The organism is Burkholderia oklahomensis C6786 (assembly GCF_000959365.1).
GTDB lineage: Bacteria > Pseudomonadota > Gammaproteobacteria > Burkholderiales > Burkholderiaceae > Burkholderia > Burkholderia oklahomensis.
In genome coordinates this window covers 680,853-737,488 of sequence record NZ_CP009555.1, presented here as the reverse complement: position 1 = coordinate 737,488, position 56,636 = coordinate 680,853, and the positions used below count along the sequence as shown (strand labels likewise).

At 62.0% G+C, this 56,636-nt stretch carries 45 protein-coding genes, 1 tRNA gene, 1 other RNA gene, 10 pseudogenes and 1 riboswitch (1 of these 58 only partly in view); of the genes and pseudogenes, 32 read left to right on the top strand and 25 right to left on the bottom strand.

The features are described from left to right. Window positions 1-85 precede the first annotated feature (85 nt). From BG90_RS38020 to BG90_RS03280, 3 genes are all read left to right on the top strand, one after another. Window positions 86-208, top strand: a complete 123-nt coding sequence (locus tag BG90_RS38020; RefSeq protein ID WP_374189756.1) for a hypothetical protein — start codon at window positions 86-88, stop codon at window positions 206-208. Then, a complete protein-coding gene (locus tag BG90_RS31740; protein ID WP_414629722.1) occupies window positions 181-906 on the top strand; it encodes an IS5 family transposase in 726 nt (241 codons plus the stop codon). The genes BG90_RS38020 and BG90_RS31740 overlap by 28 nt, the downstream gene beginning before the upstream one ends. Before the next feature lie 256 nt (window positions 907-1,162). After that, window positions 1,163-2,059, top strand: a complete 897-nt coding sequence (locus BG90_RS03280) for a MurR/RpiR family transcriptional regulator (protein WP_232239035.1) — start codon at window positions 1,163-1,165, stop codon at window positions 2,057-2,059. A gap of 18 nt (window positions 2,060-2,077) precedes the next feature. Here the strand turns inward: BG90_RS03280 and BG90_RS03275 are convergent, their stop codons facing one another. Both BG90_RS03275 and BG90_RS03270 read right to left on the bottom strand, forming a co-directional pair. Next, on the bottom strand, window positions 2,078-3,154 hold the full coding sequence (locus BG90_RS03275) for an ABC transporter ATP-binding protein (protein ID WP_010111968.1): 1,077 nt from the start codon (window positions 3,152-3,154) through the stop codon (window positions 2,078-2,080). Window positions 3,155-3,206: 52 nt separating this feature from the next. Continuing rightward, on the bottom strand, window positions 3,207-3,974 hold the full coding sequence (locus tag BG90_RS03270) for an SDR family oxidoreductase (RefSeq protein ID WP_025990425.1): 768 nt from the start codon (window positions 3,972-3,974) through the stop codon (window positions 3,207-3,209). A 307-nt stretch (window positions 3,975-4,281) separates the two neighbouring features. Here BG90_RS03270 and BG90_RS03265 point away from each other — a divergent pair, with 307 nt between their 5' ends. The 4 genes from BG90_RS03265 to BG90_RS34595 all read left to right on the top strand — a co-directional run bounded on the left by BG90_RS03265 (window position 4,282) and on the right by BG90_RS34595 (window position 9,478). Continuing rightward, window positions 4,282-5,505: an ABC transporter substrate-binding protein gene (locus BG90_RS03265; protein ID WP_038801780.1), complete on the top strand. Its 1,224-nt coding sequence runs from the start codon at window positions 4,282-4,284 to the stop codon at window positions 5,503-5,505. Window positions 5,506-5,591: 86 nt separating this feature from the next. Beyond that, entirely contained in the window at window positions 5,592-6,482 is an 891-nt protein-coding gene (locus BG90_RS03260) for a carbohydrate ABC transporter permease (protein WP_010111971.1), read from the top strand. Next, window positions 6,479-7,324 (top strand): carbohydrate ABC transporter permease, encoded by an 846-nt coding sequence (locus tag BG90_RS03255; protein WP_010121049.1) that lies wholly within the window; start codon window positions 6,479-6,481, stop codon window positions 7,322-7,324. The genes BG90_RS03260 and BG90_RS03255 overlap by 4 nt, the downstream gene beginning before the upstream one ends. A 39-nt stretch (window positions 7,325-7,363) precedes the next feature. Continuing rightward, complete coding sequence (locus tag BG90_RS34595) at window positions 7,364-9,478, top strand: family 20 glycosylhydrolase (protein WP_124072299.1); 2,115 nt, start codon at window positions 7,364-7,366, stop codon at window positions 9,476-9,478. A 250-nt stretch (window positions 9,479-9,728) separates the two neighbouring features. Here the strand turns inward: BG90_RS34595 and BG90_RS03250 are convergent. Continuing rightward, a protein-coding gene (locus tag BG90_RS03250; protein WP_085970860.1) for an IS3 family transposase occupies window positions 9,729-10,939 on the bottom strand; the annotation gives its coding sequence in 2 pieces (ribosomal slippage) (window positions 9,729-10,633 and window positions 10,633-10,939; 1,212 coding nt in all). A gap of 188 nt (window positions 10,940-11,127) precedes the next feature. Between BG90_RS03250 and BG90_RS03240 the strand changes: the two genes are divergently transcribed. Continuing rightward, window positions 11,128-12,936: a M66 family metalloprotease gene (locus tag BG90_RS03240; RefSeq protein WP_099976094.1), complete on the top strand. Its 1,809-nt coding sequence runs from the start codon at window positions 11,128-11,130 to the stop codon at window positions 12,934-12,936. A 151-nt stretch (window positions 12,937-13,087) separates the two neighbouring features. Here the strand turns inward: BG90_RS03240 and BG90_RS03235 are convergent. Next, a pseudogene (locus BG90_RS03235) lies at window positions 13,088-13,800 on the bottom strand (IS6 family transposase). Window positions 13,801-13,903: 103 nt separating this feature from the next. Between BG90_RS03235 and BG90_RS31725 the strand changes: the two are divergent. From BG90_RS31725 to BG90_RS03205, 7 genes and pseudogenes are all read left to right on the top strand, one after another. Next, window positions 13,904-16,333: a glycoside hydrolase family 65 protein gene (locus BG90_RS31725; protein ID WP_081464433.1), complete on the top strand. Its 2,430-nt coding sequence runs from the start codon at window positions 13,904-13,906 to the stop codon at window positions 16,331-16,333. A gap of 256 nt (window positions 16,334-16,589) precedes the next feature. Further along, a pseudogene (locus tag BG90_RS31720) lies at window positions 16,590-17,158 on the top strand (IS5 family transposase); the annotation flags it as partial. A gap of 75 nt (window positions 17,159-17,233) precedes the next feature. Beyond that, a complete protein-coding gene (gene tnpA, locus BG90_RS03225; protein ID WP_038802864.1) occupies window positions 17,234-17,641 on the top strand; it encodes an IS66-like element accessory protein TnpA in 408 nt (135 codons plus the stop codon). Beyond that, window positions 17,638-17,970, top strand: coding sequence for an IS66 family insertion sequence element accessory protein TnpB (tnpB, locus tag BG90_RS03220; protein ID WP_038802500.1), 333 nt, complete (start codon window positions 17,638-17,640; stop codon window positions 17,968-17,970). The genes tnpA (BG90_RS03225) and tnpB (BG90_RS03220) overlap by 4 nt, the downstream gene beginning before the upstream one ends. Window positions 17,971-18,299: 329 nt before the next feature. After that, complete coding sequence (gene ltrA / locus BG90_RS03215) at window positions 18,300-19,781, top strand: group II intron reverse transcriptase/maturase (protein WP_025990543.1); 1,482 nt, start codon at window positions 18,300-18,302, stop codon at window positions 19,779-19,781. Between the two features lie 142 nt (window positions 19,782-19,923). Then, a complete protein-coding gene (gene tnpC / locus BG90_RS03210) occupies window positions 19,924-21,471 on the top strand; it encodes an IS66 family transposase (RefSeq protein ID WP_038802501.1) in 1,548 nt (515 codons plus the stop codon). Between the two features lie 143 nt (window positions 21,472-21,614). Then, window positions 21,615-21,974, top strand: a pseudogene (locus BG90_RS03205) (ATP-binding protein); the annotation flags it as partial. A 62-nt stretch (window positions 21,975-22,036) separates the two neighbouring features. Here the strand turns inward: BG90_RS03205 and BG90_RS03200 are convergent. The 4 genes and pseudogenes from BG90_RS03200 to BG90_RS31710 all read right to left on the bottom strand — a co-directional run. Beyond that, a pseudogene (locus BG90_RS03200) lies at window positions 22,037-22,807 on the bottom strand (transposase); the annotation flags it as partial. A 97-nt stretch (window positions 22,808-22,904) separates the two neighbouring features. Then, window positions 22,905-23,258 (bottom strand): IS66 family insertion sequence element accessory protein TnpB, encoded by a 354-nt coding sequence (gene tnpB / locus BG90_RS03195; protein WP_010112903.1) that lies wholly within the window; start codon window positions 23,256-23,258, stop codon window positions 22,905-22,907. After that, a complete protein-coding gene (gene tnpA, locus BG90_RS31715; protein ID WP_232239066.1) occupies window positions 23,149-23,610 on the bottom strand; it encodes an IS66-like element accessory protein TnpA in 462 nt (153 codons plus the stop codon). Before tnpA (BG90_RS31715) ends, tnpB (BG90_RS03195) begins: the two co-directional genes overlap by 110 nt. Before the next feature lie 242 nt (window positions 23,611-23,852). Then, window positions 23,853-25,646, bottom strand: coding sequence for an NPCBM/NEW2 domain-containing protein (locus BG90_RS31710; RefSeq protein ID WP_124072298.1), 1,794 nt, complete (start codon window positions 25,644-25,646; stop codon window positions 23,853-23,855). Window positions 25,647-25,789: 143 nt separating this feature from the next. Between BG90_RS31710 and BG90_RS03185 the strand changes: the two are divergent. Beyond that, window positions 25,790-26,022 (top strand): annotated as a pseudogene (locus BG90_RS03185) (integrase core domain-containing protein); the annotation flags it as partial. Between the two features lie 240 nt (window positions 26,023-26,262). Here BG90_RS03185 and BG90_RS03180 read toward each other — a convergent pair. Further along, window positions 26,263-26,769, bottom strand: a pseudogene (locus tag BG90_RS03180) (IS5/IS1182 family transposase); the annotation flags it as partial. 63 nt (window positions 26,770-26,832) lie between these two features. On the opposite strand from BG90_RS03180, the pseudogene BG90_RS31705 reads away from it, so the two are divergent. From BG90_RS31705 to BG90_RS03160, 3 genes and pseudogenes are all read left to right on the top strand, one after another. Further along, window positions 26,833-27,818 (top strand): annotated as a pseudogene (locus BG90_RS31705) (IS3 family transposase); the annotation flags it as partial. 186 nt (window positions 27,819-28,004) lie between these two features. After that, the gene (locus BG90_RS03165; protein ID WP_038801926.1) at window positions 28,005-29,054 is read left to right on the top strand and encodes an IS110 family RNA-guided transposase; all 1,050 of its coding nucleotides are present in this window, start codon (window positions 28,005-28,007) and stop codon (window positions 29,052-29,054) included. A 12-nt stretch (window positions 29,055-29,066) separates the two neighbouring features. After that, window positions 29,067-29,270, top strand: a pseudogene (locus tag BG90_RS03160) (integrase core domain-containing protein); the annotation flags it as partial. Between the two features lie 6 nt (window positions 29,271-29,276). Here BG90_RS03160 and BG90_RS03155 read toward each other — a convergent pair. Beyond that, window positions 29,277-29,922, bottom strand: a pseudogene (locus BG90_RS03155) (IS701 family transposase); the annotation flags it as partial. 107 nt (window positions 29,923-30,029) lie between these two features. Between BG90_RS03155 and BG90_RS03150 the strand changes: the two are divergent. Next, window positions 30,030-30,301 (top strand): annotated as a pseudogene (locus BG90_RS03150) (hypothetical protein); the annotation flags it as partial. A 137-nt stretch (window positions 30,302-30,438) separates the two neighbouring features. On the opposite strand, the gene BG90_RS03145 reads toward BG90_RS03150, so the two are convergent. From BG90_RS03145 to BG90_RS03125, 5 genes are all read right to left on the bottom strand, one after another. Further along, window positions 30,439-30,684, bottom strand: a complete 246-nt coding sequence (locus BG90_RS03145) for a helix-turn-helix domain-containing protein (RefSeq protein WP_010102136.1) — start codon at window positions 30,682-30,684, stop codon at window positions 30,439-30,441. A gap of 659 nt (window positions 30,685-31,343) precedes the next feature. After that, a complete protein-coding gene (locus BG90_RS03140) occupies window positions 31,344-32,558 on the bottom strand; it encodes a tyrosine-type recombinase/integrase (RefSeq protein ID WP_025989703.1) in 1,215 nt (404 codons plus the stop codon). Window positions 32,559-32,730: 172 nt separating this feature from the next. Beyond that, window positions 32,731-32,815: transfer RNA gene (locus BG90_RS03135), tRNA-Leu, on the bottom strand. Between the two features lie 108 nt (window positions 32,816-32,923). Continuing rightward, window positions 32,924-34,084, bottom strand: a complete 1,161-nt coding sequence (locus tag BG90_RS03130; protein WP_025989704.1) for an ABC transporter substrate-binding protein — start codon at window positions 34,082-34,084, stop codon at window positions 32,924-32,926. 82 nt (window positions 34,085-34,166) lie between these two features. Then, window positions 34,167-35,108: a CysB family HTH-type transcriptional regulator gene (locus BG90_RS03125; protein WP_010102140.1), complete on the bottom strand. Its 942-nt coding sequence runs from the start codon at window positions 35,106-35,108 to the stop codon at window positions 34,167-34,169. Between the two features lie 219 nt (window positions 35,109-35,327). On the opposite strand from BG90_RS03125, the gene BG90_RS03120 reads away from it, so the two are divergent. From BG90_RS03120 to cobA, 6 genes are all read left to right on the top strand, one after another. After that, window positions 35,328-37,007, top strand: a complete 1,680-nt coding sequence (locus BG90_RS03120) for a nitrite/sulfite reductase (RefSeq protein WP_010114317.1) — start codon at window positions 35,328-35,330, stop codon at window positions 37,005-37,007. 22 nt (window positions 37,008-37,029) lie between these two features. Further along, window positions 37,030-37,563: a DUF934 domain-containing protein gene (locus BG90_RS03115; RefSeq protein ID WP_010102143.1), complete on the top strand. Its 534-nt coding sequence runs from the start codon at window positions 37,030-37,032 to the stop codon at window positions 37,561-37,563. Further along, window positions 37,560-38,309 (top strand): phosphoadenylyl-sulfate reductase, encoded by a 750-nt coding sequence (locus tag BG90_RS03110; RefSeq protein WP_010102144.1) that lies wholly within the window; start codon window positions 37,560-37,562, stop codon window positions 38,307-38,309. The genes BG90_RS03115 and BG90_RS03110 overlap by 4 nt, the downstream gene beginning before the upstream one ends. A gap of 74 nt (window positions 38,310-38,383) precedes the next feature. Continuing rightward, complete coding sequence (gene cysD / locus BG90_RS03105; RefSeq protein WP_010114318.1) at window positions 38,384-39,349, top strand: sulfate adenylyltransferase subunit CysD; 966 nt, start codon at window positions 38,384-38,386, stop codon at window positions 39,347-39,349. Between the two features lie 22 nt (window positions 39,350-39,371). Then, window positions 39,372-40,688 (top strand): sulfate adenylyltransferase subunit 1, encoded by a 1,317-nt coding sequence (locus BG90_RS03100; RefSeq protein ID WP_038802505.1) that lies wholly within the window; start codon window positions 39,372-39,374, stop codon window positions 40,686-40,688. A gap of 59 nt (window positions 40,689-40,747) precedes the next feature. Next, window positions 40,748-41,512: a uroporphyrinogen-III C-methyltransferase gene (gene cobA, locus BG90_RS03095; protein ID WP_010102148.1), complete on the top strand. Its 765-nt coding sequence runs from the start codon at window positions 40,748-40,750 to the stop codon at window positions 41,510-41,512. 123 nt (window positions 41,513-41,635) lie between these two features. Here cobA and BG90_RS03090 read toward each other — a convergent pair whose 3' ends face one another. From BG90_RS03090 to lptF, 3 genes are read right to left on the bottom strand one after another with little or no spacing between them, the layout of a single operon-like run. Further along, window positions 41,636-42,022 (bottom strand): sirohydrochlorin chelatase, encoded by a 387-nt coding sequence (locus BG90_RS03090; protein WP_010114321.1) that lies wholly within the window; start codon window positions 42,020-42,022, stop codon window positions 41,636-41,638. Window positions 42,023-42,050: 28 nt separating this feature from the next. Continuing rightward, entirely contained in the window at window positions 42,051-43,199 is a 1,149-nt protein-coding gene (gene lptG / locus BG90_RS03085) for an LPS export ABC transporter permease LptG (protein ID WP_010102153.1), read from the bottom strand. 3 nt (window positions 43,200-43,202) lie between these two features. Further along, window positions 43,203-44,300 carry an LPS export ABC transporter permease LptF gene (lptF, locus tag BG90_RS03080; protein WP_038802506.1) on the bottom strand — a complete coding sequence of 366 codons (1,098 nt, stop codon included), beginning with the start codon at window positions 44,298-44,300 and terminating at the stop codon, window positions 43,203-43,205. A gap of 120 nt (window positions 44,301-44,420) precedes the next feature. Between lptF and BG90_RS03075 the strand changes: the two genes are divergently transcribed. Genes BG90_RS03075 through BG90_RS03065 form a run of 3 tightly spaced genes read left to right on the top strand, consistent with a single transcriptional unit; the run spans window position 44,421 to window position 47,042 of the window. Further along, window positions 44,421-45,932 (top strand): leucyl aminopeptidase, encoded by a 1,512-nt coding sequence (locus BG90_RS03075; protein ID WP_010102155.1) that lies wholly within the window; start codon window positions 44,421-44,423, stop codon window positions 45,930-45,932. A gap of 43 nt (window positions 45,933-45,975) precedes the next feature. Then, the gene (locus BG90_RS03070) at window positions 45,976-46,392 is read left to right on the top strand and encodes a DNA polymerase III subunit chi (RefSeq protein WP_010114322.1); all 417 of its coding nucleotides are present in this window, start codon (window positions 45,976-45,978) and stop codon (window positions 46,390-46,392) included. A gap of 23 nt (window positions 46,393-46,415) precedes the next feature. After that, a complete protein-coding gene (locus BG90_RS03065) occupies window positions 46,416-47,042 on the top strand; it encodes a DUF2486 family protein (protein WP_010114323.1) in 627 nt (208 codons plus the stop codon). A gap of 138 nt (window positions 47,043-47,180) precedes the next feature. Here BG90_RS03065 and BG90_RS03060 read toward each other — a convergent pair whose 3' ends face one another. Together BG90_RS03060 and ilvD are read right to left on the bottom strand one after the other, a co-directional pair. After that, entirely contained in the window at window positions 47,181-47,504 is a 324-nt protein-coding gene (locus tag BG90_RS03060; RefSeq protein WP_025989706.1) for a c-type cytochrome, read from the bottom strand. Between the two features lie 205 nt (window positions 47,505-47,709). Continuing rightward, window positions 47,710-49,383, bottom strand: a complete 1,674-nt coding sequence (gene ilvD, locus BG90_RS03055) for a dihydroxy-acid dehydratase (RefSeq protein ID WP_010114325.1) — start codon at window positions 49,381-49,383, stop codon at window positions 47,710-47,712. Between the two features lie 178 nt (window positions 49,384-49,561). Between ilvD and BG90_RS03050 the strand changes: the two genes are divergently transcribed. Then, the gene (locus tag BG90_RS03050; protein WP_045568048.1) at window positions 49,562-50,515 is read left to right on the top strand and encodes a LysR family transcriptional regulator; all 954 of its coding nucleotides are present in this window, start codon (window positions 49,562-49,564) and stop codon (window positions 50,513-50,515) included. A 101-nt stretch (window positions 50,516-50,616) separates the two neighbouring features. Continuing rightward, entirely contained in the window at window positions 50,617-51,507 is an 891-nt protein-coding gene (gene lgt, locus BG90_RS03045; protein ID WP_010102165.1) for a prolipoprotein diacylglyceryl transferase, read from the top strand. A gap of 277 nt (window positions 51,508-51,784) precedes the next feature. Here lgt and BG90_RS03035 read toward each other — a convergent pair whose 3' ends face one another. The 5 genes from BG90_RS03035 to BG90_RS03020 all read right to left on the bottom strand — a co-directional run bounded on the left by BG90_RS03035 (window position 51,785) and on the right by BG90_RS03020 (window position 54,182). Next, complete coding sequence (locus BG90_RS03035) at window positions 51,785-52,522, bottom strand: SIMPL domain-containing protein (protein ID WP_010102168.1); 738 nt, start codon at window positions 52,520-52,522, stop codon at window positions 51,785-51,787. Between the two features lie 197 nt (window positions 52,523-52,719). Then, the gene (locus tag BG90_RS03030; protein WP_010114330.1) at window positions 52,720-53,181 is read right to left on the bottom strand and encodes an EVE domain-containing protein; all 462 of its coding nucleotides are present in this window, start codon (window positions 53,179-53,181) and stop codon (window positions 52,720-52,722) included. A gap of 75 nt (window positions 53,182-53,256) precedes the next feature. Next, window positions 53,257-53,438: non-coding RNA, 6S RNA (gene ssrS / locus BG90_RS31690), on the bottom strand. An 82-nt stretch (window positions 53,439-53,520) separates the two neighbouring features. After that, window positions 53,521-53,835 carry a cell division protein ZapA gene (locus tag BG90_RS03025; protein ID WP_010102171.1) on the bottom strand — a complete coding sequence of 105 codons (315 nt, stop codon included), beginning with the start codon at window positions 53,833-53,835 and terminating at the stop codon, window positions 53,521-53,523. Continuing rightward, window positions 53,832-54,182, bottom strand: coding sequence for an ATPase (locus tag BG90_RS03020; protein WP_010114331.1), 351 nt, complete (start codon window positions 54,180-54,182; stop codon window positions 53,832-53,834). The genes BG90_RS03025 and BG90_RS03020 overlap by 4 nt, the downstream gene beginning before the upstream one ends. A 202-nt stretch (window positions 54,183-54,384) precedes the next feature. Continuing rightward, window positions 54,385-54,644, top strand: a riboswitch (cobalamin riboswitch). 67 nt (window positions 54,645-54,711) lie between these two features. Between BG90_RS03020 and BG90_RS03015 the strand changes: the two genes are divergently transcribed. Continuing rightward, window positions 54,712-56,636 carry the 5' portion of a TonB-dependent receptor domain-containing protein gene (locus BG90_RS03015; protein ID WP_025989707.1) on the top strand. The gene runs 25 nt beyond the window's last position, so the window shows 1,925 of its 1,950 coding nt (coding positions 1-1,925); it begins with the start codon at window positions 54,712-54,714; its stop codon lies beyond the right edge, outside the window.

Genomic DNA, 56,636 nt, shown 5'->3' with positions numbered 1-56,636 from the left:
GACGGTTTCAAAAAGGCCAAGTGGGGCTGTTAACTTTCGCGGTGAGCTGTTAACCTCAGGCATCGGAACAACCGAGACCGAGGAGATGGCCAAACCGATCATCGACGATGAATTGTGGACACTGATTGAGCCGTTACTGCCGCCACCCAAGCCACGGCGCGAGAAAAACCCGGGCCGCGCCTGCCTGTTTCGAATCGCGCCGCGCTGACTGGCATCCTGTTCGTTCTCAAGACCGGACTGCGCTGGCGCGATCTGTCGACCGAGATGGGATGCGGCTCGGGCGTGACATGTTGGCGACGGCTGCGCGATTGGCAAGCAGCCGGCGTGTGGGATCGCTTGCACGAGCTACTTGCTCGCAAAGCTGCGCGCAGCGGACCAGATCGACTTCTCGCGAGCCGCCGTCGATTCATCATCGATTCGCGCCGTTGGGGCAGGCCAAAAACTGGGCCAAACCCTACCGATCGCGCGCGACCCAGTTCCAAGCACCACATCGTCACCGACGCCAACGGCACCCCGCTCGCCGCGATCCTGACCGGGGCGAACGTCAACGATGTCACGCAATTGCTGCCGCTGATCGACGCGATTCCGCCGATTCGCGGATTGCGCGGCCACCCACTGCGCAGACCGCGCGTGGTCTACGCCGATCGCGGTTACGACTCCGAGCGACATCGACGAGCGTTGCGCGATCGCGGCATCGAGCCGGTGATCGCCAAGCGCCGTACCGAACATGGCAGCGGCCTGGACAAATATCGCTGGGTCGTCGAACGCACGCATGCCTGGCTGCATCACTTCCGTCGTCTCCGCATTCGTTTCGAGCGCCGTGCCGACATTCATGGCGCGTTCCTCAAACTCGGTTGCTGCCTGATCTGCTGGAATACCCTTCGGCAGGCCGACCAGTCTTTATGAAACCGTCTCTTAGCGATAGAGATGTAATGCTTGCGCAACCCGGATGACTTATATGGTCTCCATCAAACGCTTCGCGGGCCCGCGCTTTCGCAAAACTTCTGCCGCCAGGGTCTTCGAGCCGACACATACGACCGTCCGACGAGTTACAATAAACGAATTCCTGAGGTCAGCGGAAAGCATGCAAAATGCGCGGGGTATTTCCGCATGGCCATCGCGACCGTCTACTCGCTCGGTTCCCAATATACCTGCGATGAGCATGTCCAGTACGGATATCGACTCCGATTTGTTCAGCTTGATTCACGCCCGCCTACCCGACCTGGCGGCGGCCCAGCGGTTGGTCGCCAAGGTGTTCCTCGACAAACCCGAATGGGCGATGCAAGCGCATGTGAACGAGATCGCGGTGTTTGCCGGCGTCAGCGAGCCCACTGTCGTGCGGTTCTGCAGGGCGCTGGGATTCCACGGGCTGCGGGATTTCAAGCTGCGCGTCGCCCAGCAAGTGGCGCTGGGCAGCGTAGCGCTGCATCGCAACGTTACGGCGGTCGACTCGATCGACGAAATTGTCGGCAAGGTACTGCGCAGTTCCGCCGACATCCTGCTGGACATCGAGCGCCAGTTGCCCCGCGAACAGATCAAGCGCGCGATCAGCGCGCTCGGCAGTGCGCACCGCGTCGACTGCTATGGCGTCGGCACAACGTCGGGCTTCGTCGCGGCGGATGCGCAAGCAAGACTGTTTCGATTCGGCATTCAGGCGCAAACCTATACCGACGCCAATATGCAGATGTTTTCTGCTGCGACGCTAAGTCCCGGAGATGGGGTGATCGCGGTGTCGCACTTCGGACGCATGCCTTTCCTGTTGGAAGCGGTGCGCGTTGCCCGAGAACGGGGCGCCGTCGTGATCGGAATCTGTGAGCCCGGCACACCGCTTGCCGGCGAATGCGATATCCCGCTGACTTTTGCGTTGCCGGCATCGGTCAACGCGTATATCGGGAGCGACGCCTGTATTGCGCACCTGGCCATCATCGACATCCTAATCGTAGGCGTCGCGTTCGAGCGCGGTGCCGCCGGGATTGAGCAGCTGCGCCGGCTGCAAAATGTCCTGTCTCCGCACGGACTCGATATATTTCCGCGTCCGGCGAGCAATAAGAAGCGCTGACGGTCTTCGCGCACGATTTCACTCGATGCGGCTCCCGGTCCGCAGATTGAACAGATGGATGTGCTCAGGCGCAAATTGCAGCCTCACGCGCTGATCCGGCCGGAGAGTCGCACGCTCGCGGGTCGTTATGCACCATGTGCTGCCATTCACCTTCCCGTAAAAGTGCGTCTCGGCGCCTGTCGGTTCGATCACCTCGACCTCCATGGAGACGCCGTCGGGATTCGTCGATATCTGGATATGTTCAGGGCGAACGCCGAAGATCACCTCCGTATCTTCCGCGATCGGCGCTTTCAATCGAGGCAGATTGACCGTGGCGCCCTCGGCAATCCTGAGCGTCGCACCCAGCGCGCCGCCCGTCAGCGTGCCTTCTGCAAAGTTCATCGACGGAGACCCGAGAAAACCCGCGACAAATTTGTTGGCGGGACGATCATAGAGATCGAGCGGGCTGCCGATCTGTTCGATTCGGCCCGCATTCATCACGACGATCCGATCCGCCATGGTCATTGCTTCAATCTGGTCGTGTGTGACATATATCACCGTATTCTTCAGGCGCTGATGTAGCGCCTTGATCTCGGTACGCATCTGCACCCGCAGCTTGGCGTCGAGATTGGACAGTGGCTCATCGAAGAGAAACAGCGCGGGCTCGCGTACGACCGCTCGTCCCATCGCCACGCGCTGACGCTGACCGCCCGACAGCGCGCGCGGCAAACGATCAAGATAGCCGCCGAGATTCAGCATTTTCGCCGCCGCTTCGATGCGCGGTTTGAAACTGTCGACGGCTTCCTTGCGGACGCGCGGGCCGAAAGCGATGTTCTCGTAGACGGATAGATGCGGATAGAGCGCGTAACTCTGGAATACCATCGAGATGTTGCGCTGCTGAGGCGGTAGTCCGTTGGCGCGCATGCCGCCGATCGTCAATTCGCCGCCGCTGATCTCTTCGAGCCCCGCCACCATTCGCATCAGCGTGCTCTTGCCGCACCCCGACGGCCCGACCAGCACGACGAACTCGCCATCGTCGATGTGCAGATCGATGCCATGCACCACTTGGGTATCGCCGTAACGCTTGAAGATCCCATTCAATTGCACAGCCGCCATGCTTACCCCTTCATTGTCCGATGCTTGAAACGTAGTACGCCCGGGCCATTGTTCAAAGTGCCTCAAGCGTCAATTCCGCGGCCATCAGCCGGTTGCCGGCCATCAGTCCGCTGTCGACAGGCAGCGCCACGCCGGTAATTACCCGCGCCATTGGCGACGCGAGAAACCATACGGCATCAGCGATATCGCCGGGAGTCGCGAAATCGCGCAGCGGATACCACTTCTTCAGGTCTTCAAACACTTGCGGATTTTTCTCGACCCGTGCTTGCCAAGCCAGTGTCTTCACGGTACCGGGACACACGATATTGGCACGGATGCCGTAGCGCCCCAACTCCATCGCAAGCGACTTGGTGTAACTGATCAGCCCTGCCTTTGCGGCGCTGTAGGCCGGGTGACCCAGCGCCGTCATCCCGTTGACGGAACCCACCAGGACCAGCGCGCCGCGCTGCCGCTCGATCATCGAGGCGCGCACCGCCTCCACACTATGATAGGTGCCCGTCAGATTAAGCTGAATGTCGCGTTGCCAGCTCGCGGCATCGGTGGTTTCCAGTGTCGGGCCCGTTGCCGCGCCGGCATTGGCGACCAGAACTTCCACCGGACCGCGCAGCTCGACCGCCGATTCGATCGCTGCTTCAATCGGATGCTCGAGATTGGCCGCGACAGGCGTGACTTGCTCCTTTCCCAATTCGCGGACCAGAGAATCGAGGGCATGCGTACCCACGTCAAGCGCCAAGACAACGTCGCCGTGTTCGACGAAGCGTCGGCACAAAACCGATCCGATCCCGCCACAGGCTCCGGTTACAAGTACCACGCGACTCATGATCGACCTCCAACGTTATGGGAAATGGGGCTCGGCTCCCGACAGTGCGAGCCAGATGAACCATCTCATCACCCGACATGTAATTAAATTACAAATTAGCAGTCGCGAAATTACTTCGCAACAACCTGTCCACCATCCCGAAATTTGGGAAAATACGATACATAACCCGAAAAATATGACGTTTTGTCAAAAAAAAATCATGTGCCTTCTCACAAATCCGCAGTGACAGTTTTTTTTGCGGCGTGTAGCCTAATTACACATACAAGCACTGAGCAGGTTCCCCATTGATTGTTTCGAGGAGTCCCGGATGAAGCCTATTTCGATTGCATTCCGAAATGTTGTCGCCGCGCTTGCAGTGGCATCCGCTGCAGCCAACGCGCATGCCGACACGATTCGCGTCACGGTCGCGCACTACAGCGACGCGACCGCACCGTACTTCGAAACAATGGCGCGCAACTTCGAAAAAGCCAATCCCGGAACGACCGTCAAGATCGAAGACGTGAATTGGGACACGTTGCAGCAGAAATTGCAGACGGATATTTCGGGAGGCGCCAACGCCGATCTGGCGATCGTCGGTACCCGCTGGCTGCTGGATTTCGTGAAGGACGACGTGGCGGAACCGCTTGATGGCTACATGGATGCGAACTTCAAGAATCGCTTCATCGGCCCCTTCCTCGCACCCGGCGAAATCGGCGGCAAGGTCTACGGTTTGCCGGTCGCGGGCTCGGCCCGTGCGCTGTACTACAACAAGACCTTGCTGACGAAGGTCGGCTATCCGAATGGCCCGAAGACATGGAACGACGTGATCGACGCGTCGAAGAAATTGAAGGCGATGGGTATTGCCGGTTTCGGGCAGCAGGGAAAAGAGATCGAAACGGACGTCTACTTTTACTACGCGCTATGGAGTTACGGCGGCGACGTCGTGGGGAAGGACGGCAAGGCCGCCTTCAATTCACCGGCGGGCGTGAAGGCCGCGACCATGTACAAGACGATGATCGACGAGGGGCTGACCGAACCCGGCGTGACCGGCTACAGCCGCGAAGACGTCCAGAACCTGTTTAAGCAGGGCCGGGTCGCGATGGTGATCTCGGCGCCGTTCCTGTCGAAGCAGATCAAGAAGGAAGCGCCGAATCTCAAGTACGGCATCGATCCCATTCCGATGGGCACCGTTCGCGCGACGTACGCCGTGACGGATTCGATCGTGATGTTCAAGAACTCCAAGGTGAAGAAGAGCGCATGGAAGTTCCTCGACTACCTCTTCACGAAGGAACCGCGCGTCAAGTTCACGAGCACGGAAGGATTCCTGCCGACGACCAAGGCCGAATCGGCTGATCCGGCCTTCAACGATCCCGACACCAAAGCCTTTGTCGCATTGCTTCCGACGGCGCGCTTCGCGCCCACCGTCACCGGGTGGGAGGACACGGCGAAAGCGGTTTCCGACGCCATGCAGGCGATATATCTCGGTAAGGCGCAGCCTGCCGCGGCGCTCAACGCGGCCGCCACGAAGGCCAACGGCGCCCTCGGAAAATGAACCTCCTCGAGTCGTCGCGAATCAGCTCAGGTCGCGACTTCAGGCGGAGCCGGGCCTCACGCCGGTTCCCCCTTTTTTTCAAGCATATGAACCCCACCGCCGCTTCGCGACTGCCGATCCCGTGGCTGTTGATCGCGCCGAGCCTCGTGCTTGCGCTCGTCATCATCAGCTATCCGATCTTCAATATCACGTACCAGTCCGTGCACGACGTGTCGCGCTTCGGCGCGATCCGGGATTTCAACGGGCTGGCGAATTTCCACACGGTGTTCACCGATCCGGAATTCCTCGGCGCCCTGAGGCGCACGATCTACTGGACGCTCTCGGTCGTCGGCGGCGCCGTGGCGATCTCCGTCCCAGTCGCCCTGGTGCTCAACCAGGATTTCCACGGCCGGGGAGTGGCGCGGACCCTCGTCATGCTGCCCTGGTCCGTATCGCTGACCATGACCGCCGTGGTCTGGCGCTGGGGCTTCAACGACGAATACGGGATGGTCAACGTTACGCTGCAACGGCTTGGACTGATCGACGGGCCGATCCACTGGCTCGCCACGCCGGAATACGCGTTTCCGGTTGAGATCGCGATCGGCATCCTGGTATCGATCCCGTTTACGGTGACGATCCTGCTGGGCGGATTGTCCTCGATACCGGGCGACATCTACGAAGCGGCGCGCATGGACGGCGCCAGCGCATGGCAGCAGTTCCGGCAACTGACGCTGCCGCTCCTGCGCCCCTTCATCAACATGGCCGTCCTGCTGAACGTGATCTACGTGTTCAACTCGTTTCCTATCATCTGGGTGATGACGCAAGGCGGCCCCGACGAAAGCACGCACATCCTCGTGACGTATCTCTACGAGCTGGGCTTCCGGTTGGGGCGGCCAGGACAGGCAGCGGCCGTGTCGCTGATCATGCTGGTGATGCTGTTCATGTTCTCGATCGCGTATCTGCGCCTGCAACCGCGAAAAGAGGGAGATCCAGCATGAGTTCCAAGATGCGGCGCACGCTCTGGTGCTGGCTGGCGTTGCTGCCGCTCGCCGCGGTCGTGCTGTTTCCCTTCGCGGTGATGTTCTTCACCGCGCTGAAGCCCGCCCAGGAAGTGTTCGTCTATCCGGCGCGCTGGCTGCCGGAACACTGGCGGTGGCGCAATTTCATCGACATGTGGCATGCCGCCAACTTCGGCGTCGCACTGGGGAACAGCGCGGTGATCAGCCTGCTGTCCACGTCGCTCGCGCTAGCGGTCAGCCTGCCCGCCGCCTATGCGCTGGCGCGCTTTCCCTTCCGGGGCCGCGGCTGGTACCGGCAGTTCCTCCTGGTCACGCAAATGTTGTCGCCGATCCTGCTGGTGGTCGGTCTGTTTCGTCTCGCCGCCATGATCCCCTATGGCGACGGCAACCTGGTCGACTCGAAGATCGGCGTGATCGTCTCCTATGCGGCATTCAACGTCGCCTTCGCGGTCTGGATGCTGTCCTCGTATTTCCAGACGGTGCCGCGCGACCTGGAAGAATCGGCGTGGCTCGAAGGATGCGGCCCGCTGCGCGCCGTGTTCAAGGTATTCCTGCCGCTGGCCGTTCCCGCGATCGTGGTGACCGCGATCTTCACGTTCATCAATGCGTGGAACGAATTCGCCGTGGTGTACACGCTGATCCGCTCGCCTGAAAACAAGACGCTGACGGTTCAGGTGACCGACATGGTGGCGGGAAAGTACACGGTCGAATGGCAACTCGTGATGGCGGCCACGCTCTTCGCAACGCTGCCGGTGTCGATCGTGTTTGCGTGGCTGCAGCGGTATCTGGTGAAGGGGCTGGCGTTGGGGGCGGTTAAATAATTACGCTAGCTATCCCAATGGTGTGCAACGGAGATAACTATGAAATTATATGCTTTGTTGATTTTGGCATTATGCCTTCTGGCGGGATGTGGTGGTGATGATAGTAAATCAGGAATGATATCTCCATCAAACAGCACAACACAATCCGCTAGAGCAATGAATGCTACCGGAATGACTAACCAGCCAGCAGTAGGGGGCAGCACAGCAATCGTTGCACTACCAGCCTGTTCCGCCGCAGAAAATGGTACGAATCCTAGCGGTACGAATTCCACACCAACTGTTGTCCCTGCATTGCAAAATTGGTACGGGGGAAGCGGAAACCTCAATTTGTCAGCATCAAATCGGATTGTCATCGATTCCGCGGGGTTGCAGGATTTAGCCACCACCTTTGCTGCAGATTTAAAGGCAATCACCGGATTCAACCTGCCGATCGTGGCAGATGGGACATTGAATCCTGGAGATATCGGCCTTAGTTTATCACCCTGCAGCGGCACATCCTCGCAGATTGGCAGCGAAGGTTATAGTGCTTACATTGGAAATTCGGCAATTGTTCGAGCCAACCAACCTTCAGGGGTCTTTTATGCGACACAAACATTATTACAGATGTTCAAGTCCAGCTCTTCACGGCAATCCATTCCGCAGGGCATCGCATTAGATTGGCCCACTTTTCCGGAGCGGGCGCAGATGCTCGACATTGGACGTAAATTTTATCCGCTGGCATACCTTAAACAACAAATTCGCCTAATGGCATGGATGAAAATGAATGTGTTTCATCTTCATTTATCGGATTGGGAAGGATTTCGCGTCGAAAGCAAACTGTATCCCAATCTTGCTTCCGCCGATCATTATTCCCAAGATGATATTAAAAATCTGGTCGCGTATGCCAATTTATACTATGTGACTCTGGTGCCAGAGTTCGATGTTCCATCTCATGCGGTCGCAGTTTCTTCAACTGACAATAATCTAGCAATCGGATGCGATTCAATGAGCCATCCGGCAAATTATCCCAATTCATCAAACCAATGGCCGGGCTCCGATAATCCGGGATGGACGCTTGATATTACATCCACTTATACAAGAAATTTTTTAAAGAGCCTGTTTGTTGAAATGATGTCATTATTCCCTGGCCCATATTTTCATATTGGAACAGACGAGGTACCTCAAGCATATGACCAACAAGCATGCGCGCCATGGACGGCCTATCAAAATCAGAAGGGATTTAAATACCCTGGGGATGTGCTGGTTGATTTTATCAATGATATGAATAGTGTTGTCCGTGGGCAAGGGAAAACCATGGAGATATGGGATTGGTGGGAGCGCGAGCAAAATAATGTATCTACGGCAGTCGATACATCCATTCGAATTGATGATTGGGCAGGTGCCGCTTCCGATTTTGCGAATGGAGCTGCGACTGCATTCTTAACCTCTGGCTCAGCGCCTTTGCAATATGATACCGTCGGCTCTCAGGAACGCAGCTTGTATGTTTCGCCTGGCTACGGAACGAGTCTCGGGATATATGGTTATTTTGATGCAAGCAATGTTTACGAGAATTACAATTTCACCGTTGCGCCGCATATTCGGGGATACAAAATTTCGCGTTGGTCGGATAGCGCGGAAACTCAATCGGTTGAATGGATTGATTACTATGCTGTAAGCGCTAGGCAAGTTATCGCTGATCGTACATGGGGTGGAGGGAAAGCCGCTAATTACTCAGTTTTTTCGAGTAATGCAGTTTCCATTGGCGCGCCTCCGTATGGAGTAGGGCAAATTTCGCTCAATCAGCAAAGTCCGATATGTCTTGACATCAAAAACGGATATGCAGTTGCATCGATTTGTGACAATTTGAATCCCACCCAACGATGGACCTATAATTCGAATGGTCAGATTCAGCAAACTGGGACTGCGCAGTGCTTGACATCAACCGCAAATGGTGCAAATAGTAATTTAAATGGGGCATCTGGAACGTGGATTCAGCTGTCAGATTGCGACGCAACTTCAGACAATCAAAAGTTTAGCTACGAAAATAATAATTTGATTGCATCAGACGGGAATTGTCTTGATGTTTATCAAGGCGTAAAAGCAGATCAAGCGCCCATCGATCTTTGGCAATGTGGGGCCGCTCAAAATAATCAGACATGGTTTGTGCCGAATTAACATTGGAAGGATATGATATCCCGCCCTCTGACAGCACGGCGGGATATCATTAGTTTGTGCTTGCCTGGTAGGTGCCGAAAAACCTGTCTTTCTGTCGGCGTGAGCACATCAACCGGCTCGGCGACTACCTACTGGACCTACAACCCCACTCGATCAGGCTGGTAATTTTCGTTTTAATCAGATGTTTAGGCCGAGATGTGGCGGATTTTTTACGACTCCTGGATTTGCCCCTGTACCTCCGGACACCGCCTCACACTTGAGTTGATGAATCGGTGCTGCGCCTGAACTCGCGTGGCGAGCGGTACTTCAGCGCGCTATGAGGGTGCTGCTCGTTGTAATGCTCGAAAGCGACGGCGAGATTGCGCGCTGCGGTTGCTGCATCTGGCTTCGGCATGAAGGCGACATAGTCACGCTTCATCGTTTTCACGAAGCTTTCCGCCATGCCGTTACTTTGCGGGCTGCACACCGGTGTGGTCAATGGTTTCAAACCAATGTCAGATGCAAAGGTCCTGGTTTTCTCCGCCGTATAACCCGAGCCGTTGTCCGTCAGCCATTCAATTTCAGCCGGGGCCTTCGGGACGTTGCCAAAGCGCTTTTCGACGGCTGCCAGCATGACGTCGCGCACCACATCGCCACTGTGGCCACCGGTTGTCGCCACCCAGCTCATCGCCTCACGGTCACAGCAATCCAAAGCGAACGTGACACGCAGCGGCTCACCGTTGTCGCAACGAAACTCGAAGCCGTCCGAGCACCAGCGCTGGTTGCTCTTCGCCACCGCGACCTTGCCATCATGTCGGCGCTGCGGGCGTGGAGGGAGCGCTTTGGGCTGTAGCAGCAGGCCGTGAACGCGCATTACCCGGTACACCCGTTTGGCATTGACGGGGGCCGCGCTCTGGTTCTCCCGCTGCCGACGTAACAGGCCCCACACACGACGGTAGCCGTAGCTCGGCAGGTCAGCGACGCTCAGCCGAATTTCTTCGACCAGACCGGCGTCGTCGGTCCTTCTGGCCGTACGCCCGTCTCGCCAGTCTGCCGGCCGTGCCAGCCTGTCCGCCACATTCGAGCGCGCTACACCGAGAACGTCACAGACCCGCTTCACTGGTCGTCCCCTGGCAATGAGGGTGAGCGCGCAATCCATTTTCGCGACTTCGCCACCTCCACCGCCTCACGAAGAATCTCGTTCTCCATGGTCTTCTTTCCGAGCAGTCGCTGAAGCTCCCTGATTTGTTTGAGTGCGTCGCTCAGCTCCGACGCCGGCACGACTTCCTCGCCGGCACTGACAGCCGACAGGCTGCCGTCCTGATATAGCTTGCGCCAGTGAAACAGCTGATTCGGATTGACGCCGTGCTGGCGTGCAACCATCGAGACCGACTTGTTCGGCTCGAAACTCTCTCGCACCATCGCCAGCTTCTCTTCCGCTGACCACCGCCGCCGGCGCTCCGGCCCCGTCAACACTTCCATCACTTCTTGCTTGTTGTTAGTCAAAAACACAGTCGTGTGCCTACCCGCTATTTTAAGTGGGAGACTGTGTCCGGTGATTCAGGGGGCCGCTCCAACTCCCGGCCAACCGCCCTTTTGGTTGCTCTCCCAAAATTTGGGAAACAGTGATTTCCCATTTAACAGTCGGAATTTACTGCGAGAATTTGCCGATGAATCGATCATCTGAATGGAAATGCTTGTCCGCCCTGAGTGGATTGTGCTTGATAGCGCATGGCAGCACCGCCATCGCGCAGTCCGCCCCGACGGGAAAAATCGAATTCGCGCAGACGCACGTCGTACAGCGTACAGGCGGCACTCGACTGGCACCGGTACCGATCATCCATCGTCAAGCCCTATTGCTGTTTACGCCTGACATGTCCGTGCCTGTCGGCGTACAGCCCTATCTTGACGTGAGGAAAGGCACAACGACCGTGTACAGCGCGCCGCTTGTGTCGCCTGCCAACTTGCCTGGCAATCTTGAACGCGGCCTGACCCAGACGAAGCTGCAGTCGTACAGCACGACAGCATGGAGTATCGTGGTGCCGGCCACTGTTGTCGCGCCGCAGTATTCGTTCGGCATTCGTTACGGGAACGGCGCCAGCTTGGATGCGACACCTGTCAAATGGGCACGTCCCGCACGTTTCACAATCGGGCGACTGTCACTGGTATTGTGGCCGACAGCGCAGGATCCGACGACGTCGAAAGTGTCCATCTCGAAGCTGGCTCGCGATTATTTCGACTCGATCCCGGTTAGCACGTTGAATTATTTCGATTACACGCCGCTCAGGCTCGATTACGTGATCCTCCAGGGCAGCAGCCATCCTCCGCGCAAATACACGAAGTTCGCCGACGTTGTCATCGATGGTGCCAGCGACCTATACGGCAAGGTGCTCAAGCCACTCGCGATCCGCGTCAGCCTCGCTAACACCGGGCGCGGCTTGCTAATTCGGGATGCGAAGGGCGCAGTGGTCTATGGAGACTCGTCACCGTACAGTTTCGGCTCATACATCGGCATCGGCTGGTTTTACGATGCGGCGAAAGGCAAGTATCAGGACGCCAACACGTTCGGATACTCTGGCGGCTGGACCGGTTGGGCCGCCACCTGGAATGATCCGGCCGGACAGTGTGGCAACCTGTTCGCGCACGAGCTTGGCCATTCGCTAGGTCTGTCTCATTTTACGACGGGGACCGCCAAGCAATGGGGGATCGCGGACGAATACCCAAACGATGGCGTCAACGGGCGGAACAATCCGTGGGGATTCGACACGATGCGCAACCTGTTCCGTACCTGGTATCGCGTCGACGCGAATGGCCCGGTTCTCGACAGGGCGACCGGCCAGCCGGTGGGCAAGCACGATCCCATGAATGGTGGCGAGGATGGTAACGCGGTCGCGTGCTATCCACAGTTCACGGCCTACCAGGCGATGAAGATGCAGAACTGGCTCGACGCGACACCGACGCTCACCGACGAGAACGGCACACCAGGCGTTTATCGATGGAACAGCACGACGCTACGTTATGACTCGGCCACTGCTGCCGATGGAGCGCTCAGACCTGCAAAGATCGACATACCAGTTGCGACGCTAGTCGGTACGCTAACGGCCAATTTGACCGATGGTACGTCGCAGATCTACCCTCCGCTCTTCGCGAAAAGCGGTAATGTATTTACGCTGCCAAACCCCTTTGGTAGTGGTCTGCCGGCACCGTACACTGATGCGCGTTACTTTGTAAAAATCGCTTATGCCGATGGCTCCGTCGACTATGCACTGATTCCGGATAGAGAGATCACGAACGCGACTCAACTTGATTCGTTCTCGCTGAACCTCGAACTGCAGCGTAATCCGAAGCGCATCCAGCTGTTCCACGCACACAAGGCCTACCCAGCGATCACCGAGCAAGATAGTGATTTGATTTATACGCGTGAAATAAATCCGCCGACGATCGATCAATTGCCTGCGCCCGTTGTTATAGGTTCGTAGTCGGAATAGATGAGCCCCCGCTACCGGAGGTTCGTCTCTCTAACTGAACAAATTCTGGCACTGGTCCCCTGCATCTTGAAATGAATATGGTCGAAGGGCACTGTCGCGTTGAGGCGTTCGCGAGGCAATAGCGGAGAGGACGCGTATTTTCTCAGAAGGAGGACGGATCTTGGATGAGCTCAGTGAAGCGATGCCACGCGGCAAAGTGTGCCGCGAGCTGTTTGCGAAAGAGCGAGGCGCGCAGGAGATGTCGCTTGAGTGCGAAGTGCTGCGGGATCGGGCCAAAGTTCGACAAGAATGCCTACGTGCGCTCAGGAGCGCGGAAACCGCGCATCAGGCGCTCGCGTTCACGCGTGGGCTGATGGCAGTTTTCGGCCCGGTTGTTCACCCGGGCGCTGGCTTTGGCGAAGACGTGCTTGACGTTTGCCAGCTCGTGGATCTCGGCCTTCGTCGCCGGATAGCTGCGCAGTTGATCGGTCACGATCTTGCGCGGCACTTCGGGGCAAGAGGCAAGCACGCGCCTGAAAAACCGCTTGGCTGCAGCCTTGTCGCGACGCTTCTGCAGCAAGATGTTGAGTTCGACGCCGTGCTCGTCGACTGCGCGCCACAGCAGGTACGGCTCGCCACGCAGGGTGAGGAACACCTCGTCGAGATGCCATGTGCTACCCGGCTTGCGGCGCGCCGCTTTCACCCGATGGGCAAAACTCGCGCCGAACTTCTCGCACCAGCGGCGAATCGTCTCGTAGCTGACCGTCACACCGCGCTCGAACAGCAACTCTTCGATGTCGCGCAGGCTGAACTGAAAGCGAAAGTACCAGCGCACCGCATGGCTGATGGCCGCCGCCAGAAACGGTGGCCGTGCATCGTCCGTTGGATACCGTAATGTCGGGAATCTTGCGGAGAGCGCGTCCAGGGTGAGTTTGCCCTAATTATGTAGGAATGCCGAGATAATTGTGAGGAGAGACATATGCATGCCCGTATTGTTGACGGCCGACTGGTGATTTTGGGTTTATTAGCAGCGCTGACAATCAGTCTTGCTGGCTGTGGAGGAGATGATAGCGTGGCTAGTGTGGCACCAACACCTTCGGCCGAGGTGTCGTCGACGACCGCCTCGACGATGGCGGCGCCTGCGGCGGAGCAATGGAGCTTGACCAACACCGGTTACAACGAAACCTATGCCAATCAACCGTTTGTCGGAAACGGCTATATGGGGCTGCGCATTCCGTCGGCGGGGAATGGCTATTGGGTCGGCACACAGGTGCCAGACAACAATACAGGTTGGCCACTCGGTAGCGAGTCAACGCCCTATCCACGCTATACTTCTACACTGATCACTGGTTATTACAGCAATGCCGCGATAGTAGGATTACCTAATTGGTCGCCGCTAATGGTGCGAGATTCGGGGAACGCCTTCGATCCACAAACCATCCAGGCATCCCAACTGTCCGATTACACACAGACAACCGATATGCAAAACGGTCTTGTCACGACATCAGTGACTTGGACCTCTCCGTCTGGCAATCAAGCTAAGCTCGTGTGGACAATGTTTGCCCACCGACAATATATGCATCTCGGGGTGGTGCGCCTGGACATCACGCCGCTCAAGTGGTCCGGGCCGATGAATGTGGACGCCTTTGTGGATTTGCGAGGAATTCGTCAAGCTACAGAGATGTCCTCGCAACGTTGGCAAGATCCAGCGAACAATGGTGCAGAAGCATCTATCGTATCAAATGATACGAATATCAAGGCAACGGTTGCCTTCCGGGTAGTCCCCCCTGCTGGCTTGGCAAGTAGCACCGCACTGAACAACAGCAATCAAAGCGGGTTGAGCTGGTCTTTCTCTCCGACTCTGAACCAAACCTATACTTTCGTGAAATATGTTGGCATTGCTTCTGGTGTTGACTATGATCTCCTCAACCCGCCGGTCGCGCCCGACAACACCACACAGCAAATCAATTTGCTTGCCAGAAATCCGGCTATAGCCGCGCAATCTGGTACATATGGATCTTATGACCAGATTCTGAAAGCGCACGAAGTCACTTGGCAATCCATCTGGCAGAGTGACGTGATCGTTGACGCACAGCATAGCAATTTGCAAGCGATCATTCATTCCTCGGAATATATGTTGTATTCTAATTTACGTGAGGGTGCTCAACATAGCATCGCGCCCGCTGGTCTCACCAGCGACAACTATGCTGGTCACATCTTTTGGGACGCAGAAACTTGGATGTATCCGTATTTGCTGGCCGCACATCCTGAAATGGCAAAAGCAATCGTTGACTACCGATCTAATACGCTGCCGAATGCATTGCTCAATGTGCAACTTGGCGCAATAGATAGTACGTTGGGCTCGTTTTTTCCCTGGGAGGCAACGAACGGTCTGTGGTCGGTCGATAATCAATGGGGCGGCATGGATGAAATCCATCTGCAGGCCGATATTGCGCTGTCTCAATTTCAGTATTATGAAGCAACGGGTGATCAAACTTGGTTGAGAAACCAGGGTTGGCCAGTACTCAGCGCGATTGCAGATTACTACACTGGTCGTGTGACACAGAATAGTGACGGGTCGTATAGCCTGAAAAATGTACATGCTGCCGATGAATTTGCTAATGGAACGAACGATGAAGCGTATTCAAACGGTGGCGCACTGCAAGCAATCGATTTTGCTACCCAAGCTGCCAATATTCTCGGTTACCAACCGCACCCACTCTGGTCAACGGTTTCTGCAAATCTGGTGCAACCGCTGGTTGACACGGATAAGAATATTCATCTGGAGTATGCGGGATTTAATCCCAATGCATCGAACAAGGTGAAACAAGCAGATGTGGTCCTGCTTGCCTATCCAATGGAATACCCGATGTCCAGTCAGATGGGGATCAATGACTTGAATTACTATTCGGCGATCACTGATCCGGGTGGTCCAGCTATGACGAATTCAGTGCAAGCGGTCATTGCCGCGCAATATGGCTTGCCGAGTTTAGATAATTTCTTCCTGGACTCTTATCAGCCGTATCTTCTCGGCCCCTTCAAGAATTTTAATGAAACGAGCTCCCTTGCACCGAGCGGAGGCCAAGGCAATCCGGCGTATACTTTCCTGACCGGTGCGGGCGGCTTCATGCAAACATTCCTCAATGGTCTGGCTGGTTATCGCGTTAGGCAGAACGGTATCTACCTGTCGCCGATTCTGCCTACGGGTGCCATCGAAGGAAGTGCATTGACACAGATGTACCTGAAAGGCATGCATTGGCAGGGGCGTACCTATGATGTCAATGTTCAACCGGGAAATACCACCGTGCTGATCACGAGTGGCCCCGCCGCGCCAGTCTTGACGCCGGAAGGAAATTTCACGGCCAATCCGGGGGTGCCGCTCGTCATCAAAACACGCGCGCCCGCCTAATAATGTAACGGCAAACAGAACTGCAGGCCTGCGCGACCTATAGCTGCGCAGGTCATCGAAGTTGCAGGATCCGCGCAGGCACTGTCACGTTGAAGCATTCGCGAGGCAATAGCGGAGAGGACGCGTATTTTCTCCGAAAGCAGACGGATCTTGGGTGAGCTCAGTGAAGCAGTGCCGCGCGGCAAAGCGTGCGGCGAGCTATTTGCGACAGAGCGAGGCGCGCAAGAGATGTCGCTTGAGTGCGATGTAACCGTCGATTCCGGAGTTTGAGCATTCGCCCAAGGGCTGTCGGCGTCGATCCTTTGACGACCGAGCCGCGTTGAACGGCATTTTGTATGTGCTGCAGACGGGTGTTCCTTGGGAGGATTTGCCTCAAGAGCTTGGCTATGGCAGCGGCATGACATGTTGGCGACGGTTACGCGATCGGCAGGCGGCGGGCGTGTGGGAGAAGTTGCATTTGGCCATGCTGTGGCGCGTGCGCGAACATGACCAAATCGATTGGGGTCGCGCGAGCATCGACGGTGCGAGCTTGCACAGCCCCCGAGAGGCCAGGAAACCGGCCTGAACCCGACCGATCGGGGTAAGTTAGGCAGCAAGCGGCACGTTATCGTCGACGCGCAAGGTATTCCGTCGGCGATTACCTCGACGGGAGCGAATCGTCATGATTCGATGGCTTTCGAGTCGACGTTGGATGCTATTCCGCCCGTGCCGGGCCCCACAGGGCGACCACGCAGGCGTCCGGACAAACTGCATGCCGACAAGGGTTACGACTGCCGTCGATGCCGAAGTGATTTGCGCCGACGCGGCATCACGGCTCGAATCGCCGTAAGCACATCGCGACGGCCATCGTAGACGCCAGCGAGGAGCGACATCAAAGTAGTGCCCATCATTTTCGAATTGATGGACACCACTGTGACGGAGTTGGAAGCCAAGCCGGGTAGCCGCAAGGGCCGTCCGAACCATGATCCCGAGTTTCGACGCCGGCTTGCGGCCGCGGCCTGCGAGCCTGGTGTGTCGGTCGCGAAGCTGGCGCGGGAGAATGGCATCAATGCAAACATGCTGTTCACGCGGCGTCGTCGGTATCGCGCGCAATTGCAGCAGGCTGGAACGACGTCCCTGATCCCGGTGGCGATCGTTCACGAGACACTGCCGGAGCGTGCAGCGATGCTGCCGGAAACACGGGACGTTGGCTATCCGACGCCACAAGCCGGGACGATCGAGATTCGGATCGGCGGGGTGATCGTCAAGGTCGACGGCGTGGTCGATGCCGATACGCTGCGGGCCGTACTGGGGAGCGTGCGGTCGTGATCTCCCTGCGCACGGGTACACGCGTCTGGCTTGTTGCGGGCATCACCGACATGCGCTGCGGCTTCCAGGGGCTTGCCACGAAGGTACAGGCGACGCTCGAGGAGAATCCGTTGTGCGGCCATGTGTTCATCTTCCGCGGACGTCGAGGCGATCTCGTGAAGCTGCTTTGGGCCACCGACGACGGGCTCTGGCTGCTGTCGAAGCGATTGAAACGAGGCCGCTTCATCTGGCCGCAAGCCGATGGCGGCAAGGTCCATCTGACGGCGGCGCAATTGCCGATGTTGCTCGAAGGCATCGATTGGGTGCGACGGGAGACCGTCAAGAGATAGAAGGTGAAAGTCCTTTACGATGAAGAACTAGCGAATCACATCGACCCCGAGTGATGCGGGGGCACTCGCGAGGGTGTCACCGAAGCGTTGACAGGGGCGCACGTAGGCCAGCCATTGAGCGACGAAAGACTTCCCAATCGGAGTGCTGATGCTTTCCAGTCAGCAGAAGGCAATACGTCCCACCGCGATATCGCGAGCGGCGGGCGGCTCCGCGTCGTCTGTAGACCCTGGCATGCGTGTACGTCTCTTGAGCGGGAACCGCGAGATCTCCGGATTGCCCTCGCCAGCCGGGCGATGGGCCGCATGGTGAAGGCTGGGAGCCGTAGACCATGATGCACGGTCCGGAGAAGTCAGACTCGCTTGTAGTACCAGGGAAGCCGGCGAACAAAGCGGCGTCAGCCGCAGCGGAGCTGGTGAAGGGAAGGAGCGGGACCGAAGGGAATGCGATGATGCAAAGCATGGTCCGGACGCAGAGCCGGGAAGCCGTGTCACAGGCGCAGAGTCGCATACGGGAAGCTGTCAACAGAAACAGGAAGGAGAAACTGACAGCGCTCCTGCATCACATTGACGTTGACGTCCTGCGCGCGGGCTTCCTGTCGTTAAAGAAGAGCGCATCAGCGGGCGTTGACCAGATGACGTGGGGCATGTATGAGGCAACACTTGAAGAGAATCTCCAGTGTCTGCATCGACGGCTCCACGCAGGGGCATATCGGGCGTTGCCTTCGCGGCGGGTGTACATACCCAAGGCGGATGGCAAACAACGGCCGCTCGGCATCGCCGCCATGGAAGACAAAATCGTCCAGGCGGCGACGGTCATGATCCTCACGCCGATATACGAGGCGGAGTTTCTGGGTTTTAGCTATGGATTCCGGCCCGGACGCAGCCAGCATGATGCGTTGGATGCTCTGGCGTACGGAATCAAGGGACGCAATATCTGGTGGATCCTCGATGCTGATATTAGCCGCTTCTTTGACACGATCAACCACGAATGGCTGGTCCGGTTTCTGGAGCACCGTATCGGCGACCGAAGGATAATTCGCCTTATCCAGAAATGGCTGAAGGCGGGCGTGCTGGAACAGGGCGAGCGGATCGATACATTGCAGGGGACGCCGCAGGGAGCGGTCATATCGCCGCTGCTTGCGAATATCTATCTGCATTACGTGTACGACCTGTGGGTCCAGTCGTGGCGGAACCGTCATGCGACTGCCGACATGATCGTCGTCCGCTACGCGGACGACACCATTGTTGGTTTCCAGTATGTATCAGATGCCAACGCATTTCTGAACGAGTTGCGAGAACGGCTGGCGAAGTTTGGGCTGAGCCTGCATCCGGAGAAGACGCGGCTGATCGCGTTTGGACGCTTCGTTGCCAAGCGGCGCGCGGCGCAAGGGCTGTCGAAGCCCGAGACCTTCGACTTCCTCGGCTTCACGCACATCTGCGGGAAGAAGCGAGGGGGTAAAGGGTTCCAGCTCTGGAGAAAGACGAAGCGCAAACGTAAGACCGAGACGGTCAAGCGAATCGCGACAGAACTGCGGCACATGAGGTCAAGTCCTATCGACGAGCAAGGCCGGTGGCTGGCTCAGGTACTGCGAGGGCATTACACCTACTTTGCGGTGCCAACCAATCTTCAGGCTGTTCGTGCTGTTCGCCACCTGGTCAAGATTCGCTGGTATCTCAGTCTCCTGAGGCGGAGCCAGCGACGGCGGCTGACGTGGCGGCGCATGAACGTGATCGTTGAAAAGTACCTGCCCATGCCGCGTGTCCAGCATCCATGGCCAGAGCAACGTTTCCTTGTCAAACACCGACGGTAGGAGCCGGATGCCTTAATTGGGCACGTCCGGATCTGTGCGGGGGGCGTTCCGAGAGGAACGTCCCTACCGCGATCGACAGCCGCGACGCACCGCTGCGCTGTCGATGTTGTAAACCGCGAGGAAGGCTCGTAAACTGCGCCGCATGTCGAACGGCGCCGAACTTCCTGACGATGTTGAAACGCTGCGAGCCTTGCTGGTCGAGGCCCGTGCCCAGCTTGCCGAGCGTGATCTCGAGATCGAGCAGCTCAAGGCACAGATCGACAAACTCAAGCGCATGCAGTTCGGGCGCAAGTCCGAGCAGTTGGACCGGGAGGTCGCGCGGCTCGAAACCGCGCTCGAAGATCTGACGGGTGAGCGTGGCGTCGCGGATGTGCGACGCGCCCGCCAAGCGAGTGCGGGCACGCCTGCCGGCGACGCGTCGCCGAAGGAAGCGCTACCGCCGCATCTGCCACGCGAAGAACGCGTGCTGGAAGCTGACGCGACCTGCCCGAAGTGCGGCAGCGCGATGCAGCCGCTCGGAGAGGACGTGTCCGAGCAACTTGCCCGGGTCGCGGCGGCGTTCAAGGTGATTCGCACGATCCGGCGCAAGACGATCTGTCCGTGCGGCCACCACGTCTCGCAACCGCCCATGCCCGGCCTGCCGATCACGCGCAGCATTGCTCATCCGAGCCTGCTGGCCGACATTCTGGTGTCGAAGTACGCAGATCATGCGCCGCTGTACCGACAATCGGAAATCGCGGCGCGCGACGGGGTGACGCTTGACCGCGCCAGCATGGGGCGCTGGGTCGGTCAGTGTGAAGCGCTCTGCCGCCCGCTGACCGACGCGCTGTGCCGGTACACGATGGCGGGCACGAAGCTGCACGCGGACGACACGCCGATCCCCGTGCTCGCGCCAGGCAACAAGAAGACGAAGACCGGGCGACTCTGGGTGTACGTGCGCGACGACCGCCGTTCGGGCTCGAAGGAGCCGGCGGCGGTGGGGTTTGCCTACTCGCCGGACCCCAAGGGCATCCATCCGCAGTCCCATCTGGCCGGATTCGAAGGCATCCTGCAAGCCGATGCCTACGGCGGCTTCGACGAGTTGTACGTAAGTGGCAAGATCCGCGAGGCTGCTTGTTGGGACCACGCGCGGAGAAAGTACTACGAAATCCACGCGAGCACACCGACGGACGAGACCCAGAAACTGCTCGAGATGATCGGCGAGTTCTACGGCATTGAAACCGACATCCGCGGCAAGCCGCCCGATGAACGGCAGCGCGTGCGGCGTGAGAAAAGCAAGCCGCTGCTGGACGCCTTCGAAGCGAGAATCCGGGCCAAGCTCGCGACGCTGTCGCGCAAGTCGGAGCTGGCCGGCGCGATCCAGTACTCGCTGAATCACTGGACTGCGCTGACGCTGTTCTGCGAGGATGGGCAAGCCGAGATCAGCAACGCGTTGGCAGAAAACGCCCTGCGTTGCGTGAGCCTCGGGAGAAAGAACTTCCTGTTCGCTGGTTCCGACAGCGGGGGCGAGCGGGCTGCCGCGATGTACAGCTTGATTGGGACGTGCAAACTCAATGGCATCAACCCGCGCGCCTATCTGGAATACGTCCTGACCCACATCGCTGATCACGTCATCACCCGCGTCGACGAACTGCTGCCTTGGAATGTGGTCGACAAGCTGACGTCGGTCAGCTCGCATGGCACTGCCTGACTGCTTCATAGATCCAGAAAGATCGTGCCCATGATCCACGATCGTGGGCACGATCTCACGTGATCCTCACGGAACTCCCCAAGCTCTCACATCATGCCCCATGCGCGCGCGAATATGGAACTGGTCGCGCCGAGCCGCTTACGTTGATCGTCGACGAGATCGGCTACCTGCCCATCGGCTCCAACGGCGGCAATCTGTTCTTCCAACTCGTCAACGCCTGCTACGAGCGCTGCGCGATCATCCTGACGTCCAATCGCAGCTTCGGTGAATGGGGCGAAGTGTTCGGTGGCAGCGTGGTGGCCGCGGCGCTGCTCGACCGCCTGCTGCATCACGCGATCGTCGTGCAGTTCGAAGGCACATCGTATCGCCTGCGAGAACACGCCGATCTGTTGCCCGACCATCTACGCAACCGGCCGTCTTCCCTGAATCCCGCGCCCGCTGAGCCGGTTCGTCGGCGCCCGGGCCGTCCTCGAAGGAGCCCATCCGATCATGTCGCCGGCTGATCACCGTCCCAACAGGGTGGGGAATTTTACTTCGACACTTCTGGGGAAATTACGTCCGACGTTGACAACCGTCTCTTATGCAGTGCGTCGTACAGCCTGCCGTAGTGCAGCTCGCTGGGCCGGATGATCCAGTTCGCCAGCGTGCCGCGACTGACCGGGACGCTCGAGCGTGCCAGCACATCCGCCATCCGGTACAACGGCGTACCGTCGACGTACTTCCCGGTCGTGACGGTGGCAATCATCGCCGCGCTCGCGTGGCTACCCGGCAGCGGTTGTGTCGGCATGGGAGCAAGCACGATTGGCGTGCGTTCGGCGTGGGTCTCGCAATGCCGGCACGCGTATTTGAAGCGGGCATTCTGGAGAACCGTGACCTTGACTTCGTAGTGCAACTGCTCGCTCACGTCTTCGCCGATGCGGTGCAGCGTCTTACCGCAACACGTACAGGTCTTCTGATCCTCGGGCAGATCGTATTCGACATGCTCGCGCGGCAGGTGCGCCGGCAATGGCTTGCGGCCGCATTGGCCAGGCACGGGGTCGACGTCCGGCGGTCCCGTATCGGGCAGTGCGGGCGCGTCGTCATCCTCTTCGGCCGGCTCGGTTTCGGCGATCTGCTCGGCCTCGTTGAACAGGCGGTCACGGCGCTTCTCGCTCTTCGGCGCGAAGCGCCGGGCCAACGCGAGACGATACTGTTCTTCAAGCGCCTCGATGCGCTTGGTCAGTTCGTCAATCGTCGCATCGCGATCGGCGAGGCGCTGCGTGTCAGCAACCGCGAGCGCCTCCAGTTCGTGGATGTAGGCCTTGGCGGCCGGCGGCAACTGGAAAGGATCTTTCATGCGCTTCACGATAGCCAAGCGCGACACCGCAAAGGTTGACGGGAATTTGTAACAACCGTGCCGGCCGTTGTTTGTCGGCAACAACCGTCTCGGCGCCTCAGTCCACGTGGACGTACTGCCGCTTGGGATGGCGGCGCATCGCATCGACATCGACCCCGTCGAGCAGCAGGTGAAGTTGCTCGGTCGTCAGCTCGACCACCGCTTGCTGACGACGAGGCCAAACGAAACGGTCCGCCTCGAGCCGTTTCAACATCGGCCAGAAACCGGCTCGGTCATAGAGCAAAAGCTTCATGCGATCACGTTTCCGGTTGTGGAACGCGAAGACAGCTCGCGCTAGCGGGTCAAGCTGCATCGACTGCTCGACCATCGTCACCAGCATGTTCAACCCGGCACGGAAGTCGATCGGCTCGCGGTGCAGGTAGACTCGCAGGTCCGTGTCGAAGCGGAACATTACCGTCCCCCAAGGCCTTGACCATCGCCACCAACAACGAGGCATCATTGCCAGCGCACTGCAATTCCAGCGTTACACCGTTGGGCAGTCGCGCCGACAGACGCGCCGGTGGTGGCACTTCCGTAGCGGGCAACTCCGGCAATGTCGACTGTGGCGGCTGAGCCTGAGCATGTGGGTCGCGAATCTCCGCAGCCGGAACGAAGGCAGTCAACTCGCTTCCCGGAACACCACCACCTTGCTGCTCCGCCTTGTGCGCCTTGATCCAGCGCCACAACTGATTCGTGTTGACCTGCGCTCGGATCGCCATGCTGGCAACCGATACCCCAGGCTCAAGGCAAGCCTCAATCAGCATTTGCTTGCCTTCCCAGTCGTAGCTGCGCGTCCCGTTGACGCCCACAGGTCCAGCAGATAGTCGCCGAGCCGGTTGTGATGTACTCGCGCCGGTGAGCGACAGCACCTTGAGCGCGTCGGCGTCGTAGGGTGGCACTTTTCCTAGGGCTCCTTCAGTTTGTGCGACTTCCATTGCACGTGGGGTGAGCTCAGCGGAACATCAGACCCAGCGTTGCCCTGAGAGCGCCGGGTCTGGCGTGCATATTATTGGCACGTCACCATAGGGGAAACCCAATCCGCATAATCGAACCAATTGCTGTTATCAGCCGGACGAGCAATCAAGCGCAAGACGGACACACTCGTCACATCAGCTGTGAGTGTTGCTGCAGAAGCACCGGGCTTCATCGTGTCGCTTTGCGTCAGTAGGCGGCCATCTCCCCATACCTGGAAGACGATGTTGCCATGGCCATTGGTGTTGCTCTTGCTGTTGAAGTAGTCGTCGACACCAACCTGCGCTGTGAACGACGTACAGAAGCCGTTCAGACGGAATCCGATCTGTGACGGAGCATTGGTTCCGAATCCAGTCTTGTAGGCCACACCCGCGATGCTGAGTGGTGTGCCATCGCCCTGTGCTGCCTCACCATTCGACATATTGATTTCGACGGGACCATAACTGTTTGCGGCATAGATCCGTGTGGCGTTGACCAGTGACGAACTGCCGGTCGGTAAACTGTTTTCGGTACCAGTCACTTTCAGCATGATCACGCCATTCGCGGGCACCGAGGCCGTATATTGATCCATCGTAGTGCCGAGATCGGCCTGCGCCCAGAGATCCCGTATCTGCGCTGCACCACTGCTCAACCCGAGATCGGTCCACTTGACAGTGATATTCGCTGCGGTACCGGTCTGGTTTAGCAATGCCACCGCACGCTGCCCGTTCGCATACAGCGGCTTGCTCCACACCTGAAGGCCGGTGATGTCCTGATGTACCATTGCGGCTTGCATGTTCAGCGGATCTTGACTAACAGCAATCACGTCCGAGTTCGTGAGGATCGCCAGCGTCGACGCACTGGCTTTTTGCACGTCGGTGCCTATGATGAGCGGGCTGCCCATGATGGCCCACATGCTCATGTTGACGCGATTCTGATCGTCGTTTGCCAGGTTGCCGACTTCGAGCATGTCCATGTCGTTCCAATAGCCCGGCATCGCGTAGCCGATCAGGTTGTTCGATGCATTGATTTCTGACAGCAGCGAGCTAAACGAATTGCGGACGTCGGGCGCTACGCGAGCGGTATGCGCTATCTGATCGACACTTGAACCGTTCGTGCCAGGGTAATCCAGATTGATCGAATAAAAAATATTTCTACCGGTCGCCGCAAGGGCATCGCGCATCGTGGAAAACGTTGCGCGATCGCTCGGTCCATTGCAGTGATCGTATTTAACGTAGTCGACGCCCCACGCTGCGAACGTTTCCGCATCGAGCGCTTCATATTCCACGCTACCCGTTCCGTAATCAGATCGATATTTATCCCAAATTACTGCGCATGTCTCGGTATTGCCTGCTTGATAGATGCCGAGCTTTAGACCTTTGTTATGAACATAGTCTGCCAGCGCCTTGATGCCACTCGGGAAGGTAGTCGGGTTGCTGATAAGTTGTCCGGTTGTCGCATCCCGACCGCCCATCCAGCAGTCGTCTAGGTTGATATATTGGTAGCCTGCGTCTTTCAGGCCTGATGATACGATTGCATCAGCTTCGGCCTTGATAAGCGCCTCAGATACGTCACAACGGAAGGTATTCCAAGCATTCCAGCCCATTGGCACAGTTTTGGGTGCCGGGAGACTGCCATTGCCGTTTACATCGATTACCTTGTAAATCGCTGGAAAAGGATCAGGCGACGGTGCTGCAGCCGATGCTGGAATCGAAGCAGCAGGTGTGCTCACCGGAACCGAAGCGGAGGCTCGCGTGGCAGCGGATGTGCCGGCTGCGCCTGATTGAACCGAGTTTGTATCATCACCACCACAGCCAGAAAGCACCTGGACTGCAAACAACCAAAACATGACACGTCGGCAGACACGAGAACAGCTAACCATGTGTATTTCCCCATATGATTAGTTTTACTACATAATACTATCCAAAATAAGGCATCAAGGAGGCGGGCACAAGGTTTCGGCATCTCATCCAGATGTTGGGAGGCGACCATCGCACGCGCAGCGTCGCCTGCGAGTTTGGCCTGGAGCCATTGAACACGCCTGTGCACTCGCCGAGGAGCAACGGCACGGCTGAGTCGTTCGTGAAGACCATGAAGCTCGATCACATTGCCTTTATGGACAAGCCTGATGTGCGAGCGGCGCTCTCGCATCTGACCCATGCCCTCTCGAGCAATACAACGAGCGCCACCCGCATAAAGTACTGAAATATCGCTCGTTTTGGTAGCTTCGGCGAGCCGCAGCATCATTAACCTAACGGTACCCGCGTGCCCTGAGTTACAGGGTCTTTTGCGACGTTTCGTGTGGACGCAAAAGTGCCAACTACAACTCCCTCGGCCCCACCGCTGCGAAGCGAGGGCGGTGACGTATTTATTACGGTCTACGATTACGCTTCAATTATTTCTAGCGAAACACTACGTGGCTAATAAGTCGGCCCTGAACAATTCGATTTGTCGCGCAGCTGAAGCTAGACCGCCGACGGCGAAGCGGTTTTGAAGCTGAACAACGCGACGAGAATCACGGCGTAAAAAAACCGCAGCTTGCGCAAGATCATCCGCAGGTTGTGACCGGCGCCGCACAGCACCGCATGCATTGCATCGCCGAGCGCACCTTTGAGCCAATTGCGATCGAGTTTTCCGTCCGCCTTCATGTGTCCGATGGCTGGCTCGATCGCGCTTCGCCGCCGGATCATCGCGCGCAAGCCTCGGGTGATGCCGCGTCGCAAGCCAGGGTGATAGACCTTCACACCGTCAATGGCGACGCCCTTGTAGCCGCGATCGACGACGGCGATCTCCGGCTGGATGTCGCTCAAGATCGCGGCCTGCTCCAACGCTTCGGCCAACGTGTGCCCGTCGTACGGATTGCCCGGCATCGAGCGCGCTCCGACTACCAGACCTTCCTTGTGCGTCGTCGTGATCGACACCTTCACGCCGAACTCGTACGGCTTACGCGCTTTGCCTTTCGCCAAGCACTTGTAGTGGTCTAATGAATCCGGACACTGATTTAGGCGAAAATGTTCGCCATGAAGAGGTGTCTGATGAGCAAGCAACGACGTACGTTTTCCCCGGAGTTCAAACGGCAAGCCGCCTGCCTAGTGCTCGACCAGGGCTATAGCCATATGGAGGCGAGTCGCTCAGTCGGCGTCGGCGAGACGGTACTGCGTCGCTGGGTGCACCAGCTTCAAATGGAACGCCAGGGCGTCACGCCGCAGGGCAAGGCAATCACGGCGGATCAACAGCGTATTCAGGAACTCGAGGCGCGTATCGAACGCCTCGAGCGTGAGAAAGCCATTTTAAAAAAGGCTACCGCGCTCTTGATGTCGGAAGGCATCGAACGTATGAAGTAATTGATCAGATTGGCGCAAGCGAATCGATCGAACTGATCTGCGCGGTATTCGACGTATCACGTTCCTGCCTGTATGCGTACCGTGAGCGCACCCAGCGCATTGACGCTGAGCGCATGGCACTGCGTAGCCGGATACACGAACTGTTCGTCGAGAGCCGAAGCTCTGCCGGCAGCCGCAGCATCATGGGCATGATGCGCGAGGAAGGTACGGTGATTGGCCGCTTCAAGGTCAGCCGCTTGATGGAAGAACTTGGACTGATCTGCAAGCAGCCGGGTCGCCATGCCTACAAGCAGGCCACGGTCGAGCGGATCGATATCCCGAACCATCTCAATCGTGAATTCGAGGTTGGCGCGCCGAATCAGGTTTGGTGTGGTGACATTACGTATGTCTGGGCGCAGGGCCGTTGGCATTATCTGGCCGTGGTACTCGATCTATTCACGCGTCGGGTGGTCGGCTGGGCGTTCTCGACACGCCCGGATGCCGATCTGGTCGTGCAGGCACTGGAGATGGCCTATGAGCAACGTGGTCGACCGCAAGGCGTGCTGTTTCACTCGGATCAAGGCGGCCAGTATGCAAGCCGGAAATTCCGTCAGCGCCTGTGGCGCTATCGGATTCAGCAGAGCATGAGCCGCCGTGGAAATTGCTGGGACACTCAGTCCAAAATACGTCTTGAACGTCGGCCCGATCTGACTCGTGCTGGGACTGGCCGAGCTGCCTTTGAGTTGACCTGTCGATCGGGTTCCGGCGTTCCCCGAGCGTTGCTGGGCTCACCGTCTGTGACCTGATAGGAGCTTTGTACTGCACCGTGAGTGTCCTGTCCTGCGAGTGGGGTTGGCGATGCGCCCACTACAACGGATATACGCATGGAACAGAACGAAGTAATTCTGGGCGTTGATACGCATCTGGATACGCACGCCGGGGCTGTGATTAGCGGCGCAGGCCGGCTTCTCGGAACGCTGTCTGTAACAACCGACACAGCGGGGTATCTCGACCTGCTGACATGGGCGAATTCGTTCGGTCAATTACGTCGTGCCGGGGTTGAAGGGACCGGCACCTACGGTGCGGGCTTGGCCCGCGTGCTGCGCGATCATGAGATCGAGGTCCTTGAGGTCAATCGTCCCGATCGCGCGATGCGCCGCTCCCGAGGGAAGTCCGATCCCACTGATGCCGAAAACGCCGCGCGTGCGGTCCTCGCCGGAAGGGCCACTGCTATTCCTAAGGAACAGTCCGGTGCCGCCGAGGCGATGCGCGCCGTCTCCGTCGCGAGGCGCAGTGCGGTCAAGGCAAAGACGCAGGCTATCAATCAGTTACGAGCTTTACTCGTAAGCGCTCCCCAGGAAATTCGTGAGCGTCTTCTGAAAGTGAAGACAGCAGAATGCGTTGAGGGTTGCGCCCGTCTTCGCTCGTTGGGCAAAACGCCAGTATTGCAAACGCTCACGACCACACTGCGTTTGCTGGCGAAGCGTTGGCTGATGCTGGCAGAGGAGCTCAACGCACTCGACACAATGCTTGACAGCCTTACCAGCCAGCATGCCAGGCGAGTTCGCGAACGATTCGGCGTCGGCCAGCAGACCGCTGCAGTATTGGTTTCCGTCGCGGGCGACAATCCCGAACGACTGAAAAGTGAATCGGCGCTAGCGGCACTTTGTGGCACAAGTCCATTGCAGGCGTCGTCCGGCAAGACGGTCCGGCATCGTTTGAACCGAGGTGGTGACCGGTCGGCGAACAACGCCTTATGGACCATTGCTATGGTTCGGATGCGCAGCGATCCACGTACCCGTGCCTATGTCGATCGACGGACGAAGGAAGGCATGTCGAACAAGGAAATCCACCGCTGCCTGAAACGCTATATCGTCCGGGAGTTGTACCCGCTCATTCTGGCCGATCTTGCCGATTCGACGGCCGCCGCTTGACATAGGAGCGTCAACTCCCCGATGGAAAGGCTGTTCCGCAGCTTCAAGACGGAATGGCTGCCGTCAGTGGGGTACATGTCGGCGCAGGAAGCACATCGGGACATCAGCCACTACCTGATGCACCGGTACAACTGGATTCGGCCGCATCAGTTCAACGACGGACTGGCGCCGGCCGTTGCGGAAGAAAAACTTAGCGCAGTGTCTGGGATTAGTTGACCACTACACGAACGACTGGTCGCGCGATTCGAGCCACAACCTCAGGTGACGATCGCCGCCGTAAACTCCATCACCCGTGACCCAGCCACACGGCACGCCTGCGTCCAGCACACGTTCAAGCATGCTGCGCGCGATCTGCGGTTTCGTTGCAAACTCCACCGATTCGGGAATGCCCGCTGCTTCGCAGCGCATACGGTCATCGGTCCACACCTTTGGCACGTACAGTTCGCGGTCGATAAACGCGCTACCGCCACGACCGACATAGCAAAGAAACACGCCGATCTGGCTGTTCTCGATACGGCCTGCGGTGCCACTGTACTGGCGTTGAACACCAACCGAGTGCTGCCCCTTCTTGACGAAACCGGTCTCATCCACGATCAGCACCGCGTCACGTTCACCCAGTTGCTCAACAACATACTCCCGCAATACATCGCGCGCGGCATGGGCATACCACTGCGCTCGCTCCAACATCGGGTGTCGAATCACCAATCCATTCGGCGAGTTGCCAGCCGTTTTTACGCTCGACCGCGCCAAGCAGGCCCTTCAAGTACGCGAGCGCCCGTTGTCGGGGTTCGGGGCGCCTGAAAAGTTCTCCGAGTCGTCGATGCAGTGACTCCAGTTCATGCTCCCACGCCTTTGCAGTCGAATTCATAGATCAATTTTACAGTCATCCTAATTATTTTTAGTATTATAAATATAACTACGGCTGTAGTACTAAGACAACACACATGATGCGCAGAGCTGTGCACCACCATCTGATCTGATCGAGAGTATTGCGGGGAGTTCGGGGCGGCAAGATGAGCACCGGCGACGCGGAGCACGTCGAGACGGAATATCTGATCGAGGCGGCCGTGTTCTGCAAGGACATGTGCGCCGGCTTCGATCACAAGATGGTTGTCAAGGCATTGATGAAGCACGGCGTGCTGATGCCGCGCAGCGACGGCTATCCGTATCGACAGGAATACGTCCCCGGCTACGGGAAATTCATGGTGTACCGCGTTCGTCCGTCGATCTTCACGCTCGAACTGTGAATCGCGCCGCCGCCGCCGTGCGGGAGGGCGGCGGCGAGCGTTTCTTTGCGCGGGATTTCGTGCCGGCGCATCAAAGTAACTTTGGACGATGCGCGCCAGATGGAACCGGGCGGCACAACACTATGTGTTGCCAGTGCCTACAGGTCGGCGCTGCGCAGCAGCTCAGAGGGAAGAAGTTGCAATGCGCGCGCAATGCGGACGATATTCATGAAGGTAACGTTTCGTTCGCCGCGTTCAATCTTGCCCATGTGCGAGCGGTCGAGCTCCGCAAAATCAGCTAGCGCCTCTTGCGACATCACCAATTCCTTGCGGCGAGCGCGAATCGCCGCTCCGAGCGACACAAGGTTTCCGTCCTTATCAAGTTTTCCCGAGACTCTCGCCATGCCTTGAATCGTCGCGCTGTGATGCATTCAAGGACACGGTATTTATGGCCCATTTTCAGTTCGTCATGTCGCCTAGCTGTCATGTCGAGCGACAGATTGTTCAAAGTTCCGATTGGGGCAACCCCGTAAATCACCGCGCACGAGCCGGGGAAGTCGGTTTCGTATCTTGCTGAGTTCGTAACGATCCGAGTGGGTTTATCTCCAGTATCTCCAGCGCTCTCCAAATCGTTTGGAGACACCAATAGCCTTACGCCACAAGGGTTTGCCGCCGATTCGGGCGTTTGTCTCCAAATCTCCAACTCGTTTTGCACTGAGCGGCTTTGTGTCGGACACCCGCGACGAGAGCAAACGTAGACCGGGCGAGGCTCTCCGGGAATTGGCGGCCATCGAAAACGCGTTTCCGCAAGGAAAGTCCGCAACGCGCTCGCCCCGACATTGTTGAGTACGCCGCAAGGGCTCGCCGGCTGGGAACGCGGGGGGACCCCATGCCATAGCGACATGCGGAGGCTCATACCCGCGTCTTTTCTCTACTGACGGCAAACATAGGGGGGGCACATAATAATAAGGGGCCAAATCATCGGCTTACCCTATGCCTAGGCCGTGTCCGTTTTACTGGTGGGAGACGCACGGAAGGGGGTCATACTCGCAGCGGTACGGATCTATCTTGCCGCCGCGATCGGAATGATTTCCGCACCGGCTTTGAGCTTGTCGAGGTAGTCCGCCCACTGTTGCATCATCGAACGTCGGGCCTTGATGAATTTCGTTCGGTTGTACGCCCGCCCCAGGCTGTCAGGGACGGTATGCGCTAGTTGGTGCTCGATCACTTCCGGCTTTTCCTCCAACTCTTCATGCAGGATCGTCCGTGCCATTGCCCGGAAGCCGTGACCGGTAATCTCGGTACGGGTGTCGTAGCCAAGCCGACGAAGGGCTGCATTGATAGCGGCCTCGCTCATCGGCCGATTTCGGTCGCGAGCACCGGGGAACACGTAGACGCCTTCGCCAGTCAGGGCGTGAAGCTCGCGCAAAATCGCAACCGCCTGTGTGGCCAGCGGAACAAGGTGATCCGTTTTCGTTTTATTGACGAAATAGCGCCACTCGCCCTTGTCGAGCTCGAATTGTGACCACTGCGCCTTGCGTAATTCGCCTGGGCGGACGAACAGCATCGGGGCTAGTCTGAGCGCGCAGAGAACCGGGAAAGTACCCGTGAAGCCGTCGAACGCGCGAAGCATCTCGGCAACTTTCTCGGGCTCGGTGATCGAGGCAAAGTGCGTTGTCTGGGCGGGCGGAATGGCATCTACCAAATCTCGGGCTGGATCGGTCTTGCAGTGCCCCTCTTTGATGCCGTAGCGGAATACCCGGCTTATCTCGCTGCGGATGCGATGGGAGGTAAATCTCGCTCCGCGCCCGTCTACGCGCTTCAGTACAACCAGTATTTCCGGGGCGTCGATTTCAGCGATAGGGCGCTTGCCGAGCCATGGGAATACATCGTTCTCCATGCGGGCGAGCGTCTTGTCATGCTGCGCTCGCTCCACAGTCGTCTTGCGCTCGTCCATCCAGCCGCGAGCGACAACCTCAAACGAATGGGCGGCCGCGAGCAGGCTGGCTCTTTTTTCCGCCTTCTTCGCTTCACCCGGATCGATGCCGGCAGCGAGCTTTTCACGGGCTTCGTCGCGCTTCTTCCGTGCGGTCGCCAATGTAACTTCCGGGTAGACGCCGAGCGAGTAGCGCTTTTCCTTGCCCCCAAACCGGTATTTGAGGCGCCACCACTTGCCCCCGCTCGGGGCGATTTCTAGATAGAGGCCGCCTCCGTCGAACAGGCGCACGGGCTTGTCGGCAGGCTTGGCGTTCCGGATGGCTGTATCGGTTAATGGCACGGGGGCAACTCCTGACGGGTAAGGCAATTTCGGGTGGGTTGCCCCCAATGTTGCCCCCGCTTGCCCCCGGCTGTCTACGCACCACACGGCACTTTGCCGGAATGAAAAAACCCGCGAAGCCTTGTGCTGTCGCGGGTTTTGGGACTTCCGGGAACTTCCCGGAACTATGTCATGGTGCCCAGGGCCGGAATCGAACCGGCACGCCTTGCGGCGGGGGATTTTGAGTCCCCTGCGTCTACCAATTTCACCACCTGGGCAAACCTGCGCCGCGCATGCGATTGTGTGCGGCGAAAACGGCGATTATTACCGAAATCCCCCATGCGGGCAAGCATTCTGCCTCCGCTGTCGCGCGGCGAGGCGGCGGCTCACTGGCTCAGATAGACGAACGCGCCGCGCTTCACGATCCCCATCACGCTCGCGCGCTGGTCAAGCCCGACGTGATCCGTCGCGCTCGTGTTGACGATGCCGTTCGGCACGACGAGCTCGTGCGCATGCTCGAGCTCGTCGCGCAGCGCCGTGCGGAATGCCGGCGTGCCCGGCTGCGCGATCTTCAGCGCACGGCCGACCGCGTCCGCGAGACGCGGGTAGACGCCCGCCGCGTCGCCCGCGAACTGCGTGACCGAATCGCGGCCGTACTTCGCCTCGTACGCGTCGACGAACGCAAGCGCCGCCTGCTTCGCCGGATGATCGGCGGGCAGCGTGCGCGCGACGACGACGGGCTGCGTCGGAAACAGCGTGCCGTCGACGTCCTTGCCGCCGAGCCGCAGGAATTCGGGCGTCGCGATTCCGTGCGTCTGATAGATCGGTCCCTTGAAGCCGCGCTCGATCAGCGTGCGCTGCGGCAGCACGGTCGGCGTGCCCGCGCCCGCGATCAGGATCGCGTCCGGCTTCGCCGTGATCAGCTTGAGCGTCTGGCCCGTCACGCTCGTGTCGGTGCGGTTGTAGCGCTCGGTCGCGACGATCCTGAGCTTGCGCAGCTCGGCGAAGCGCGTGAATTCGTCGAGCCAGCTGTCGCCGTAGCTGTCCGCGAAGCCGATGAAACCGACCGTCTTCACACCGTGGTTCGCCATGTAGCGGGTCAGCACGTCGGCCATCGCGCGGTCGCTCTGCGCCATCTTGAACGCCCACACGCGCTTGCCTCGCTGCGGCTCGACGATCGAGCCGGAGCCGATCAGCGTGATCATCGGCGTCTGCGCGGCGGCGATCGGATCGAGCGCGGCGAGCGCCGCGGGCGTGATGTTCGGCCCGACGACCACGTCGACCTGGTCCTCCGTCACGAGCTTGCGGATGTTGCGCACGGCGACGCCCGGGTCGGACGCGTCGTCGTGCACGATCACCCGCAGCTTCTGTCCCGCGATCGTTTTCGGCCACATCAGGATCGCGTTCTTGCTGGTCTGGCCGATCGTCGCGGCGGGGCCCGTCGTCGACAGATCGACGCCGACCGTCAGGTCGGCGCGCGCCGCGATGCTGACGAGCGCGAGCGCGGCGCAGGCGGCCGCACGGCGCAGCAGGCGGGATGGCTTCATGCGGGCGGTCTCCATGCCGGTTCGGGAAAGCAAGGCCGCGCGACGGGCGCCGCCCGAGCGGCGCTGTTTCGCGCGCCGCGCGTCACAGTTCGTAGGTTTCGGCCTCGCCCTTGAGGGCGGTCTCGACGAGCTTGCGGTTGAGCGTCGGCGACAGCAGCTCGACGAGCGTATAGATATAGCCGCGCAGATACGCGCCCTGCTTGAGCGCGACGCGCGTCACGTTGCTGCCGAACAGGTGACCGACCGGGATCGCGCGCAGGTTGCGGTCGCGTTCCGGGTTGAACGCGATGTCGGCCATGATGCCGACGCCGAGCCCGAGCTCGACGTAGGTCTTGATCACATCCGCGTCGATCGCCTCGAGCACGATGTCGGGCGTGAGGCGATGCAGCGCGAACGCCTGATTGATCTTCTTGCGGCCCGCGAACGCGTCGTCGTACGTGATGAGCGGGAACTGCGCCAGATCGTCGAGCGACAGCGGCTTGCGCTCGAGGAGCGGGTGGTCGGCCGGCACGACGACCGCGTGGTGCCACTGGAAGCAGGGCAGCGAGACGAGCTCCTTGTAGTCGGCGATCGCCTCGGTCGCGATCGCTACGTCCGCCTGGTCGTGGATCACCATTTCGGCGACCTGGGTCGGGCTGCCTTGCAGGATCGACAGATGGACCTTCGGGAAGCGCTTCTTGAACTCGGCGATCGCGGCGGGCAGCGAGTAGCGGGCCTGCGTGTGCGTCGCCGCGATCGTCAGGTTGCCCTGGTCCTGCGCCGCGTAATCTTTTCCGACCCTTTTAAGGCTCTCGACCTCCTGGAGGATCCGCTCGACCGACGCGAGGATGATCCGCCCCGGCTCGGTCAGCGAGCGCACGCGCTTGCCATGGCGCGTGAAGATCTCGACGCCGAGCTCGTCCTCGAGCTCGATGATGGCTTTCGAAACCCCCGGCTGCGACGTATACAGCGCCTTTGCGGCTTCCGTGAGGTTGAAATTCTGGCGGACGGCCTCGCGCACGAAACGAAATTGGTGCAGGTTCATTTATAACCCTTCCGCATATCAACAGAATTTTTTAGTCGTTTGAAATATATAGAGAGTTTATTACGATTCCCCGGTGTTTTTCAAATATGGATATCTGTAATCGTCATTAGCAAATGAGCGGCCGGGCGGATGGCCGGCTCGGTGCGGGCGGTGCAGGATTCGGGCGCGGCGTGGCTAGGACGCCGCGCGGTCATGTCGAGCAAACCCTGGGGTCCCCGAATGTACCAGTACGATCAGTATGATCAAACGATCGTCGACGAGCGCGTCGCGCAGTACCGCGACCAGGTCCGCCGCCGCTTGTCCGGCGAATTGAGCGAGGACGAGTTCCGTCCGCTGCGGCTGCAGAACGGCCTGTACATGCAGCGCCACGCGTACATGCACCGCATCGCGATTCCGTACGGCAATCTCCGTAGCGAACAGTTGCGCATGCTCGCCCGCATCGCGCGCGAGCACGACCGCGGCTACGGCCACTTCTCGACGCGCTCGAACATCCAGTTCAACTGGGTGCAGCTCGAGGAAACGCCCGAGATCCTCGCGAAGCTGGCTTCGGTGCAGATGCACGCGATCCAGACGTCGGGCAACTGCATCCGCAACATCACCGCCGACCAGTTCGCGGGCGTCGCGCACGACGAGGAAATCGATCCGCGTCCGTGGGCCGAGATCCTGCGCCAGTGGTCGACGTTCCATCCCGAATTCGCATGGCTGCCGCGCAAGTTCAAGATCGCGGTGTCGGGCTCGAAGCTCGACCGCGCGGCCGTGCAGATCCACGATCTCGGCGTCTATCTGAAGAAGAACGAAGCGGGCGAAGTGGTCGCGAGCATCCTCGCAGGCGGCGGCCTCGGCCGCACGCCGATCGTCGGGGCGATTATCCGCGAGAACCTGCCGTGGCGGCACCTCCTCACCTATTGCGAAGCGGTGCTGCGCGTGTACAACCGCTACGGCCGCCGCGACAACCTGTACAAGGCGCGGATCAAGATCCTCGTGAAGGCGCTGTCGCCCGCGAAGTTCTCGCAGCAGGTCGAAGAGGAATGGCAGCATCTGAAGGACGGCCCGTCGACGCTCACGCAGGAAGAGCTCGACCGCGTGTCGCAGTATTTCCAGCCGCCCGTCTACGAAAAGCTCGCCGACACCGACGCGTCGTTCGAGCAGCATCTGCTCGAGAACAAGGCGTTCGCGCGCTGGGTCGAGCGCAACGTCGCGCCGCACAAGGTGCCGGGCTACGCGGCCGTCACGCTGTCGCTGAAGAACCACCGCGTCGCGCCGGGCGACGCGACCGACGCGCAGATGGAGCAGGTCGCCGACTGGGCGGACGAATACTCGTTCGGCGAGCTGCGCGTGTCGCACGAGCAGAACCTGATCCTCGCGAACGTGAAGAAGCGCGACCTGTTCGCCGTGTGGGAAAAGGCGAAGGCGGCCGGTTTCGCGACGCCGAACGTCGGTCTCCTGACCGACATCATCGCGTGCCCGGGCGGCGACTTCTGCTCGCTCGCGAACGCGAAGTCGATTCCGATCGCGCTCGCGATCCAGCAGCGCTTCGACGATCTCGACTACGTGTACGACCTCGGCGACGTGTCGCTTAACATCTCGGGCTGCATCAATTCGTGCGGGCACCATCACGTCGGCAACATCGGCATTCTCGGCGTCGACAAGGACGGCGCCGAGTGGTATCAGGTGTCGCTCGGCGGCGAGCAGGGCACGGGGGCGGGCGGCGCGCGCCTCGGCCGCGTGATCGGCCCGTCGTTTTCGGCGGAGGAAGTGCCCGACGTGATCTCGAAGCTGATCGACACGTTCGTCGAAGCGCGCGTCGACGGCGAGCGCTTCATCGACACGTACGACCGCATCGGCATCGCGCCGTTCAAGGAGCGCGTCTACGCGGCGCGCCAGACCGCCCACGCGTAACCCAGCGTAGAGGAATCAGCAGATGGCTTTGATTATCAAGAATCGCGAAGTGGTCGACGACGCATGGCAGGTCGTGCGCGCGGCCGAAGACGGCGCGCTGCCCGCGGTCGACGCGCTGCCGGCCGGCAACGTGCTCGTGCCGTTCGCGCTGTGGCAGGCCGAGCGCGACGCGCTCGTCGCCGCGAAGACGAAGGGCGAGCTCGGCGTGTGGCTCGCGCCCGACAGCGAGCCCGCCGATCTCGCCGCCGACTTCGACCGCATCGCGCTGATCGGCGTCGATTTCCCGCGCTTCGCGGACGGCCGCGGCTACAGCATCGCGCGCCTCTTGCGCGAGCGCCACGGCTGGACGGGCGAGCTGCGAGCGATCGGCGACGTGCTGCGCGACCAGCTTCTCTACATGTCGCGCTGCGGCTTCGATGCGTTCGCGGTGCGCGCGGACAAGAACGTCCATGACGCGCTGAACGCGTTCGGCGAGTTCTCGCAGCGCTATCAGGGCGCGGTCGACAACCCGGCGCCGCTCTTTCGCCGCCGCGCGGCGAGCGGGGTGAGCGCATGAGCGGCACGACGGCACCCGCGCTCACGCCCGAGCTGCGCGCGAAGATCGAACGGCTCGACGCGTTGCTCGCGCAGATCGCCGAGCGTCATCCGAATGTCAAGTTCGCGAGCAGCCTCGCGGCGGAAGACATGCTCGTCACGCACGCGATCCTGTCGAAGGGCGTGGCGATCGGCATCTTCTCGCTGAACACGGGCCGCCTGCACGCGGAGACGGTCGGCATGATCGACCGCGTGCGCGAGCGCTACGGCTACGAGATCGAGCAATTCCGTCCGCAGCAGGACGCGGTCGACGCGTACGTCGCCGAGCACGGCCTGAACGCGTTCTACGACAGCGTCGAGCTGCGCAAGCGCTGCTGCGAGATCCGCAAGGTCGAGCCGCTCAACCGCGCGCTCGCGGGCGTCGAAGCCTGGGTGACGGGCCAGCGGCGCGAGCAGTCGGTCACGCGTGCCGAGCTTCACGAGGAAGAGCGCGACGCCGCGCGCGGGATCGCGAAATACAACCCGCTCGCCGACTGGACGGAAAGCGACGTATGGGCGTACCTGAAGGCGTTCGACGTGCCCGTCAACCCGCTGCACGCGCGCGGCTATCCGAGCATCGGCTGCGAGCCGTGCACGCGCGCGATCCGTCCCGGCGAGGACAGCCGCGCGGGCCGCTGGTGGTGGGAGTCGCGCGACACGAAGGAATGCGGGCTGCACATCACGATCACGCCCGTGCCGTCCGCCGGAGCCGAATCCGCTTCCGCCTGAGCTGGCACATAATAAGATAGATTGCTGCGCCGCCGGGTCGCCCGGCGGCACAAACCCAGACAAGGACCGTAATCATGAGCACGACGCTCGAACAATCCGCTTTTGTCCCGCCCGCCGGCGCGTCGTCCGGCCGGATGGGCCATCTCGACTGGCTCGAAGCCGAGTCGATCCACATCCTGCGCGAGCTCGTCGCCGAGTGCAGCAAGCCCGCGCTGCTGTTCTCGGGCGGCAAGGATTCGGTCGTCGTGCTGCATCTCGCGCTGAAGGCGTTCGGGCTCGGCGCGAACCGCAAGACGTCGCTGCCGTTCCCGCTCGTGCACATCGACACGGGCCACAACTACGACGAGGTGATCGACTTCCGCGACCGCCGCGCGAAGGAAATCGGCGCGGAACTCGTCGTCGGCCACGTCGAGGATTCGATCAAGCGCGGCACCGTCGTGCTGCGCCGCGAGACCGATTCGCGCAACGCCGCGCAGGCGGTCACGCTGCTCGAGACGATCGAGGCGCACGGCTACACCGCGATGATCGGCGGCGCGCGGCGCGACGAGGAGAAGGCGCGCGCGAAGGAGCGGATCTTCTCGTTCCGCGACGAATTCGGCCAGTGGGACCCGAAGGCGCAGCGCCCGGAATTGTGGAGCCTGTTCAACGCGCGCCTGCACCGCGGCGAGCACCTGCGCGTGTTCCCGATCTCGAACTGGACCGAGCTCGACGTATGGCAGTACATCGCGCGCGAGAAGCTCGAGCTGCCGTCGATCTATTACGCGCACCGCCGCGAGATCGTGCGGCGCAACGGCCTGCTCGTGCCCGTCACGCCGCTTACGCCGATGCGCGAGGGCGAGACGGGCGAGACGGCGCTCGTACGTTTCCGCACGGTCGGCGACATCTCGTGCACGTGCCCGGTCGAGAGCGACGCGGACGACGTCGAGAAGATCATCGCGGAGACGGCGGTGACCGGGATCACGGAGCGCGGCGCGACGCGGATGGACGACCAGACGTCCGAGGCCGCGATGGAGCAGCGCAAGAAGCAGGGCTATTTCTGACGCACGCGAGGACATTCCCATCATGAGCATCATCGACAACAACGAAGACCTCGGCGTGCTGCGCTTCATCACGGCGGGCAGCGTCGACGACGGCAAGAGCACGCTGATCGGGCGGCTGCTGTACGACAGCAAGGCGGTGCTGTCCGACCAGCTGTCCGCGCTGTCGCGCGCGAAGAACAAGCGCACGGTCGGCGACGAGCTCGACCTCGCGCTGCTGACGGACGGCCTCGAGGCCGAGCGCGAGCAGGGCATCACGATCGACGTCGCGTATCGCTACTTCGCGACCGCGAAGCGCAAGTTCATCATCGCCGACACGCCGGGCCACGAGCAGTACACGCGCAACATGGTGACGGGCGCGTCGACCGCGCACGCGGCGATCATCCTGATCGACGCGACGCGCGTGACGTTCGAAGACGGCGCCGCGCAGCTGCTGCCGCAGACGAAGCGCCACAGCGCGATCGTCAAGCTGCTCGACCTGCAGCACGTGATCGTCGCGATCAACAAGATGGATCTCGTCGACTACAGCGAGACGCGTTTCAACGAGATCCGCGATGCGTACGTGAAGCTCGCGCAGCAGCTCGGCTTGACCGACGTGCGCTTCGTGCCGGTGTCGGCGCTGAAGGGCGACAACATCGTCGCGGCGAGCGAGCGGATGCCGTGGTATGCGGACGAGCCGCTCCTGAACGTGCTCGAGGCGCTGCCCGTCGAGACGCAGGCGGGCGACGCGCTGCGCTTCCCGGTGCAATGGGTCGCCCGCCAGGACGGCAGCTCGGCCGACGATTTTCGCGGCTACATGGGCCGCATCGAAGCGGGCGAGGTGAAGGTCGGCGACGAGATCGTCGTGCTGCCGTCGAATCGCAACGCGACGGTCGCCGAGATTGTCGCGCCGGTGCCGGGCGGCACGGCGTCGGTCGAGCATGCGTCCGCGGGCCAGACGGTGACGATCCGACTCGCGGAAGACGTCGACGTGTCGCGCGGCGATGCGTTCGTGCCGCGCGCGGCGCCCGTCGAGCCGGCGAAGAAGCTCGAGGCGGACCTCTGCTGGTTCGACGAGACGCCGCTGTCGTCGCAACGCAAGTACTTGCTGAAGCAGACGACGAGCACGGTGTTCACGAAGATCGGCGCGGTCAAGCAGGTGCTCGACGTGCACACGCTGTCGCACGCGACCGACCGCCACGATCTGAAGATGAACGACATCGGCCGCGTCTCGCTGACGCTGCAAAAGCCGATCGTCTGCGACACGTACGATGCGCACCCGGGCACGGGCGCGTTCGTGCTGATCGACGAGGCGACCCATCATACGGTCGCGGCGGGTATGATTCGTGCGTTTTCCGCGTGACGCCGCGCGCCGCATCGGCGGCGCCGGCCGGCACACGTGCACGAAGGGGATCGACGCAAATGGGTAAGGTATATCTGATCGGCGCAGGGCCGGGCGCGGCGGACCTCATCACGGTGCGCGGCGCGCGTCTGCTCGGCGAGGCCGGTGTCGTGCTGCACGACGCGCTCGTCGAGCCGGCGATGCTCGATTACGCGCCGCGCGCGCGCAAGATCGCGGTCGGCAAGCGCTGCGGGCAGCGCTCGACCGCGCAGCACTTCATCAACAAGCAGATCGTCGACGCGGCGCGCGAGCACGCGGTCGTCGTGCGGCTGAAGGGCGGCGATCCGATGCTGTTCGGCCGCGCGGACGAGGAGATGCGCGCGCTCGAGGCGGCCGGCATCGACTACGAGGTCGTGCCGGGCATCACCGCGGCGCTCGCGAGCGCCGCGACGCTCAAGCGCTCGCTGACGCTGCGCGGCGTCGCGCGCAGCGTTGCGTTCGCGACGCATAGCCGCGCGCCCGGCAGCGACGAAATCCGCGAGCAGGTGAGCGCGGATTCGCTCGTTTACTACATGGGCCGCGACAGCGCGCCCGGGATCGCGCAGCAGCTGATCGACGCGGGCCGCGCGGGCACGACGCCCGTCGCGATCGTCGAGGCATGCAGCACGCCGCGCGAGCGCACGCTGACGCTCACGCTCGCCGACATGGCGGCGGGCGCGGCGCAAGCGTGGCTCGATCCGGCGCAGCCGAGTCTCCTGATGATCGGCGAGGCGTTCGCGGAGCGTGGGCGCCTGGCGGGCGACGAATCCGGCGAGCGCAAGGACGGGATGCGCAACGCGGCCTGAAAGCGGCTTGCGCCGCCATGCTGAATCGACGAGAAACAGCAGGCCCAAACGAAACGCCGGCGACGAGCCGGCGTTTTTTATGTCGCCGCGGCGTCGACGGCCGCGATCGGAAGCGGGGAGCGGTCAGGGCGCGCGATCGGCGCTTTGCTGCAGGCAGTACGCGACGATCGCGTCGAGCACCGCGTCGTCCTCGCCGACGGCCGTCGCGCAGCGGATGTCGACGGCCGGATGCGCGGCGCGGCACGCGTCGATCAACTGCGGCAGATCGCGTCGAATGTGGCCGCCCTGGCCGAAGAACACCGGCACCACGGTGATCGCGCCGCAGCCTTGCGCGGCGAGCCCGGCCGTCGCGCCGATCAGCGACGGCTCCATCAATTCGAGGAACGCGAGCGCGACGGGCGCGTCGGCGCCGCGCGCCGCGCGCAGCTTCGCCGCGAGGCGCTCGAACGGCTCGGCCCAGCGCGCGTCGCGCGCGCCGTGGCCGAAAAGGACGATTCCGTGTTTGTTCATCGCGCCCTCCGATGACGCGCGCACGCGCTCAGTGCCGGTCGACCCACTTCAGCGCGAAGAGGCCGAGCGCCAGATAGATGCAGCCGGGCAGCGCGGCCGTCAGCGGCGCGGGCCACGTGTTCAGCGTGCCGATATGCGAGAACAGCGTGTTGAAGAGCTGGAAGCTCATGCCGAGCATGATCCCGCCGAACACCTTCACGCCGACGACGCCCGCGCGCGTATGCAGATACGCGAACGGCAGCGACAGCACGAGCATCACGAACACCGCGAACGGATACAGCAGCTTGCGCCACAGCGCGATGTCGTAGCGCTGCGTGTCCTGCTGATTTTCCTTCAGATGCTGGATGTAGCGGAACAGATTGAAGAGCGACATCCGCTCGGGCGACACGAGCAGCACCGACAGGATCTGCGGCGTCAGGTCGGAGCGCAGCGAATACTGCGGCAGCGTGACCTGCCGCGCGCGATAGACGGGGTTCAGCGCGTCGGCCGGCTGGCCGCCCGCGCCCGACACGTTCGTGAGCTGCGTGTCGGTGACGTCCGTCAGCAGCCAGTGGCCGGGCGGCTGATAGCGGCCGCGCTTCGCGATCCGCACGTTCTGCAGATTGAACTTCGAATCGAACTCGTAGATTCGCACGTCGCTGATCGTCGAATCGGGCGACAGCTGGCCGACGTTGACGAAGCGCGTGACGGGCTCGCCGTTGTCGCGCGCGGTCAGCGTGTCCTTCACCCAGACGCCCGATGCGAAGTTCGTCGACACCGACGAGCCGAGCGCCTCGAGCCGCACGCGCTCGGACAACTGGTCCGAGTACGGGCCGATGAATTCGCCGATCAGGTAGGTCGCGATGACGATCGGCACGCCGATCTTGAGCAGCGAGCGGAGCGCCTGGTTCGTCGCGAGGCCGGATACGCGGAAGATCGTGAACTCGGAGTTCGCGGCCATCTGCGCGAACACGTAGATCGAGCTGATCAGCGCGGCGACCGGGATGATTTCATAGAAGCGCGACGGCGTCTGCAGCGCGACGCGCAGCACCGCGTAGCCGAACTTGTAGTTGCCGTGGCCGACCGAGTTCAGCTCGCCGATCAGGTCGAAGAAGAAGAACAGCCCGGAGAACGCGAACAGCACGAAGACGAACGTGACGTAGATCTGCCGTGCGAAGTATTTCTCGTAGACGCGCATCGGTCAGGCCCCCTGCGAGCGGCCGAGCGCGGCGCGCGAGAACAACGGCCGGTTGCGCACGCGCAGCCAGAACAGGAGCGCGACAACCCCGGCGACGACGACGTGCAGCCCGATGAGCCCGATGCCGAACGGGATCTTGCCCCGTTCCATTTGCGATTGGACGACGTTCAGCAGATTCGAATAGGTGAGGTAGATCAGCACGGCCATCACGAGGTTCACGGTCCGGCCGCGGCGCGGGTTCTGATACGCGAGCGGGATCGCGAGGATCATCAGGTTGATCGCGATGAGCGGCAGCCCGGCGCGCCACGCGAATTCGGCGAGGTTCTGGTTGGTCGGATTGCGCAGCAGGTCGATCGTCGACGTGCCTGTCGTCGTCGGCTGGCTGACGATCTGCTTGCTCTGGATCTTCACGCCGTAGCGCTCGAACTCCATGATCTTGAAGTTCGGCTGGCCCGGCACGCCGTCGTAGCGGCGGCCGTTCTCGAGCACGATGAAGCGGTCGCCGTTCTTCATCGTCTCGGTGTGGCCCGTCTGCGACACGACGACGTTCACCTTGCCGCGCTCGGTCGTCGTGACGAACACGTTCTGCACCTTGGCCTGGTCGGGCGACATCTTCTCGATGAAGAACACGCGGTTGTTCGCGGCGGACTCGCGGAACTGGCCGGGCGCGAGCAAGGACACTTCGTCCCGCTGCTGGAAGCGCGCCTTGATGAGCTTGCTCTGCTGGTTCGACCACGGCCAGCCGACGAAGGCGAAGAAGGCGATCAGGAGCACGATCGGCGTCGCGAACACGCCGATCGGCTTGATGAGCCGCGTCTGGCTCACGCCGGACGCGAGCCAGACGACCATCTCGGAATCCTTGTACCAGCGCGTGAGCACGAACAGGATCGACACGAACAGCGTGCCGACGAGGATCATCGCGAGATAGCCGATCACGGTGAGGCCGATCAGGACCAGCACGTCCTTCGGGTTCACCTCGCCGGACGCGGCGTAGCCGACGATGCGGATCATCATCGACGTCAGCATGATCGTGAGCAGCACCATGAAAACGGCGCCGGCGGTATACGCAAGCTCGCGCTGGAGGGAGCGTTCGAAGATCATTATTGATGCGAAGAGGGCGGGAAACAGCGCCCGAGTGGGGGGCGCTCACGCCGCACGGGAAAAATAGCGGATAATTGCGGCTTTCATCCTTAGCCCAGATTTTATCCGAGGACAAGCGCGATGGACTTTAGCATAAAAGGCTGTGATTGGAGCAAAGGCACGGCGAACGGCTTCCTGACGGGGAAATCCGACTGCATCGTACTCGGCGTGTTCGAGGCGCAAACCTTGTCCGGCGCGGCGCTCGACATCGACGAAGCGACGAAGGGCCTCGTCTCGCGCGTCATCAAGGCGGGCGACATGGACGGCAAGCTCGGCAAAACTCTGTTTTTGCACGAGGTTTCGGGCATCGGCGCGTCGCGCGTGCTGCTCGTCGGCCTGGGCAAGCAGGATGCTTTCAGCCAGAAAGCCTACAGCGACGCCGTCAAGGCCGCGTGGCGCGCGCTGCTCGGCACGAAGGTGGTCCAGGTCACGTTTACGCTCGCGCAGCTGCCCGTGCCCGAGCGCGCGTCCGACTGGGGCGTGCGCGCGGCGATTCTCGCGCTGCGCAATGAAACGTACAAGTTCTCGCAGATGAAGAGCAAGCCGGACGCGAGCGCGCAGGCGCTCAAGCGCATCGTGTTCAGCGTCGATCCGGCCGACGACAAGGCGGCGAAGGTCGCCGCGAAGCAGGCGGTCGCGCTCTCGAACGGGATGGACCTGACGCGCGACCTCGGCAACCTGCCGGGCAACGTCTGCACGCCGGCCTACCTCGCGACCACCGCGAAGAAGCTCGCGAAGGACTGGGGCCTGAAGGTCGACGTGCTGGGCATGAAGCAGATCCAGGCGCTCAAGATGGGCTCGTTCCTGTCGGTCGCGAAGGGCTCGATCGAGCCGCCGCAATTCATCGTGCTGCAGTATCAGGGCGCGGCCGCGAAGGCGGCGCCCGTCGTGCTCGTCGGCAAGGGCATCACGTTCGACTCGGGCGGCATTTCGCTGAAGCCGGGCGAGGGCATGGACGAGATGAAGTACGACATGTGCGGCGCGGGCTCGGTGCTCGGCACGATCCGCGCGGTCGCCGAAATGGGCCTGAAGATCAACGTCGTCGCGATCGTGCCGACCTGCGAGAACATGCCGGCCGGCAACGCGAACAAGCCGGGCGACATCGTCACGAGCATGAAGGGTCTGACGATCGAGGTGCTCAATACCGATGCGGAAGGTCGCCTCATCCTGTGCGACGCGCTCACGTACGCGGAGCGCTTCAAGCCCGCCGCGGTGATCGACGTCGCGACGCTGACGGGCGCGTGCATCATCGCGCTCGGCCATCACAACACCGGTCTCTTCTCGAAGGACGACGCGCTCGCGGGCGAGCTGCTCGACGCGTCGCGCGAGGCGGGCGATCCGGCGTGGCGCCTGCCGCTCGACGACGAGTATCAGGATCAGCTGAAGTCGAACTTCGCGGATCTCGCGAACATCGGCGGCCGGCCGGCCGGCAGCGTGACGGCCGCGTGCTTCCTGTCGCGCTTCGCGGAAGGCTATCCGTGGGCGCACCTCGACATCGCCGGCACCGCGTGGAAGAGCGGCGCGGCGAAGGGTGCGACGGGCCGCCCCGTGCCGCTCCTCGCGCAGTTTCTGATCGACCGCGCCGGCGCGTGATGGCGCAGGGTTCGACGATCGGCACGGCAGGGCGCGGCGAGCGATGACGCGGATCGATTTCCATACGAACGTCGGCGATTCGCTCGCGTACGCGTGCCGGCTGCTGCGCAAGGCGTATCAGGCGGGTCAGCCCGTCGTCGTGTGCGCGGAGCCCGCGCGGCTGCGCGCGCTCGACGAGCGTCTGTGGACGTTCTCGCCGCTCGATTTCATTCCGCATTGCGCGATCGACAACGCACACTCGGCGAATACGCCGATCGTGCTGACCGCGGATCTCGAGCGCGCGCCGCATCATCAGATCCTGCTGAACCTGGGCGCGGACGTGCCGACGCAGTTCGCGCGCTTCGATCGCCTGCTCGAAGTGGTCGGCAACGCGCCCGACGAGCTCGCGGCCGGGCGCGACCGGTATCGGTTCTACCGCGACCGCGGCTACGCGCTCAACAACCACAAGCAGGGCGGCTAGCCCGAGCAGACGGAGGACAAAACGTGGTCGAAGCCAACGCATCGTCGATTCCCGTGCTGACCGACGTGCTCGTGCCCGGCAATCCGGCGCTCGCGCGGCAGCCCGTCGCCGAGCACGCGCAGCCGGGCGCGTCGGCCGGTGCCGCGAGTGCGGAGGCGGGCGGCGCGGCGCCCGTCGCACCGTTGCAGTCGTCGGATGCGGCGAGCATGCCGATGCATGCCGAGCCGCCGTTCGTGTCGACGCCGGAGCCGTTCGCGCCCGAGCTGCCGACCGCGTATGCCGCACCCGCGACGTACGCGGACGAGCTGCCCGCCGCGCATCCTGCGCCGGATCTTGCGCCGCCCGCTGCGCTGCCGTCGTCGACGCCCGATGCGGTGCAGGCCGCGCCGTCGGTCGTCGCGGATCTCGAAGCGCGGCAGATCGCCGCGCGCCTGAAGAGCCGCCTGACCCACTATCTGACGGGGGAAGGACGCGGCCTCATCGAGGCGCGTTGCCGCGATGCGCTGCAGGATCATGCGGGCTGGCTCGTCAGCCAGATCACGCGCGAAGTCGCGCTTGCGCTCGAAACCGAGGTCGCCGGTTGGGTGACGGAGGAAGTCGGCGCGGCGCTCGCCCGCCGCAACGAGCCACGGTCGGGCGACATCGCTTGAAGGACGAAGGGGGCCGAGGGCGGGGGCCCGGCTTTTCCGCCGCGCGTCGCACGGCGGGGCGCGGCTTGAGGCGCGCAACCGGAGCGTTGCGCGCGCAACCCTGTCACGGGCGCCATCGGCGGCGCCTCCCGATCCGGCTTACTTGAGCGACAGGATCCAGTGCGCGAGCGTGCCGGCTTCGGCGCTCGTCAGTTGCGTGTTCGCGGGCATCGGCACGCTGCCCCACACGCCGACGCTCCCCTTGACGATCGTCTGCGCGAGATAGCCGGCGGCATCGCCGCGCGCAGCATATTTGTCGGCGATCGCGTGAAACGATGGTCCCATCAAAGTCTTGTCGATCGCATGGCATGCCATGCAGTTCTTGCGTTGCGCGAGCGTGAGCCCATCGGCCTGCTGCGCATGCGCATTTGCGGCCGCAGCAACGAGCGCGATTGCCATCAGGCGCAAGGTCGTTCTGTTCATGCTGGTCTCCGCCGGAACAGCGTCCGGCTTGGCGGTGCGCGCATTATAAGAGGAAAGGGGGCGCGAGTACGTCGCGCCCCCTTCGTCGTCTTGTTGCTTTTTGTCGCGTCGCCGCCGCGCCGTCGCGCCGCCGCGGTCTCGCGATGCGACGCGCATCGCGCGCAGAGCGCACGCGCCGGACACCGGTCCGGCGCGCGTACGCGCGTCAGCCCGTCACCGCGCCCTTGTTCGCCGGGCGGGCGAGCGCCGCATACTTCGCGAGCACGCCGCGCGTGTAACGCGGCGCCGGCTGCTTCCACGCGGCGCGTCGGCGCGCCAGCTCGGCGTCGTCGACGTTCAGCTGCAGCAGCAGCTTGTGCGCGTCGATCGTGATCGAGTCGCCTTCCTGAACGAGCGCGATCGTGCCGCCGACGAACGCTTCCGGCGCGACGTGGCCGACCACCATCCCCCACGTACCGCCCGAGAAGCGACCGTCGGTGATGAGGCCCACCGATTCGCCGAGCCCCTTGCCGATGATCGCCGACGTCGGCGCGAGCATTTCCGGCATCCCCGGGCCGCCCTGCGGGCCGAGGTAGCGCAGCACGACGACGTCGCCCGCGCGGATCTTGTCGTCGAGGATCGCCTGCAGCGCGCTCTGCTCGTCGTCGAACACGCGGGCCGGCCCCGTGATGACCGGGTTCTTCAGGCCGGTGATCTTCGCGACGGCGCCGTCTTCGGCGAGATTGCCCTTCAGGATCGCGAGGTGGCCTTCCTTGTACAGCGCGTCGGCGATCGGATAGATCACCTTCTGGTCGGCGCGCGGCACGCTCGGCACGTCCTTCAGCTCTTCGGCCATCGTGCGGCCCGTGATCGTCACGCAATCGCCGTGCAGCAGGCCCGCGTCGAGCAGGATCTTCATCACTTGCGGAATGCCGCCCGCCGCGTGCAGATCGGTCGCGACGTACTGGCCCGACGGCTTCAGATCGCAGATCACCGGCACGCGCTTGCGGATGCGCTCGAAGTCTTCGATCGACCAGTCGATCTCGGCCGCGTGCGCGATCGCGAGATAGTGCAGCACCGCGTTCGTCGAGCCGCCCGTCGCCATGATCACCGACACCGCGTTCTCGATCGACTTCTTCGTGATGATGTCGCGCGGCTTCAGGTCTTTCTTCACCGCTTCGACGAGCACGCGCGCCGATTCGGCGGCCGAGTCGACCTTTTCCTGATCGGGATTCGCCATCGTCGACGAATACAGCAGCGACATGCCGAGCGCTTCGAACGACGAGCTCATCGTGTTCGCGGTGTACATCCCGCCGCACGAGCCCGTCGTCGGGCACGCGTTCTTTTCGACCCCTTCGAAATCTTCCTGCGACATGCGCCCCGCGGTGAACTCGCCGACCGCCTCGAACGACGACACGATCGTCAGGTCCTTGCCCTTCCAGTGGCCCGGGCGGATCGTGCCGCCGTACACGTAGATGCCCGGCACGTTGATGCGCGCGAGCGCGATCATGCCGCCCGGCATGTTCTTGTCGCAGCCGCCCACGACGACGACGCCGTCCATCCACTGGCCCTGCACGCAGGTCTCGATGCAGTCGGCGATCACTTCGCGCGACACGAGCGAGTACTTCATCCCTTCGGTGCCCATCGACATGCCGTCCGAGATCGTCGGCGTGCCGAAGATCTGCGGGTTCGCGTCGGCCGCCTTCACGGCCGCGACCGCGGCGTCCGACAGGCGCTGCAGGCCCGCGTTGCACGGCGTGATCGTCGAGTGGCCGTTCGCGACGCCGATCATCGGCTTGTCGAAATCGTCCTTCTGATAGCCGAGCGCGTAATACATCGAGCGGTTCGGCGAACGGGCCACGCCTTGCGTGATGTTCTTCGAGCGGCGGTTGTACGACATGGGGACTCCATCCATCGACTGGGTTGACTGTGGGGCGGCGCGGCGCGCTGCATCGGCGCAGTCCGGCTCAGGTGGCCAAGAATGCAGTTTCTCTTAGAGAATGTCCAATATATTATTCATCGTCTATTAGGTCGTTATACATATTAATCTGCATGTCGAAACAGGTGAGGAGCATGATTTGACCCCCGATCTGCGCCAATGGCGCTATTTCGTGGCCGTCGCCGACGAGCGGCACTTCGGCCGCGCCGCCGAGCGCCTGTCGATGACGCAGCCGCCGCTGTCGCAGGCGATCCGCGCGCTCGAGGATGCGCTCGGCGTCGCGCTGTTCGCGCGCACGAAGCGCTCGGTCGAGCTGACCGCGGTCGGCGCGGCGCTGCTGCCCGACGTGCGGCGGCTGATCGCCGCCGCCGACGCGCTGCCGCCGCTCGCGCAGAGCCTCGCGCGTGGCGAGGCGGGATCGCTCGCGCTCGCGTTCGTGTCGACGGCCGACTACGGGCTCTTGCCGCAGTTGCTGCGCGAGTTCGGCGCGCGCTATCCGCATGTGCGGCTGCAACTGACGGAGGCGACGAGCGACGTGCAGATCGAGGAACTCGTCGCGGGACGCATCGACGCCGGGCTCGTGATTCCGCCCGTGCCGCCGCGGCACGCGGCTTCGCTGTCGTACCTGCCCGTGCTGCGCGAGCCGCTCGTCGTCGCGATGCCGGCCGACGCCGCCGAGGCGGCGGACGACGCGCCGGTGCGGATCGCCGATATCGCGTCGCTGCCGCTCGTCGTCTTCCCGCGTCGTTTGGCGCCCGGCTTTTATGACATCATTACGGGCTGCTACGGCGCGGCGGGCGTCGCACCGCGCATCGGCCAGGAGGCGATCCAGATGCAGACGATCGTCAGCCTCGTGTCCGCGGGCATGGGCGTCGCACTCGTGCCGCAATCGCTGCGTAACCTGCGGCGCACGGGTGTCGTCTACCGCGCGCTCGCCGGCGCGGCGCCCGTCGTCGAGACCGGTCTCGTGTGGCGCACGGACGACGTGAGCCCCGTGCTCGCGGGCTTCATCGACGTCGTGCGCGGCGACGCGCAGCGTGCTTCGCCGCCCGGCGCGGTCGACCGGCGGGGCGCGCGCGCGACGCGGCCGTGAACGTTCGCGCGGCGCGCCCGTCGAACCGCGGTCGCGGCATGCGCGTCGTCGTTGTCGTCGCCGCGCGAGCCGCATCGATTCAGAACCTTCAACGCTAACTCATGATCATTCATCCGAATTTCGATCCCGTCGCGATTCACCTCGGCCCGCTCGCCGTGCGCTGGTACGGGCTCATGTATCTCATCGGCTTCATCCTCGCGATCGTCGTCGGCCGGGTGCGTCTCAAGCTGCCGCACGTCGCCGCGCAGGGCTGGACCGCGAAGGACATCGACGACATGATGTTCTACGGCGTGCTCGGCGTCGTGCTGGGCGGCCGGCTCGGCTACGTGCTGTTCTACAAGGCCGGCTATTACTTCACGCATCCGCTCGACATCTTCAGGGTGTGGGAAGGCGGGATGTCGTTCCACGGCGGCTTCCTCGGCGTCACGTTGGCGATGGTGCTGTTCGCATGGCAGCGCAAGCGGCACTGGCTCGAAGTGACGGACTTCGTCGCGCCGATGGTGCCGACGGGGCTCGCGGCCGGGCGTCTCGGCAACTTCATCAACGGCGAGCTGTGGGGCCGCGTGACGAGCCCTGACGCGCCGTGGGCGATGCTGTTCCCGGGCGCGTCGCGCGACGACGCCGCGTGGCTCGCCACGCACCAGGATCTCGCGGCGAAGTGGAATCTGAACGAGGTGTTCCTGTCACACCAGATGCTGCCGCGCCATCCGTCGCAGCTCTACGAAATCGCGCTCGAAGGCATCGCGCTCTTCTTCGTGCTGTGGTTGTTCTCGCGCAAGCCGCGGCCGATGGGCGCGATCTCGGCGCTCTTCCTGATCGGCTATGGTCTCGCGCGCTTCACGGTCGAATTCGCACGCGAGCCGGACGATTTTCTCGGCCTGCTGACGTTCGGTCTGTCGATGGGGCAGTGGCTGTCGCTGCCGATGATCATCGCGGGCGTGCTGATGATGATCTGGGCGTATCGGCGCGGCGGCGCAGCTAAGCCGGCCTGAGTGCCGCGTCCGGCGGCCGCGGTTGCGCGATCGCCGGGCGCGCGCGGCCGGGCGCGTCGTGCGTATGCCGATCGCGACGCACGGCGCATGACGCCCGGACACGCGGTGCGTGATCGCACGCGCACGCGATGTGCGGCACATGATCGCAAGCGCAAGGCATCGCGCGCCGCCTGCCGCAAGCATCGCAAGCCGCGACATGCGCAATGCGCAATAAAAAACGCCGGCGACGAGCCGGCGTTCTTTTGACCGCATACGGCGCGAAGCCGCGCCGCCGCCGTCACTTCATCTGCACCGAGCCGTTCACGTTGACGGTCACGGTCGTCTTGCCGCCTTCGACGGCGATCGGCGCGCTAACCTTCGCGCTGTCCATCGCGGGCGCGGCCATCGCGAACATCCGCGGATACGGCTGCACGTTGCGGCCGCTGCCGACGTTCACGTCGCGGATCGAATAGCTGTTGTAGCCGAACGCGCGCGTCGCTTCCTCGGCGCGTGCACGGAACGCCTTGATCGCTTCCGTCGTGAGTTTCTGCTCGGCCGCGCGCTGCGCTTCGGGCGACAGCGAGAACGCGACGTTGCCCACTTGCATCATCGGATTCAGTTGGCCTGCGAGCTTCGACGCGGCCGCGAAGTCGTGCGATTCGAGCACGACCTCGGTGCGGCCGCGCCATGCGGAGATCTTGCCGTCGCGGTCGACGCTCGGCGACACCGAGAATTCGCCCGTGCGGGCCGTGACGCCCGTGACGCCGCGCGCCTGCGCGAGCGCCGCGTCCGCGCGCTTGTTCAGCTCGGCGGTCAGGGTGCCCGGGTCTTTCGCCTGCTGTTCGTAGAACAGCGTGATGTCGACGACGTCCTGCGGGACGTCGGTGCTTGCCTGCGCGGACAGCGACAGCACGCCCGCGGGCGGCTGCATCTGGCCCATGCTTTGCGCGCGTGCGGCGGACGGCGCGAGCGCCAGTGCGATCGGCAGCGCCGCCGCGAGCGTGACGGCAACGGCTAGAGCGGATTTTCTCGTCATTGTTGACTCCTTGAGCGTAAGCCCGCACGCAACATGCGGCGTGCGGGGCGCGGACGGACGCCGCGCTTCTTTCGACACGCCCGGCGGATGCGGCACTGCATCCGTCGAGCGCCCATTAGGCCGTCGAAAGCGGGCCGAGGTTCCGGCCGGCGCGGCTTCGCGCGCCGTGTCTGACAATGTTTGACGTGGCCGCCGCGTCACTTCATCAGGCGCGTCGTGATGAAGCGCCATTCGTCCGGCGTGACGGGCGTGATCGACAGCCGGTTGCCCTTCGCGAGCACGCGCATGTCGGCGAGCGCATCGTGCTCGCGCAATGCGGCGAGCGGAACGAGCGGCGTCTTCCTGACGAAGCGCACGTCGACGAGCACCCAGCGCGGCGTTTCCTGCGTCGACTTCGGATCGTGGTATGGACTTTGTGGATCGAACTGCGTCGGATCGGGGTAGGGCGTCGAGCACACCTCCGCGAGCCCCGCGATGCCGGGCTCGGGACAGCTCGAATGGTAGAACAGCACGCCGTCGCCGATCTGCATCGTGTCGCGCATGAAGTTGCGCGCCTGATAGTTGCGCACGCCGGTCCATGGCAGGGTGTGGTCGGAGGCGGCGGCGAGGTCGTCGATGCTCGCCTCGTCCGGTTCGGATTTCATCAGCCAGTAGCGCATGGATCGGAATGACTCGACGCAATGAAAAGGCTGCACAAAAGAAAACGGCATCGGGACTCGCCCGATGCCGTCGAATAGGCCCCCGCCTTGGCCGCTAGGCCGGCATCCTGAACCTGAGGTTCAGAATTGGTCGCAGTTAGCAGCACTTCGGGTACATCAGACAGAGTGACGCGCGCGCCCGTGCTACAAATTTCCGCAACCGTGCACATGGCATTGGTTCAAGGAATATATGACCTTGGCGAACCAGGCAGGGAAGCTGACTTAACTGTTCGAATCACCTTTGGATTCAGCAGCTTGAGCACGATAGATCAAGCGTTGGCCGAACCTGGTGAAACTTGCTTACTGCACCTCGTGCTGTGCGAGCACTGCACCGAGTTGTTCATTCATTTGGCGCATTGTACGCCGGATTTCTTCCGCAGGGAACGCTTCTCCGTGACGCACGCTCTGTTGCAATCTCAGCAACTCCGACGCGAGCGACAGCGCGGCCATCACGGCGATGCGATCGGTGCCGCGCACCGAGCTGTTCGCACGGATCTTCGACATTTCCGCGTCGACGCGTGCGACCGCTTCGAGGAGCGCCGCTTCGGTTTCGGGCGAGCAGGCGAGACGATACACCTGCCCGAGAATCGACACTTCGATCTGCTTGGCGCTCATGCATGTTCTCCGTGGCCCGTCGTGCCTTCGCCTTCAGCGCTCGCCTGCGGCGCGAGCAGGTCGAGCTGGTTTTCTGCATCCGGCACGCTTTTCGTGCGCGGCAATTTTTCGAGGATCGCGTTGAGCTTCACCTGCGCGTCGTCGATCTTCGCCGACAGCGTGTCGCGTTCCGCCGCGAGCGCGTTGCGCTCGTCGCGTAGTTGCTCGAGTTCCGCGCGCAGCGTTTCCACTTCCGTGCGCAATTGCGCGACCTGCTCCTCGAGCGCGAGCCGTTCCGCTTGATGGCGTTGATTCAGCGCGATCAGGCGGCCGATGTTTTGAGATAGGGTTTCGAGTTCGTTGAGCATCTGCTGCGTCCTCTAAAGACCGGACATTTTAGCGCGGAATAACCGAGATTCCGATATCTGTAACGTTTCTAGACGTAACACCCCCGCTTCTCGCCGCGAAATCGTCTTCGTCGTTCGTTGATGCCGATCTGTTTATCGGCATGCGCGACGATTTTCGTGCGCTGCGTCGTCGCGGTTCCTTGACGCTGCCGCGCGCGCGCTCCTAAACTGGCGCCGCCTCGGTGCTCGCGCGCTTCGCGCGCGGTTAAACGGGAAGCAGGGCGCGACGTCCGCCAGGACCGAGCCAACCTGCGCTGCCCCCGCAACGGTAAGCGATCGCATCGGTTCCGATGCAAGCCGCACTCTCGATGCGTCGGCCCGGCCTCTTCGGCCGGCCGCCGACGCTGCGCCACTGCGCATCGCGCGGGAAGGCGAGGCGGTGACGTCGTCAGCCCGGATACCGGCCAAGGCGGGGAGACGGGCGCGCCCGCCTCCGTGATGCGGGGCCTGCGGGGAAGCGGGCGCCGTAGTGGCTCAACAGGATGCCTTCATGCGAACCCCCCTCGCCCGCGCAGCGCTCGCCGCTCTGTCCGGGCTGCCGTGCGTCGCGCTCGCGCAAGGCGACGCGCCCGCTTCGTCTTCTTCGTCCGCTTCTTCCGTCTTGCCTGTGTCGTCCGCGGCTTCCGTGTCTTTTGCGTATTCGGCGTCTACAGCGTCTACAGCGTCGGCTTCCGCCGCGCAGCTCGCGCCGATCGTCGTCACCGCGCAGCGCGGGCCGCAGACGCTCGCCGACGCGATTCCGCAAACGACGCTCTTCGACGCGCAGGACATCGCCGACAGCGGCGCGATCGATCTGCCCGGCCTGCTCGCGCTCGCGCCCGGCGCGCAGATCGTGCGCAACGGCGGGCCGGGCGCAAGCGCAAGCCTCTTTCTGCGCGGCGCGCAGCCGACGCAATCGCTCGTGCTGATCGACGGCGTGCGTGTCGATTCGGCGAGCCTCGGGCAGTCGCAGATCAGCCAGCTGCCGCTCGACCAGATCGAGCGCGTCGAAGTGGTGAACGGCAACGTGTCGTCGCTGTATGGGTCCGGTGCCATCGGCGGCGTCGTGCAGGTGTTCACGAAGCGCGGCGGCGATCATCCGCCGCGCTTCGATTTCTCGGCGAGCTACGGCAGCTATCACACGCAGACGCAGAGCGCGGGCGTGTCGGGCCGGCTCGACCAGGACGGCAAGACGACGTTCAGCGTGTCGCTCGCGCGCTTGAAGACCGACGGATTCTCGTCGCTCGATCCCGCGCTCAAGCCGCAGGCGAATCCGGACGCGAACGGCTATCTGAACGAGAGCGCGTCCGCGTCGCTCAGGCACGAGTTTGGCGACAAGTGGAATGCGGGGGTCACGTACTTCCAGGCGAACGGCAAGAACAGCTTCGACAATGCGTACGGCTCGCCGACCGATCTGAACGATCTGTACAGCCGGGTCCAGCAGGTGTCCGCGTTCGCGAACGGCAAGCTCGCCGACTGGTGGACGACGCGCGTGAACGTGTCGAGCGGCAAGGACCGCAGCCAGTCGGCGCTGAACGGCGCGTACACCGACCACTTCGACACCGACAACCGCCAATACACTTGGCAGAACGATTTCACGGTCGCGCGCGGCCACAGGATCCAGGCGGGCTACGAGCGGCTCGACCAGTCGTTCGAATCGAACGTGTTCGCCGCGCCCGGGCGCCACGTGAATTCCGGCTGGCTCGGCTATACCGGACGCATCGGCGACAGCCAGCTCCAGGCGAACGTGCGCCGCGACCAGTACTCCGATTTCGGCGGCGCGAACAGCTACTATCTCGGCTACGGGCTCGACGTCACCGAGCGCTGGAAGGTGTCCGCGAGCTATTCCAGCGCGTTTCGCGCGCCGAGCTTCAACGATCTGTACTATCCGAACGCAGGCAATCCGTCGATCCGGCCCGAGCGCAGCCATTCGATCGAGGCGGCCGTGCAGTATGCGTCGGATGCGGTGGGCGTCGTGCGCGTCACCGCGTTCCAGACGCGCTACGCGAACCTGATCGACTATCGTCCCGCCGCGAGCGGGCCCTACTATGTCGCGCAGAACGTCGGCCGCGCGAAAGTGCAGGGCGTCGAGGGTTCGTGGCAGGGGCATGTCGGCAAGACCGACGTGCGGGTCGCGGCGACGCTGCAGAACCCGATCGACGAAACCGCCGGCCGGGATCTGAACCGGCGCGCGCGGCGCTTCGCGTCGATCTCGGCGAATCGCTCGTTCGGCGGCTGGCGCGTCGGCGGCGAATGGTTCGTGAGCGGATCGCGCGACGATTACGGCAGCCGCCTCGGCGGATACGGGATCGTCAATCTGTCCGCGCGCTACGACATCACGAAGTCGTGGTACGTGAGCGCGCGCATCGACAACCTGTTCGACAAGGACTACGAGCTTGCATATGCGTACAACACGCCGCGCCGCGGCGCCTATGT

What these genes read in the sequence shown, in the direction of transcription:
- ltrA (WP_025990543.1), top strand. Translation starts at nt 18,300, where the DNA reads ATGATGCACGGTCCGGAGAAGTCAGACTCGCTTGTAGTACCAGGGAAG.
- BG90_RS03020 (WP_010114331.1), bottom strand. Translation starts at nt 54,182, where the DNA reads ATGCTCAACGAACTCGAAACCCTATCTCAAAACATCGGCCGCCTGATC.
- BG90_RS03265 (WP_038801780.1), top strand. Translation starts at nt 4,282, where the DNA reads ATGAAGCCTATTTCGATTGCATTCCGAAATGTTGTCGCCGCGCTTGCA.
- tnpA (WP_038802864.1), top strand. Translation starts at nt 17,234, where the DNA reads ATGGACACCACTGTGACGGAGTTGGAAGCCAAGCCGGGTAGCCGCAAG.
- BG90_RS03030 (WP_010114330.1), bottom strand. Translation starts at nt 53,181, where the DNA reads ATGCGCTACTGGCTGATGAAATCCGAACCGGACGAGGCGAGCATCGAC.
- BG90_RS03240 (WP_099976094.1), top strand. Translation starts at nt 11,128, where the DNA reads ATGAATCGATCATCTGAATGGAAATGCTTGTCCGCCCTGAGTGGATTG.
- BG90_RS03025 (WP_010102171.1), bottom strand. Translation starts at nt 53,835, where the DNA reads ATGAGCGCCAAGCAGATCGAAGTGTCGATTCTCGGGCAGGTGTATCGT.
- cobA (WP_010102148.1), top strand. Translation starts at nt 40,748, where the DNA reads ATGGGTAAGGTATATCTGATCGGCGCAGGGCCGGGCGCGGCGGACCTC.
- BG90_RS03270 (WP_025990425.1), bottom strand. Translation starts at nt 3,974, where the DNA reads ATGAGTCGCGTGGTACTTGTAACCGGAGCCTGTGGCGGGATCGGATCG.
- BG90_RS03130 (WP_025989704.1), bottom strand. Translation starts at nt 34,084, where the DNA reads ATGAAGCCATCCCGCCTGCTGCGCCGTGCGGCCGCCTGCGCCGCGCTC.
- BG90_RS31710 (WP_124072298.1), bottom strand. Translation starts at nt 25,646, where the DNA reads ATGTTTTGGTTGTTTGCAGTCCAGGTGCTTTCTGGCTGTGGTGGTGAT.
- BG90_RS03120 (WP_010114317.1), top strand. Translation starts at nt 35,328, where the DNA reads ATGTACCAGTACGATCAGTATGATCAAACGATCGTCGACGAGCGCGTC.
- lptF (WP_038802506.1), bottom strand. Translation starts at nt 44,300, where the DNA reads ATGATCTTCGAACGCTCCCTCCAGCGCGAGCTTGCGTATACCGCCGGC.
- BG90_RS34595 (WP_124072299.1), top strand. Translation starts at nt 7,364, where the DNA reads ATGAAATTATATGCTTTGTTGATTTTGGCATTATGCCTTCTGGCGGGA.
- BG90_RS03070 (WP_010114322.1), top strand. Translation starts at nt 45,976, where the DNA reads ATGACGCGGATCGATTTCCATACGAACGTCGGCGATTCGCTCGCGTAC.
- BG90_RS03125 (WP_010102140.1), bottom strand. Translation starts at nt 35,108, where the DNA reads ATGAACCTGCACCAATTTCGTTTCGTGCGCGAGGCCGTCCGCCAGAAT.
- BG90_RS03090 (WP_010114321.1), bottom strand. Translation starts at nt 42,022, where the DNA reads ATGAACAAACACGGAATCGTCCTTTTCGGCCACGGCGCGCGCGACGCG.
- BG90_RS03100 (WP_038802505.1), top strand. Translation starts at nt 39,372, where the DNA reads ATGAGCATCATCGACAACAACGAAGACCTCGGCGTGCTGCGCTTCATC.
- BG90_RS03165 (WP_038801926.1), top strand. Translation starts at nt 28,005, where the DNA reads ATGGAACAGAACGAAGTAATTCTGGGCGTTGATACGCATCTGGATACG.
- lptG (WP_010102153.1), bottom strand. Translation starts at nt 43,199, where the DNA reads ATGCGCGTCTACGAGAAATACTTCGCACGGCAGATCTACGTCACGTTC.
- BG90_RS03145 (WP_010102136.1), bottom strand. Translation starts at nt 30,684, where the DNA reads ATGGCGAGAGTCTCGGGAAAACTTGATAAGGACGGAAACCTTGTGTCG.
- BG90_RS31725 (WP_081464433.1), top strand. Translation starts at nt 13,904, where the DNA reads ATGCATGCCCGTATTGTTGACGGCCGACTGGTGATTTTGGGTTTATTA.
- BG90_RS03275 (WP_010111968.1), bottom strand. Translation starts at nt 3,154, where the DNA reads ATGGCGGCTGTGCAATTGAATGGGATCTTCAAGCGTTACGGCGATACC.
- BG90_RS03035 (WP_010102168.1), bottom strand. Translation starts at nt 52,522, where the DNA reads ATGACGAGAAAATCCGCTCTAGCCGTTGCCGTCACGCTCGCGGCGGCG.
- BG90_RS03110 (WP_010102144.1), top strand. Translation starts at nt 37,560, where the DNA reads ATGAGCGGCACGACGGCACCCGCGCTCACGCCCGAGCTGCGCGCGAAG.
- BG90_RS03280 (WP_232239035.1), top strand. Translation starts at nt 1,163, where the DNA reads ATGTCCAGTACGGATATCGACTCCGATTTGTTCAGCTTGATTCACGCC.
- tnpC (WP_038802501.1), top strand. Translation starts at nt 19,924, where the DNA reads ATGTCGAACGGCGCCGAACTTCCTGACGATGTTGAAACGCTGCGAGCC.
- BG90_RS03075 (WP_010102155.1), top strand. Translation starts at nt 44,421, where the DNA reads ATGGACTTTAGCATAAAAGGCTGTGATTGGAGCAAAGGCACGGCGAAC.
- lgt (WP_010102165.1), top strand. Translation starts at nt 50,617, where the DNA reads ATGATCATTCATCCGAATTTCGATCCCGTCGCGATTCACCTCGGCCCG.
- tnpA (WP_232239066.1), bottom strand. Translation starts at nt 23,610, where the DNA reads ATGCTGATTGAGGCTTGCCTTGAGCCTGGGGTATCGGTTGCCAGCATG.
- tnpB (WP_010112903.1), bottom strand. Translation starts at nt 23,258, where the DNA reads ATGTTCCGCTTCGACACGGACCTGCGAGTCTACCTGCACCGCGAGCCG.
- BG90_RS03060 (WP_025989706.1), bottom strand. Translation starts at nt 47,504, where the DNA reads ATGAACAGAACGACCTTGCGCCTGATGGCAATCGCGCTCGTTGCTGCG.
- BG90_RS03260 (WP_010111971.1), top strand. Translation starts at nt 5,592, where the DNA reads ATGAACCCCACCGCCGCTTCGCGACTGCCGATCCCGTGGCTGTTGATC.
- ilvD (WP_010114325.1), bottom strand. Translation starts at nt 49,383, where the DNA reads ATGTCGTACAACCGCCGCTCGAAGAACATCACGCAAGGCGTGGCCCGT.
- BG90_RS38020 (WP_374189756.1), top strand. Translation starts at nt 86, where the DNA reads ATGGCCAAACCGATCATCGACGATGAATTGTGGACACTGATTGAGCCG.
- BG90_RS03115 (WP_010102143.1), top strand. Translation starts at nt 37,030, where the DNA reads ATGGCTTTGATTATCAAGAATCGCGAAGTGGTCGACGACGCATGGCAG.
- BG90_RS03255 (WP_010121049.1), top strand. Translation starts at nt 6,479, where the DNA reads ATGAGTTCCAAGATGCGGCGCACGCTCTGGTGCTGGCTGGCGTTGCTG.
- cysD (WP_010114318.1), top strand. Translation starts at nt 38,384, where the DNA reads ATGAGCACGACGCTCGAACAATCCGCTTTTGTCCCGCCCGCCGGCGCG.